Annotated in this window: 57 protein-coding genes and 1 tRNA gene (1 of these 58 running past the window's edge); 21 read left to right on the top strand and 37 right to left on the bottom strand. The window is 57.8% G+C overall.

Going from position 1 to position 56930, the window contains the following annotated elements; translation table 11 throughout:
• From MK208_RS16315 to MK208_RS16290, 6 genes are all read right to left on the bottom strand, one after another.
• Positions 1–294, bottom strand: the start of a protein-coding gene (locus tag MK208_RS16315; protein WP_294118409.1) for an aldehyde dehydrogenase family protein. 1089 nt of this gene lie to the left of the window's left edge; the window shows 294 of its 1383 coding nt (coding positions 1–294); it begins with the start codon at positions 292–294; its stop codon lies off the left edge, out of view.
• Positions 295–385: 91 nt separating this feature from the next.
• Positions 386–1750 carry a glutamine synthetase family protein gene (locus MK208_RS16310; protein WP_294118408.1) on the bottom strand — a complete coding sequence of 455 codons (1365 nt, stop codon included), beginning with the start codon at positions 1748–1750 and terminating at the stop codon, positions 386–388.
• Between the two features lie 101 nt (positions 1751–1851).
• Positions 1852–2886, bottom strand: coding sequence for a TRAP transporter substrate-binding protein (locus MK208_RS16305; RefSeq protein ID WP_294118407.1), 1035 nt, complete (start codon positions 2884–2886; stop codon positions 1852–1854).
• Positions 2887–2939: 53 nt separating this feature from the next.
• A complete protein-coding gene (locus MK208_RS16300; RefSeq protein WP_294118406.1) occupies positions 2940–4262 on the bottom strand; it encodes a TRAP transporter large permease subunit in 1323 nt (440 codons plus the stop codon).
• On the bottom strand, positions 4262–4858 hold the full coding sequence (locus MK208_RS16295; RefSeq protein WP_294118405.1) for a TRAP transporter small permease subunit: 597 nt from the start codon (positions 4856–4858) through the stop codon (positions 4262–4264). The genes MK208_RS16300 and MK208_RS16295 overlap by 1 nt, the downstream gene beginning before the upstream one ends.
• A complete protein-coding gene (locus MK208_RS16290; protein ID WP_294118404.1) occupies positions 4858–5613 on the bottom strand; it encodes an N-formylglutamate amidohydrolase in 756 nt (251 codons plus the stop codon). The genes MK208_RS16295 and MK208_RS16290 overlap by 1 nt, the downstream gene beginning before the upstream one ends.
• Positions 5614–5759: 146 nt before the next feature.
• On the opposite strand from MK208_RS16290, the gene MK208_RS16285 reads away from it, so the two are divergent.
• Positions 5760–6623 carry a MurR/RpiR family transcriptional regulator gene (locus MK208_RS16285; RefSeq protein WP_294118403.1) on the top strand — a complete coding sequence of 288 codons (864 nt, stop codon included), beginning with the start codon at positions 5760–5762 and terminating at the stop codon, positions 6621–6623.
• A gap of 284 nt (positions 6624–6907) precedes the next feature.
• The gene (locus MK208_RS16280) at positions 6908–7981 is read left to right on the top strand and encodes a response regulator (protein ID WP_294118402.1); all 1074 of its coding nucleotides are present in this window, start codon (positions 6908–6910) and stop codon (positions 7979–7981) included.
• A gap of 15 nt (positions 7982–7996) precedes the next feature.
• Here the strand turns inward: MK208_RS16280 and MK208_RS16275 are convergent, their stop codons facing one another.
• Complete coding sequence (locus MK208_RS16275) at positions 7997–8584, bottom strand: acyl-homoserine-lactone synthase (RefSeq protein WP_294118401.1); 588 nt, start codon at positions 8582–8584, stop codon at positions 7997–7999.
• A 553-nt stretch (positions 8585–9137) separates the two neighbouring features.
• On the opposite strand from MK208_RS16275, the gene MK208_RS16270 reads away from it, so the two are divergent.
• The 3 genes from MK208_RS16270 to MK208_RS16260 all read left to right on the top strand — a co-directional run bounded on the left by MK208_RS16270 (position 9138) and on the right by MK208_RS16260 (position 11454).
• Complete coding sequence (locus tag MK208_RS16270; protein ID WP_294118400.1) at positions 9138–9518, top strand: hypothetical protein; 381 nt, start codon at positions 9138–9140, stop codon at positions 9516–9518.
• Positions 9519–9637: 119 nt separating this feature from the next.
• Positions 9638–11095: a HAMP domain-containing sensor histidine kinase gene (locus tag MK208_RS16265; RefSeq protein ID WP_294118399.1), complete on the top strand. Its 1458-nt coding sequence runs from the start codon at positions 9638–9640 to the stop codon at positions 11093–11095.
• Between the two features lie 20 nt (positions 11096–11115).
• Positions 11116–11454: an Hpt domain-containing protein gene (locus MK208_RS16260; RefSeq protein ID WP_294118398.1), complete on the top strand. Its 339-nt coding sequence runs from the start codon at positions 11116–11118 to the stop codon at positions 11452–11454.
• 6 nt (positions 11455–11460) lie between these two features.
• Here MK208_RS16260 and MK208_RS16255 read toward each other — a convergent pair whose 3' ends face one another.
• The gene (locus tag MK208_RS16255) at positions 11461–11844 is read right to left on the bottom strand and encodes a response regulator (protein ID WP_294118397.1); all 384 of its coding nucleotides are present in this window, start codon (positions 11842–11844) and stop codon (positions 11461–11463) included.
• Between the two features lie 185 nt (positions 11845–12029).
• On the opposite strand from MK208_RS16255, the gene MK208_RS16250 reads away from it, so the two are divergent.
• Positions 12030–12794 (top strand): enoyl-CoA hydratase-related protein, encoded by a 765-nt coding sequence (locus MK208_RS16250; RefSeq protein WP_294118396.1) that lies wholly within the window; start codon positions 12030–12032, stop codon positions 12792–12794.
• 35 nt (positions 12795–12829) lie between these two features.
• Here MK208_RS16250 and MK208_RS16245 read toward each other — a convergent pair whose 3' ends face one another.
• On the bottom strand, positions 12830–15070 hold the full coding sequence (locus MK208_RS16245) for a molybdopterin cofactor-binding domain-containing protein (protein WP_294118395.1): 2241 nt from the start codon (positions 15068–15070) through the stop codon (positions 12830–12832).
• Positions 15071–15073: 3 nt separating this feature from the next.
• The gene (locus MK208_RS16240) at positions 15074–15532 is read right to left on the bottom strand and encodes a (2Fe-2S)-binding protein (RefSeq protein ID WP_294118394.1); all 459 of its coding nucleotides are present in this window, start codon (positions 15530–15532) and stop codon (positions 15074–15076) included.
• Between the two features lie 409 nt (positions 15533–15941).
• Here MK208_RS16240 and gap point away from each other — a divergent pair, with 409 nt between their 5' ends.
• Entirely contained in the window at positions 15942–16940 is a 999-nt protein-coding gene (gap, locus tag MK208_RS16235) for a type I glyceraldehyde-3-phosphate dehydrogenase (RefSeq protein WP_294118393.1), read from the top strand.
• Positions 16941–17028: 88 nt separating this feature from the next.
• The gene (locus MK208_RS16230) at positions 17029–17172 is read left to right on the top strand and encodes a hypothetical protein (RefSeq protein ID WP_294118392.1); all 144 of its coding nucleotides are present in this window, start codon (positions 17029–17031) and stop codon (positions 17170–17172) included.
• An 89-nt stretch (positions 17173–17261) separates the two neighbouring features.
• Here the strand turns inward: MK208_RS16230 and MK208_RS16225 are convergent, their stop codons facing one another.
• Positions 17262–18071, bottom strand: a complete 810-nt coding sequence (locus MK208_RS16225) for an ABC transporter permease (RefSeq protein ID WP_294118391.1) — start codon at positions 18069–18071, stop codon at positions 17262–17264.
• A 173-nt stretch (positions 18072–18244) separates the two neighbouring features.
• Between MK208_RS16225 and MK208_RS16220 the strand changes: the two genes are divergently transcribed.
• Both MK208_RS16220 and MK208_RS16215 read left to right on the top strand, forming a co-directional pair.
• Positions 18245–18835 carry a GcrA family cell cycle regulator gene (locus MK208_RS16220; RefSeq protein ID WP_294118390.1) on the top strand — a complete coding sequence of 197 codons (591 nt, stop codon included), beginning with the start codon at positions 18245–18247 and terminating at the stop codon, positions 18833–18835.
• Between the two features lie 112 nt (positions 18836–18947).
• Positions 18948–19679 (top strand): hypothetical protein, encoded by a 732-nt coding sequence (locus tag MK208_RS16215; protein WP_294118389.1) that lies wholly within the window; start codon positions 18948–18950, stop codon positions 19677–19679.
• Positions 19680–19718: 39 nt separating this feature from the next.
• Here MK208_RS16215 and MK208_RS16210 read toward each other — a convergent pair whose 3' ends face one another.
• The 3 genes from MK208_RS16210 to MK208_RS16200 all read right to left on the bottom strand — a co-directional run bounded on the left by MK208_RS16210 (position 19719) and on the right by MK208_RS16200 (position 23863).
• On the bottom strand, positions 19719–20516 hold the full coding sequence (locus MK208_RS16210; RefSeq protein ID WP_294118388.1) for a prephenate dehydrogenase/arogenate dehydrogenase family protein: 798 nt from the start codon (positions 20514–20516) through the stop codon (positions 19719–19721).
• A 192-nt stretch (positions 20517–20708) separates the two neighbouring features.
• On the bottom strand, positions 20709–21920 hold the full coding sequence (locus MK208_RS16205; protein WP_294118387.1) for a multidrug effflux MFS transporter: 1212 nt from the start codon (positions 21918–21920) through the stop codon (positions 20709–20711).
• Complete coding sequence (locus MK208_RS16200; protein ID WP_294118386.1) at positions 21917–23863, bottom strand: AsmA family protein; 1947 nt, start codon at positions 23861–23863, stop codon at positions 21917–21919. The genes MK208_RS16205 and MK208_RS16200 overlap by 4 nt, the downstream gene beginning before the upstream one ends.
• Before the next feature lie 113 nt (positions 23864–23976).
• Here MK208_RS16200 and rimO point away from each other — a divergent pair, with 113 nt between their 5' ends.
• Positions 23977–25362: a 30S ribosomal protein S12 methylthiotransferase RimO gene (gene rimO, locus MK208_RS16195; protein WP_294118385.1), complete on the top strand. Its 1386-nt coding sequence runs from the start codon at positions 23977–23979 to the stop codon at positions 25360–25362.
• Positions 25363–25632: 270 nt separating this feature from the next.
• Positions 25633–26010 carry a DUF393 domain-containing protein gene (locus MK208_RS16190; protein WP_294118384.1) on the top strand — a complete coding sequence of 126 codons (378 nt, stop codon included), beginning with the start codon at positions 25633–25635 and terminating at the stop codon, positions 26008–26010.
• 3 nt (positions 26011–26013) lie between these two features.
• Here MK208_RS16190 and MK208_RS16185 read toward each other — a convergent pair whose 3' ends face one another.
• From MK208_RS16185 to MK208_RS16160, 6 genes are all read right to left on the bottom strand, one after another.
• Positions 26014–26262: a DUF6455 family protein gene (locus tag MK208_RS16185; RefSeq protein WP_294118383.1), complete on the bottom strand. Its 249-nt coding sequence runs from the start codon at positions 26260–26262 to the stop codon at positions 26014–26016.
• Positions 26263–26298: 36 nt separating this feature from the next.
• Positions 26299–26565, bottom strand: coding sequence for a DUF6455 family protein (locus MK208_RS16180; protein ID WP_294118382.1), 267 nt, complete (start codon positions 26563–26565; stop codon positions 26299–26301).
• The gene (locus MK208_RS16175; RefSeq protein ID WP_294118381.1) at positions 26565–26846 is read right to left on the bottom strand and encodes a DUF6455 family protein; all 282 of its coding nucleotides are present in this window, start codon (positions 26844–26846) and stop codon (positions 26565–26567) included. Before MK208_RS16175 ends, MK208_RS16180 begins: the two co-directional genes overlap by 1 nt.
• Positions 26847–26875: 29 nt before the next feature.
• The gene (locus MK208_RS16170; RefSeq protein ID WP_294118380.1) at positions 26876–27145 is read right to left on the bottom strand and encodes a DUF6455 family protein; all 270 of its coding nucleotides are present in this window, start codon (positions 27143–27145) and stop codon (positions 26876–26878) included.
• Positions 27146–27244: 99 nt separating this feature from the next.
• The gene (locus MK208_RS16165) at positions 27245–27598 is read right to left on the bottom strand and encodes a YigZ family protein (RefSeq protein ID WP_294118379.1); all 354 of its coding nucleotides are present in this window, start codon (positions 27596–27598) and stop codon (positions 27245–27247) included.
• A 4-nt stretch (positions 27599–27602) separates the two neighbouring features.
• Positions 27603–28331: a M48 family metallopeptidase gene (locus tag MK208_RS16160; protein ID WP_294118378.1), complete on the bottom strand. Its 729-nt coding sequence runs from the start codon at positions 28329–28331 to the stop codon at positions 27603–27605.
• Positions 28332–28446: 115 nt separating this feature from the next.
• Between MK208_RS16160 and MK208_RS16155 the strand changes: the two genes are divergently transcribed.
• The gene (locus MK208_RS16155) at positions 28447–28686 is read left to right on the top strand and encodes a hypothetical protein (RefSeq protein WP_294118377.1); all 240 of its coding nucleotides are present in this window, start codon (positions 28447–28449) and stop codon (positions 28684–28686) included.
• Here MK208_RS16155 and MK208_RS16150 read toward each other — a convergent pair.
• Positions 28683–28895, bottom strand: coding sequence for a DUF167 domain-containing protein (locus MK208_RS16150; RefSeq protein WP_294118376.1), 213 nt, complete (start codon positions 28893–28895; stop codon positions 28683–28685). The genes MK208_RS16155 and MK208_RS16150 overlap by 4 nt on opposite strands.
• A gap of 93 nt (positions 28896–28988) precedes the next feature.
• On the opposite strand from MK208_RS16150, the gene MK208_RS16145 reads away from it, so the two are divergent.
• The 3 genes from MK208_RS16145 to MK208_RS16135 are packed head-to-tail and all read left to right on the top strand — an operon-like array spanning position 28989 to position 31442.
• Positions 28989–30104, top strand: a complete 1116-nt coding sequence (locus tag MK208_RS16145; RefSeq protein WP_294118375.1) for a class II histone deacetylase — start codon at positions 28989–28991, stop codon at positions 30102–30104.
• Positions 30105–30156: 52 nt separating this feature from the next.
• Entirely contained in the window at positions 30157–30735 is a 579-nt protein-coding gene (locus MK208_RS16140; protein WP_294118374.1) for a nitroreductase, read from the top strand.
• Positions 30720–31442 (top strand): EI24 domain-containing protein, encoded by a 723-nt coding sequence (locus MK208_RS16135; protein ID WP_294118373.1) that lies wholly within the window; start codon positions 30720–30722, stop codon positions 31440–31442. The genes MK208_RS16140 and MK208_RS16135 overlap by 16 nt, the downstream gene beginning before the upstream one ends.
• Here MK208_RS16135 and MK208_RS16130 read toward each other — a convergent pair.
• Both MK208_RS16130 and mce read right to left on the bottom strand, forming a co-directional pair.
• Positions 31387–31692, bottom strand: a complete 306-nt coding sequence (locus MK208_RS16130; protein ID WP_294118372.1) for a DUF1467 family protein — start codon at positions 31690–31692, stop codon at positions 31387–31389. The two genes, MK208_RS16135 and MK208_RS16130, sit on opposite strands and share 56 nt — an antisense overlap.
• A gap of 69 nt (positions 31693–31761) precedes the next feature.
• Positions 31762–32166: a methylmalonyl-CoA epimerase gene (mce, locus tag MK208_RS16125; protein ID WP_294118371.1), complete on the bottom strand. Its 405-nt coding sequence runs from the start codon at positions 32164–32166 to the stop codon at positions 31762–31764.
• Between the two features lie 173 nt (positions 32167–32339).
• Here mce and MK208_RS16120 point away from each other — a divergent pair, with 173 nt between their 5' ends.
• Positions 32340–33053 (top strand): response regulator, encoded by a 714-nt coding sequence (locus MK208_RS16120; protein ID WP_294118370.1) that lies wholly within the window; start codon positions 32340–32342, stop codon positions 33051–33053.
• Positions 33054–33130: 77 nt separating this feature from the next.
• Here MK208_RS16120 and MK208_RS16115 read toward each other — a convergent pair whose 3' ends face one another.
• The 6 genes from MK208_RS16115 to MK208_RS16090 form a co-directional block, all read right to left on the bottom strand.
• Positions 33131–33847 carry a GNAT family protein gene (locus tag MK208_RS16115; protein ID WP_294118369.1) on the bottom strand — a complete coding sequence of 239 codons (717 nt, stop codon included), beginning with the start codon at positions 33845–33847 and terminating at the stop codon, positions 33131–33133.
• Between the two features lie 65 nt (positions 33848–33912).
• Positions 33913–35163 (bottom strand): DUF1501 domain-containing protein, encoded by a 1251-nt coding sequence (locus MK208_RS16110; protein ID WP_294118368.1) that lies wholly within the window; start codon positions 35161–35163, stop codon positions 33913–33915.
• Between the two features lie 10 nt (positions 35164–35173).
• Positions 35174–36574: a DUF1800 domain-containing protein gene (locus tag MK208_RS16105; RefSeq protein WP_294118367.1), complete on the bottom strand. Its 1401-nt coding sequence runs from the start codon at positions 36572–36574 to the stop codon at positions 35174–35176.
• Between the two features lie 197 nt (positions 36575–36771).
• Positions 36772–38628 (bottom strand): aspartate--tRNA ligase, encoded by a 1857-nt coding sequence (aspS, locus tag MK208_RS16100; protein WP_294118366.1) that lies wholly within the window; start codon positions 38626–38628, stop codon positions 36772–36774.
• Positions 38629–38886: 258 nt separating this feature from the next.
• Positions 38887–39531: an aminotransferase class IV family protein gene (locus tag MK208_RS16095; RefSeq protein ID WP_294118365.1), complete on the bottom strand. Its 645-nt coding sequence runs from the start codon at positions 39529–39531 to the stop codon at positions 38887–38889.
• Complete coding sequence (locus tag MK208_RS16090; protein WP_294118364.1) at positions 39489–40613, bottom strand: aminodeoxychorismate synthase component I; 1125 nt, start codon at positions 40611–40613, stop codon at positions 39489–39491. Before MK208_RS16090 ends, MK208_RS16095 begins: the two co-directional genes overlap by 43 nt.
• Before the next feature lie 201 nt (positions 40614–40814).
• Between MK208_RS16090 and carB the strand changes: the two genes are divergently transcribed.
• On the top strand, positions 40815–44156 hold the full coding sequence (gene carB, locus MK208_RS16085) for a carbamoyl-phosphate synthase large subunit (protein WP_294118363.1): 3342 nt from the start codon (positions 40815–40817) through the stop codon (positions 44154–44156).
• A gap of 158 nt (positions 44157–44314) precedes the next feature.
• On the opposite strand, the gene MK208_RS16080 is transcribed toward carB, so the two are convergent.
• Positions 44315–45943: a glycoside hydrolase family 43 protein gene (locus MK208_RS16080; RefSeq protein ID WP_294118362.1), complete on the bottom strand. Its 1629-nt coding sequence runs from the start codon at positions 45941–45943 to the stop codon at positions 44315–44317.
• A 180-nt stretch (positions 45944–46123) separates the two neighbouring features.
• On the opposite strand from MK208_RS16080, the gene MK208_RS16075 reads away from it, so the two are divergent.
• Both MK208_RS16075 and MK208_RS16070 read left to right on the top strand, forming a co-directional pair.
• On the top strand, positions 46124–47368 hold the full coding sequence (locus MK208_RS16075) for an Hsp70 family protein (protein ID WP_294118361.1): 1245 nt from the start codon (positions 46124–46126) through the stop codon (positions 47366–47368).
• Positions 47369–47617: 249 nt separating this feature from the next.
• Positions 47618–48592, top strand: coding sequence for a hypothetical protein (locus tag MK208_RS16070; RefSeq protein WP_294118360.1), 975 nt, complete (start codon positions 47618–47620; stop codon positions 48590–48592).
• A gap of 56 nt (positions 48593–48648) precedes the next feature.
• Here MK208_RS16070 and MK208_RS16065 read toward each other — a convergent pair whose 3' ends face one another.
• Entirely contained in the window at positions 48649–49320 is a 672-nt protein-coding gene (locus MK208_RS16065) for a hypothetical protein (RefSeq protein ID WP_294118359.1), read from the bottom strand.
• A 284-nt stretch (positions 49321–49604) separates the two neighbouring features.
• The gene (locus tag MK208_RS16060) at positions 49605–50834 is read right to left on the bottom strand and encodes an acyl-CoA dehydrogenase family protein (RefSeq protein WP_294118358.1); all 1230 of its coding nucleotides are present in this window, start codon (positions 50832–50834) and stop codon (positions 49605–49607) included.
• A gap of 221 nt (positions 50835–51055) precedes the next feature.
• On the opposite strand from MK208_RS16060, the gene MK208_RS16055 reads away from it, so the two are divergent.
• Positions 51056–51130: transfer RNA gene (locus MK208_RS16055), tRNA-Gln, on the top strand.
• A gap of 339 nt (positions 51131–51469) precedes the next feature.
• Here the strand turns inward: MK208_RS16055 and MK208_RS16050 are convergent.
• Genes MK208_RS16050 through MK208_RS16030 form a run of 5 tightly spaced genes read right to left on the bottom strand, consistent with a single transcriptional unit; the run spans position 51470 to position 56675 of the window.
• Complete coding sequence (locus MK208_RS16050; protein ID WP_294118355.1) at positions 51470–52213, bottom strand: hypothetical protein; 744 nt, start codon at positions 52211–52213, stop codon at positions 51470–51472.
• A gap of 60 nt (positions 52214–52273) precedes the next feature.
• Positions 52274–53296, bottom strand: a complete 1023-nt coding sequence (locus tag MK208_RS16045) for a hypothetical protein (protein WP_294118353.1) — start codon at positions 53294–53296, stop codon at positions 52274–52276.
• A gap of 2 nt (positions 53297–53298) precedes the next feature.
• Positions 53299–53517, bottom strand: a complete 219-nt coding sequence (locus MK208_RS16040; RefSeq protein ID WP_294118351.1) for a KTSC domain-containing protein — start codon at positions 53515–53517, stop codon at positions 53299–53301.
• Position 53518: 1 nt separating this feature from the next.
• Positions 53519–55414 carry an ATP-binding protein gene (locus MK208_RS16035; protein ID WP_294118350.1) on the bottom strand — a complete coding sequence of 632 codons (1896 nt, stop codon included), beginning with the start codon at positions 55412–55414 and terminating at the stop codon, positions 53519–53521.
• Complete coding sequence (locus MK208_RS16030; RefSeq protein WP_294118348.1) at positions 55398–56675, bottom strand: SIR2 family protein; 1278 nt, start codon at positions 56673–56675, stop codon at positions 55398–55400. Before MK208_RS16030 ends, MK208_RS16035 begins: the two co-directional genes overlap by 17 nt.
• Positions 56676–56930: the final 255 nt, after the last annotated feature.

The raw sequence follows: 56930 nt of genomic DNA, 5'->3' as shown, positions 1-56930 counted from the left end.
GATGGATGCCATATGGCTCGCGCGCTCGTTAAAGCCGCCAAACTCGCCGCCATAACGCACCGGACGGCCCATCATCTTGGCAATCTCAGGAACGATTTCATCGTTTATTGCGCCAACAGCCGCGACACCGGCCCTCACCAGATCCACGCGCTCCTGCAACGGACGCGCCGCCCAAGCTTTCTGTGCCTCCTTTGCGCGTTTCGCGGCAGCAAAGGCCTCATCCGCGCTCAACACAGGGCGTTCTGCAAAGACCGATCCGTCGATCGGAGAAATACACGTCAACATGCCGCTCATGGCAACACTCCATCCAGAGGGGGCACCTGCCCCGCTTTTCTTAGTTCACTAGTCCGCCGGAAAAGCGAAGGGTCGCCCCCTCGCGCCGGTCTTAGGCCCGCTCAAACCCGCGGGCAATTTCCCAATCGGTCACAACCGCCTCAAAGGCTTCCTGCTCCCATTCCGCCATGCGCACATAGTGGTCGACCACCGCATCGCCCATAGCCTCACGCAGCATCTTGGACCCACGTAGGGCCTCGGTTGCGTCTTTCAACGTAGTCGGGATCTGCGCATTGCTGTTCTCATAGGCATCCCCGCTCAACGGCGCGCCCGGATCACATTTTTCCTCAATGCCCTTGATGCCTGCGGCCAACAGCGCGGCAATCGCAAGATAAGGGTTCATATCCGCGCCTGGCACACGACATTCAACGCGCACGGCTTTGGTGCTGTCCCCGCAGAGACGGAAAGCCGCCGTGCGGTTGTCCACCGACCAGACCTTCGCTGTGGGTGCAAAGCTGCCCTTCTGGAAGCGTTTGTAGCTGTTCACATAGGGCGCGAGGAACACGGTGATGTCATCGGCATACTTCAGCAAGCCGCCCAGATAGTGGCGCGCCAGCTCGGACATGCCGAGATCCGCATCAGCGTCGTAGAATGCAGGCACCCCGTCTTTGGTCCAGAGCGACTGATGCACGTGGCTGGCGCTGCCAACTTTGTCGTGACGCCACTTTGGCAAGAACGACACCGCGTGGCCCTGCTGCCAGCCGATTTCCTTGGCGGCGTGCTTTGCAACGGTGTGGTTTTCCGCCGCGTCCATCGCGCTGCCGTAGCGGATGTTGAGCTCTTCCTGCCCGGTCTCGGCCTCGCCTTTGGAGCCTTCAATTGGAATACCAGACGCATAAAGACCGTTGCGCAGGGTGCGCATCACGCCTTCTTCCTTGGTCGTCTGCAGGATGTGGTAGTCTTCGTTGTAGGCGCTGATCGGGGTCAGATCGCGGTAGCCGGATTTGCTCAGCTCTTCAAAGCTCTGCTCAAAGATAAAGAACTCCAGCTCGGTTGCGGACACGGCTTCAAAGCCCATTTCCGCCAGCCGCGCCACCTGCTTCTTCAGCATACCACGCGGGGAGTGTTCGATGTCGTGATGGCCGTGATGGTCCATCACGTCGCAAATCACCAGCGCAGTGCCTTCCAGCCAGGCCGCTTTGCGAAGTGTGCTGAGGTCCGGCTTCATGATGTAGTCGCCATAGCCCGCCGACCAACTGGTGGAGGCGTAGCCTTCCACTGTGTGCATCTCCAGATCGGTCGCCAGCAGGTAGTTGCAGCAATGGGTCTCTTCCCAGGCGCTGTCGACAAAATGCTGCGCCACAAAACGCTTGCCCATCAGGCGGCCCTGCATGTCCACAATACAGGCCAGAACAGTGTCGATCTCGCCGCTGGCGCTCAGCGCGCCCAGTTCTTCTAGAGTCAGGTTGCCAGACATCTGATGCGCATTCCTTTGTATCGGGCCTTCGCGTGGCGTGTTTTGTCACCGAAGCCCCGGCACAACAACCGGGGCTTCGCAGTTTTCATCGCTAAGGGACCTTAGCCGTAACGGTATGGGCGGCCAGCCGCCTGCATGTCCGCGTTGTACTTCTTGAAGATTTCCACAACTTTCGCCTTGGTTGGGCTTTCGGCTGCGATCTCGTCCCAGAACTTCACGGCTGCGGTTTCCACCTGTGCCCATTCGTCATCCGGAATGGTGGTCAGCTGCATCTTGGTGCCATTGACGCGCAGGTTGGCTTCGCCCCCCCAATACCACCACTGACGGTAGTAGTGCGACTGATCACAGCACACACGGAACAGGGTCTGCAGATCTTCTGGCAGCTCATTCCAACGGCCCTGGTTGGCAAAGAAGCTGCCCGCCCAAGCACCGGAGATGTTGTTGGTCAGGAAGTAGTTGGTCACGTCGGCCCAACCCACCGTGTAGTCCTCGGTGATGCCGGACCATGCGATACCGTCCAACTCGCCGGTCTGAACCGCAACTTCGATGTCTTCCCATGGCAGGGTCACTGGCACCACGCCAAACTGGCTCAGGAAGCGGCCTGCAGTTGGGAAGGTGAAGACGCGCTTACCTTTGAGGTCGTCGAGCGAGTTGATTGGGTCTTTGGTGGCAAAGTGGCATGGGTCCCATGCGCCGGCGCTGATGTGCTTCACGCCCACTTTGGAATACTCTTCGTCCCAAATCTCGTTCAGGCCGTACTGGTTGAACAGCACAGGTACGTCGAGGCTGTAGCGCGAGCCAAACGGGAAGTAGCCGCCAAACACGGTCACTTCGGTTGGGGACGCCATGGAGTCATCGTCCGACTGAACCGCATCGATAGTGCCGCGCTGCATCGCACGGAACAGCTCACCGGTCGGGACCAGCTGATCGGCGTAGAACAGTTCGATCTGCATGCGGTCGCCTGCGATCTTGTTGAACATGTTGATCGCTGGATCAATCACATGCGCGGCCAGCGACGGACCTGCATAGGTCTGCATACGCCATTTGATGGTGCTCTGTGCGAGCGCCGGGGTCGCCAGTGGTGCGGCCATCGCCCCAACACCAGCGGTCTGAAGAAACTTACGTCTTGTCGTCATCTCTTACTCTCCTTGTTGCGTTTCGGCCCCGTTTGCGGCGCTCTTTTCTGTTGTTATTTTCCGTAAACATAGTTCGGCAGCCACAGCGCGATCTGTGGGAAGATCATGACCAAGGCCAAGGCCAGGACCATCACCGCCACAAAGGGCACGATGCTGCGATAAATGTCGCGTAGGGTGACTTCTTTGGGCGCCATGGCCCGCATGAGAAACAGGTTGTAGCCGAAAGGCGGCGTCATATAGGCGATCTGCGTGGTGATGGTGTACAGCACGCCATACCAGATCAGATCAAAGCCCAGCACCTTCACCAGCGGCACATAGAGCGGCGCCACAATCACCAGCATCGCGGTGTCATCCAGAAAGGTGCCCATGATGATGAAGCTCAACTGCATCAGGATCAGGATCATCCATGGCTCCAGCCCCAGCTGCTCGGTGAACAGGTTGTCGATGGCTTTCACCGCACCCAACCCGTCAAACACCGCGCCAAACCCGAGCGCTGCCAGAATGATCCACATGAACATGCAGGAAATACCCAGCGTGCTGCGCACGGAGTTCTCAAACACCTCGCGGGTCATGCGGCCCTTCAAGACTGCCGCGACAAAGGCAGTGATCGCGCCAATTGCCGAGCTTTCCACCAATGAGGTCCAGCCGTTCACAAAGGGGATCATCATGGTGGCGAAGATCACAATTGGCAGCAGGCCGGCGCGCAGGAGTTTCATCTTTTCCGCGCGGCTGATGTTACGCTCGGCTTCCGGCAGCGCGGGTCCAAGCTCCGGCTGAATGCGGCAGCGGATCACCACATAGAGAATGAACATCGCGGCCATCATCAGGCCCGGAAACACCCCTGCAAGCCACAGCTGCCCAACCGGCTGGCGCGCGATCATCGCATAGAGCACCAGCACCACAGAGGGCGGCACCAAAATACCCAAGCTTGATCCAGCCTGAATAACCCCAGTGACCATGCGTTTGTCATAGCCCCGCTTCAGCAGTTCCGGCAGCGCAATGGTGGCACCAATCGCCATACCTGCCACACTCAGACCGTTCATTGCGGAAACTAGAACCATCAACAGAATAGTACCAATAGCGAGCCCGCCTCTCACTGGTCCCATCCAGACATGGAACATCTTGTAGAGGTCGTCGGCAATCTTTGACTCGCTGAGCACGTAGCCCATGAAAATGAACATCGGCAGCGTCAGCAGCGGATACCATTTCATCAGTTTCATCGCGGCGGAGAAGCCGATGTCAGAACCACCAGTGCCCCACAGCAACACCGCTGCCAGCACGCCAACAAAGCCAATTGCGCCAAAGACACGTTGCCCGGTCATGAGCATCAGCATCATAGTCGAGAACATCAGAATGGCGATCATTTCGTAAGACATTAGTAGTCCACCCCACGAATGCGCGCGATGTCTTTCATGAGCTCAGAAATCGCCTGCAAGAGCATAAGAATAAAGCCAAAAAGCATGATCAGCTTGATTGGCCAGAGAACCGGGCGCCAGGCCGTCGGGCTGCGCTCGATGTATCCGATGATTTCACTGGCAGCCTCTTTGCCACCGGTGATGTAGGCCACAACCAGGTCCTTGTAGAAGGTGTATGGCTCAACCCCAAAGTGCCCCAGTGAATAGGCGCTGGAGCCAACCGCCCCGTGGATCAGGATCACCAGATAGAACCCTAGGAAGAACACGGTCATCGCGTCGACGATGGCTCGCTGGCGAAACGTCCATTCGCCATAGAACAGGTCCATCCGCACGTTGGAGCCCATTTGCACCGCGTAAGGCCCGCCAAGGATGTAGTAGGCCACCATCGCAAATTGCGCCATTTCCAGCGTCCACATCGACGGTGTCATGAAGGTCTTGGAGAACGACGACCACAGAAGGATCGCCATCATGACAAAGATGCCATACATGACAAACCGGCCAACCTTGCGGTTAAACCAGTCCACGCCGTGGATGTAATAGCGAATAAGCTTGGGCATCAGGTGATCTCCCCCGCATCGCGCAACTCTGCCATGCCTTGGGCAATGGCGGCCTCCAGCGCGTCTGTGATCTCCGCCGCCTTGGCGTCCTCAGCCAACAGGTCATTGCGCACCTCAAGCATCACATTGGGCAGCTTGTTGGGCAGCGCGTAGGCCTTGAGCGAATGTGTGACGCCATGCTCTGGCCCATAGGGGTCATTGCGCAGCGTGACAAACGGGCCGTCCGCCATGGAGTTCATCATGCTGTCGGCCAACCGCGTGTCTCGATCGTGCAGTATGCCAATCTCCACCGCACGCTGCTTGCCGTGATACACCGGCGTGAAGCTATGGACCGTGACGATTGCTTTCGGATGCACCACCTCGATCACCTGCTCCACCGCCTCTTTGAAGGGTTGGTAGATCTGGGTCACCCGCGCCCGACGCTCTGCATCGGACAGATCCGAATTGCCGGGAATCTCAAAAATCTCGCTTTTGGTTGGCACCGCATCCTTGGCTTCGGGCGGGCGATTGCAGTCATACAGCAACCGCGACACGCCCCCCGCAACCAGCGTACAGTAAAACCGCTTGGCCAACTCGCGGGTCAGCGTCAGCGCACCGGGATCCCAGGCCACATGGCTGCGGCGCACCGCCTCATCAAGGCCAAGGTCCCCAAAAGCGTCGGGGAAATGGCAGGAGGCATGTTCGCACACAAACAGAATATCGCAGGGCGCCACCGCGCCCTCGATCATCACTGCCTCTGAATCGTCTAGAGTCATGTTGGTCCTGTCGTGCCAATTCGCATTTGTGAACAAACTTCTTCAGAGTCACCCATCCTGTCAATAATTATTCTGAAAATTTTTCTTCTCAGACCGATGCTTTGAAACTATGCTTACATTTGTAGCAGTTAGTAAGTGGACATCCCGTGGCCGACACCGCTCAGGAAACGATAAACAAGATTTATGACAGTTTGACCCGCGCCGAGCGCCAGCTCGCCGGTGTGATCTTGGAGAACTACCCGATGTCGGGCATGGGCTCGATCACGCGCCTCGCAGAGAAGGCGTCGGTCTCCACGCCCACTGTGGCCCGTATGGTGCAAAAGCTCGGCTACTCCGGCTTCCCAGAGTTTCAGGACGCGCTGCGCCAGGAAGTGGAAGCCCGCTTCTCTAATCCCATCGCGAAACATGAAAGCTGGGCCCAAAGCGCCCCGGAAGCGCATATCCTCAACCGCTTTACCGATGCGGTCATGAGCAACATTCGCCAGACACTGGCCAACATTGACCCTGCGCAATTTGACGCGCTCACCGCGCTGCTCGCGGACGAAAAGCGGGCGCTCTATATCACTGGCGGCCGCATCACCCATGCGTTGAGCGAGTATCTGCATCTGCACATGCAGGTCATCCGCGCCCGCGTACGCCATATTCGCTCCACCTCCAACGCTTGGCCACATGACTTACTCGACATAGCCGAAGGCGACGTGGTGCTGATCTACGACATCCGACGCTACGAGAACTCCACCTTGCGGTTGGCCGAAATCGCCAAAGAGCGCGGCGCAAAAATCGCCCTGATCACCGATCAATGGCAAAGCCCGATCAGCCAATACGCCGATGTGTCCCTGAAATGTCGCATCGAAGCCCCGTCAGCCTGGGACTCAACCGTGTCGATGATGCTGCTGTCAGAAACCTTGATCGCCGCCGTACAAGAAGCCCGCTGGGATCAGACGGAAACCCGGATGCACGCGCTGGAAGATATGTTTGACCAGACAAAAATCTTCCGGAAGTTTGTTTAGCCGAAGCCTGCGCGAGGCACAAAAAAACTCCTCCCCCCTAAGTTGACTACGACGCACCTGCGCCGAAATCCTGCCGCATTTCCAATACCCTGATCCATTTCCCCCATAAAAAACTGGGTTAACAAATTCTTAATTTTTCCCCCTAGGGCGCCATTCCCGCCCCTTTCTGACCGCATTCCCCCAACATACTCACTCCCACAGAACCGATGAGAACGTCGGCGGTAGTGAGTGATACAGTTAGGAAGGTACAAAGCACAGGCACAGCGCCAGAAAGGGCTGGGACTATGAAAATTTTGGCCGTTGATGACGACGAACACATCTGCGAACTGCTGTCAGAGGCTGTCGCTGCCAAAACCAATCATAGCATTGTCACCGTGACCTCCGGACCAGAGGCCATTCGTGCCATTGCGAAAGCCAAAGTGCCGTTTGACTGCTTTCTGCTGGACGTTCAAATGCCAATCATGGACGGCATCACGCTGGCCAAAAAGATCCGCAAAATCAAAGCCTACACGCGCACACCTATTCTGATGCTGACGGCAATGTCGCAAAAGAAATACATCGATGCCGCTTTTGAAGCGGGCGCCACGGACTACGTCACGAAACCGTTCGACTTCCTGGAACTCTTCACACGGATCACCATCGCCGAGCGCCAAGTTTCTGAGCAGCAGGAACTCACGGCCAGTGTCTCGGAGATGGCCGCCCTGAAGAAAGACTTGATATTCAACACCGCCCACAGCCTGAGTGAACCGATTGAAATCACCGGCGTGACGCAGCTTGTCGGCTGCATGGCGTTTGAGCGACACGTGCTGGACATGCCGCGCCGCCAACGCATGCGCACACAGGCTTTTGCTGTGAAAATCAACACCGTGGAAAGCGCCTATACCTCCTTGTCCGCAATGGCGTTTCGCCAACTCCTGACAGACATCGGCAGCGAGCTGTTGTCTGTCCTGGCCAACAATGACGCCCAAGTGACCTACAAGGGGGACGGTGTGTTCGTCGGCACCCTGCCCCGCAGCGCCAGATACTCCAGCGCGCGTCTGGAAGCAGAACTCAACAGCCGCCTGGAATACGTGCCATCGACGCAAATCGACGGGCTACAAAACGATGTGTGTTTTGGCGAGGCCATCAAACTGCGCACCCTGACCCGCGGCGGCGCGTTGGACGCACTGCAAAAGGCCGCAGAAAGCGTAAGGGAACGCCTTCCGGGCACGCCTGCAGCGGACCTGCGCAAAACCGTGCGCCTGCATCCGGCAAGTGGCTTTCAAACGGAAATGGAGCGCCGCGCTTACGAATCCTTGCTGCACGACGCCTTAAATGATGACGGCCAGTCTCCAAAAATCGCGACGGCGTTTGGCTAACCGCGACCAGGTTTGTCAGTGGTGCGTATGGGATAGGTTCATACGGGCCACCTGAACCGGCGCACCGTCCACCAACATCACCGGCCCAGCAGGCTCTGCAATCAAACCCAAACGGCGTATCCAGCGCGGCCAAATCGCGGGCACCAGACCAAGCACTTGTTTGGCCCCCATCTCTCTTGCCGTCTCGATCAGCTTTTCCATCAACTGCGTCTGCACTTCGGTGCGATCCTCCGCGGGCACATCGCGGGCCACAAACACACGGCTTGCATCCAGAATGTACGGATCGATCGGCGCCTCGTCATAAAGCAGGTTGGTTGGAATGGACTCCAGCATGCCTTTCTGGGCATCTCGAATCATATATGAATACATGCCGCAGCGTGCGGTTGTCGGCGTCAGCCGAACCCCGGCCAGCACACGGTCGCCTTCATGTACCGCAATCCAGCTTGACGCTGGCGTGTCGTATTGGTCGTACTCCATGCCTGCCACCTCGGGCAGGTCCCAGTTGTTCTGCACAATAAAGGACTGCTTTCGCGCCCTCAGCAGATTGACCATCAATTCGCCATGCTTGTGCATGTTCTCGAATGACAGGGTAGTCGTCAGCATTTCCCCAATTTCTCCGGATACTCATTGCCCCAGGTACCAAATGAACTCACTCACACAGTGACACGGCCATTCTGGCGCGCGCCGGATACACAACAAAACACTCGTCACCACACACAAAACACACAGGAGATCACGGCCACCTGCCCCTTCAGCAGGCTCCCACAAACCGTTCACACATCAACCGGAAAACCCTTACTCGGACCCCCAGCGCCTCTCCCCGACACAACCTAGCCGCGCAACAGCTCTTGGGTCCAAATTCACCTTCAAATCGATTGAGACACAATTTTTAGCCAAACACTACACAAAATGTTCAACTTTAAAATTTTGTCGATTGTTTCTGCTCCTAGAACACAGTTTTCATATTTTTATATGAATGTTATGCAAAAAATTTACTCTCTATCAACCAATTAAGGCGAAACCTTTATTAACGGCGGGAGTCGTTAACGAATGGCTTCGTGAAAATTCCCAGCCTCAAACACCAAAATGCCACCTTGTGCCGCCAAAGCTGCAGAGAACAGTCACGCGCCACGTTAAGAGGATCACAGGGAAAGAGATGCAGCCATACTTCCTCAACTTTCACGTTAAAGGTGAAATCGCCCATACCTTGCTTTTGTCCGATCCGGAACCAAAGCTGTTGGTTGACATTTCCGCCACCGCTGCAACAGAGGCCGAAGCACCGGGTTTTCGCTACCCCAAACGCGTCTGCTTCACAGTAACCGACCAAGACCTGATTGCACGCTTTCGCGACACCGTCGCGCCGGGTGATGTGATCGAGGCAACCGGCACCTTTGATCAGTCCGGCTACGTGCCGCACAATCGTGGCCACATCGACACGACGTTCGAGCTGCTCGACTTTGTCCGTACCGAAGCGGTTGGCAAGCTAGAGCATGATGGCCGCGTGTTTCAGCCTGACACAAACGCCCGTCCTAGCTAAGAAAATCCCTTTTCTGGCCGAACGCGGACCATCTTTGAGCCACATTCTGCTGCTTTTTTGATGGCAACCGCGCCAAGCTGCCACTTGGCGACCAACCGATCACTACCGGATGTCGCAGAATGCACATTGAACACTCGAACCGCTCCCGGTTAGACACGCCGATACTGCGTCGTATCGCCCGTCGTCTTCGGGGGATGTTCCCTCGCCGCAAACCGCCGGTCGAGCACTCCCGCCGTCTCAAGAAACAAATGCACGACTTTGCCAGTGGCGGCGTCGCGCTGTTCTGGCAGCGTCAGGGCATCTATGCCGGGGCAGGCTTTCTCTGCGGCTTCTACTTTTCCTGGCCACTGGCCGCGATGTGCTACCTGCTGATTCAGATTGGCGACATTTTTGACAGCATTGTTTGCCACAAGGTGATCCATCGCACCGACCACTCGTTGCGCCACAGCCACAAGCTATTGAAGCTGCTCTTTGCCTCAAACGCCATATCCGCCGTTTCAATTGCAACTTTCACGCTATTACTGGCCCGATTGGAAGGACCAGGCGAGCATTTCACCTCGCTGTTTTTCCTATTTGCTGCCGGCCTCTTTGCGGCAGTGAACAATCATCAACTTAAACAAGTTCTCGCCCTACGCCTGATCATCTATGGCGCATTGTTCATCTTTATTCCGGCCTCCGACATCCTCACGCAAGGCGCGCACTTCACGTCCAAGCTCTGGCTGCACTTCGCCACCTCGCTGTTTGTGCTCTATTTCGTGTTGGAATGCTCCACCATCTTCCTGCGCATGTATCAGCGCACTCTGGACCAGATGGACGAATTGCGCTCGGAGCGTGACAAGGCCCGCGAAAGCTATGAGATCAAATCTCAGTTTGTCTCAGTTGTTAGCCATGAACTGCGCACCCCGCTGACCTCCATCACCGGCTCGCTCACTCTGATGCGGGAAACCAACCTGTCCAAGGATCCGGAAAAAGCAGACCGGATGCTCGACATTGCCCATAAAAACAGCAAACGCCTGAGCAAACTGATAAACGACCTGCTCGACATTCAGAAAATGGAAGCGCGCAAGATGGTCTACCACTTTGCGCCAGTGGATCTTGGCGAATTGCTCAACGACGCTGCTCAATCCATCACGCCTTATGCGGATCAATATGAAATTGTGGTGCGTACCGCGCCCCCGCCCTTCCCTTTGACCATCCGCGCTGATCACGAACGCATGATGCAGGTGCTCGACAACCTGCTGTCCAACGCGGTGAAATTCTCCCATGAAGGCGGCTACGTCGAACTCAGCGCCCGCCTCGTGGATGGCTGTGCCATGCTCGAAGTTCGCGATTACGGCGTTGGTATCCCCGAAGGTGAGCGCAACCAGATCTTTGGCAAATTCACCCAGGTCGACAACTCCGACTGCCGCAATTTTGACGGTTCTGGCCTTGGCCTCTCTATCGCACGCCAGATCATCGAGGACCACGGTGCCTCCATCGACTTTGACAGCACTTTGGGCGAAGGCACCCGCTTCTTCGCGGTGTTCCCGCTCTGTGACACCGAAGACAACATCAGCATCGAACTGCCGCAAATGTAAGCCCCAGAAGGAGCTCCCCCATGTTTCCAGACGATCATCAGGACAAGTTTGACCGCCTCCGCCGCCACTTCATGTCCGGCTTGCCGCAACGTGAGGCGGAGATCGAAGAGTATACCGCAACACTTCTGGAGCTCGGCGCCGATCGCCCTGCACTGGAAGGGTTACATCTGGCCGCGCACAAACTGGCCGGCATCTGTGCCACCTACGGCCTGCACCGCTTGGGCCAACTGGCGGAAAAAGCCGAAGCCCTACTGGAACGCAGCCAGGCTCAAGAGCCCTGTGATGCAGAGATGGAGGACATCCTTGTCGCCACAGACCTGCTCACCGAGGAGCTCGGCTGTGTGATCGAAACCGCCTAAGCGCGCTTACTCCGCATTGGCCACAATGGCCCGCAGTTGATCCGGTAACGCCACCGGATCAAACGGTTTCTGGATCGCCCCCACAGCGTTTTCCCGAATGTCAGAATGGTGTTTGGAGGTGACGTCTTTGGACGTCATAAAAATCACTGGCACATCGGCCAAGTCATCCTGACGGCGCAGCTTGGTCAACGTCTCCAATCCGCTTAACCCCGGCATCATCACATCAAGCAACAACAGGTCCGGCGCAAATTTAGCCGCCTTCTTGATCGCATCCATGCCATTGGCGCATTGCATCACCTCAAAGCCGCCAAATTCAGCCAGCGCCAAATAGGTGATCTCGCGAATATCTGCATCATCCTCAACATGCAGGATTTTTCGGATCTCTGTCATTTTCTTTATTCCCCAAACCCTTACGACCCAACCGTAGCGTCCCAACACCCTGAAGGGAAGCCCTCGGTGTATCTGCCCCAATCAACGTGATTGGCCTGTGACGTCACGTGTCGCATGCTGCCGCCCACTTGAGCACAGCGCGTGAGCTTCTAAGGTTGAGCGCAAAGCCACGCCAAGGAGCCCCCATGCCCGACCAACCCCTTTTGTCAGAACGCATCGACAATGCCTTGGTGCTGACACTCAACGATCCTGTCCGCCTGAACCCCATTGGCGTCGCAACCCGCGAAGCGATTTCCGAAGCGCTTGAACAAGCCGAAGCTGACACCTCCATCCGGGCGGTCATTCTCACTGGCGCAGGGGGTAACTTCTCCTCGGGTGGCGACATTTCCGCAATGGACGCCCCTGCCCGCCTCAAACGCATCAACTTCGAACATGTCAAACATATGGTGAACCAAATCACCGGCGGCTCGGTCCCGGTGATCGCGGCTGTCGAAGGTTGGGCTGCGGGGGCCGGTCTGGCTGTCGCAATGTTGTGCGACACAGTCATTGCTGGCCGCTCAGCGCGTTTCATGGCGGCGTTCCCCAAAATCGGCCTGATGCCAGACTACGGCCTGCTCGCCTCCCTGCCCGCCCGCGTCGGCCAGTCCCGCGCACGGCAAATCATGCTTTATGCCAAACCTGTCACCGCGGAACGAGCCGAAAGCATCGGTATGGTGGACGAATTGGTTGAAGATGGAAAAGCGCTCGAAACCGCGCTTGAGCTTGCCAAACACGTCGAAACTCTGGGGCCAGAGGCTCTGCGCGCCATCAAGGCGTTTGACAGTGGCCGCATGGATCGTGCGATCGACTATGAGCGCGACCTACAACCGCTGCTGTTGGGCAGTGACAACGCCAAAGAAGGACGCGCCGCGTTCTTTGAGAAACGCCCACCAAATTTCAAACCCAGCTAAACAAAAGGCCCGCCAACTCGGCGGGCCTTTCTCATTCAGGCAAAATCAATGTGATGATAGAGCGGCAATTCGCGAATGCGTTGCCCTGTGGCCGCAAAAATCGCATTGGCCAAGGCTGGTGCCGCCGGTGGAACCGGCGGCTCGCCAATACCGCGCACCTTATCGCCATTCTCCAAGCCACGCACCATGATCTCCGGACATTGCTTCAGGCGCATCCCTTCTGCATCCCAATAGTTGGCTTGCTCCGCCATCCCGTCGGAATAGGTAATCTCGCTGTTCATCGCGTGGCCCAGCGCAAAGATCACGCCGCCTTGCACAAGGTTTTCAAAGTTCACCGGGTCAATCACCGTGCCAACGTCCGCGGCAACCCAAACCTTGTCGATGGTGATGCCATCTTCGGTATTGGTGACCTCAATCACCTCCGCCGTTGGCACGCCAAAGCTCTCCACAAAAGCGACACCACGCCCTTTGTTGGGTCCCAACGAACTGCCCCAGTTGGACATTTCGCCAACAGCTTCAAGCACTTTGCGGCTCACATCATGCTGCATCAGGCGAATGCGCTCTTGCAGCGGATCAGCGCCCGCCTCGTGGATCAACTCATCGAGCAGGCTGTCAAAGAAGAACCCACCGGCAGAGGCCCCCACAGAGCGCCAGCTCGAGACCGGCGCCAATTCGGGCACGCGATAGGCTCGCATGCGGAAATTCTCCAACCCGTACGGGTTGTTCCACGCCCCCGCCGCGATCTGCATATCAGGGCCCGGTACATTCAGGCCCGCACGGCCCATCTGCGACACAACCACAGACGGCATCGCCACCTGCAAATCCATCGCTGTCACTTTGCCATCCTGCACCGCGCCACTGCCGCGCGCCATGCCGATGTGACGCGGGAAGTCATGCGCGAAGTCCTCTTCGCGACTGTAGGTCAGCTTCACCGGCGTGCCACGCATCTGATTGGCAATCTCCGCTGCCAGTTCCACATGCTTGAACTCCAAACGATGCCCAAAGCTGCCACCCATGAAGTGGTTCACCAGCTCGATCTGCTCTGACTTGTGGCCGGTGACCTTCGCCACCTGATCCTGCAACATGCGCGGGATCTGATGCCCGGTCCACACCGTGACCTTGTCGTCCTCCACCAACACCGTGGCGTTCAGCGGCTCCAGCGGCGCATGCGCCACATAGGGCACGCGGTATGCGGCTTCGACAGCCTTGCCTCCCGACATGGCAGCCGTCACATCCCCTTCATTGCGCCACTCTTTGTCGAGTTGCTCTTCAGTAAAAGACGCCTCGATGGCCGCCCAATGGCCATCCTGCTCCGCCGGATACGGCGCGGCGCCCCAGTCAAAGTCAATCGCCTGCACCGCTTGAATAGCCCGCCAAGTGTTGTCTGCCACCACAGCAACACCGCCGCTGACTTCAACAACCTTTTGCACACCACGCATGCTTTCCGCGGTACTGGCATCATAGCCTTCAAGTTTCCCGCCCTGACGCGGGTTACACATCACCGCCGCATGCACCATGCCGTCGATGTCTACGTCGATGCCATAGTTCAAGGTGCCGGTGGATTTCGCCACCATATCCAACCGCTGCATCGGCTTGCCAATCAAACGCCATTCCGACGGCTTGCGCAGCGTGATCTCGGTGACAGGTTCAACCTTCGCCGCTGCACCAGCCAGCGCCGTATAGGCCAGTTCTGAGCCATCTGGCAGCTGCACAGCCCCATTTGCGGTTTTCAGCTGCGCCACTGGCACGCCGCTCACATTGGACGCCGCCAGCTTCAAAGTTTCCCGCGCCACAGCGCCAGCCTCACGCAGCTTGTCATAGCTGTCCGGCATCGCTGTTGAGCCGCCAGTGATCTGCATGCCCAACAGTTTAATCATGCCGCCCATAAAGCTGCGGGTTGCTTCGGCTGTGAAACTCTCGTCTGTCGCCATAAACGGCGCACCGTCCCCGGCCAACGCCCGGTTCCAATAGGCTTTGTCCGGCTTGCCAAAATCGATCTCGAACTGACCAAACTCCACGTCCAGTTCTTCTGCAATCAGCGCGGCCTGGGCATGTGCCACGCCCTGCCCTTTGTCGCCATGCGGCGTGATCAGGGTGATTTTCTCGCCATCAATCACCACCCAAGGGTTAAACGTGGACGCCCCATCAGCCAGCCCATCTTTGAGTGGATTCTCATACGGCGTGCGCACTTTGTAGACGCCAAAGGCCACGCCGCCGGCCACAGCCACAGCGCCAAACAAGAACGTACGGCGCGCGATTTTTCCAACCTTGCCCATACCTTACGCCTCCTGCATCTTGGCAGCGGCCGTTTTCACGGCGGCGCGAATACGCGGGTACGTCCCGCAACGGCACAGGTTGCCGCTCATCGCTTCGTCAATCTCTGCATCCGACGGCATCTTGATCTCCGACAACAGCGACGCTGCCTGCATGATCTGACCAGACTGGCAATAGCCACATTGTGCCACCTGATGCTCCACCCAGGCCTCCTGCACCGCGTGCATCGCCTCGGGCTGCCCCAAGCCCTCAATGGTGGTCACAGGCCCATCCACATCCGCCACCGGTGTCTGGCACGACCGCACCGCCACACCATCAATGTGCACGGTGCAAGCGCCACAAGCCGCAACACCGCAGCCGTATTTTACACCTTTGATCCCCAGTTCATCCCGAAGCACCCACAACAGCGGCATGTCCTCTTCGACATCCACCTCATGGGATTTCCCGTCCACGATCAGTTGCATAAGCTGCCTCCCGTTCTTTGGCGCTAGTTGCGTTGTTGCAAATAGAATAGGCCTTCCAAAACAGCCGCCACTCGCAGATTGCGCCATTTCACCTGCATGTCGTGACAAAATTCCAATACCGACCCGCGCAGTTTTAGGTGCCTCACCACCTTAATCGTAACTGCCCACTTCATGATTCGAGATCACACATTTTTGAAGGTCAACTTTCTGCACTTGCACACAACTTAGCTCGACATGGCCAACCAATCTCCAACCGTTAGCGTTACCGGCAGCGGAACCGATAGCGACACCGCCCAGTTTTAACGCTAACATCCCGTTTTTTATTGGGATTTTACCTTCCTAAAATGTCTCTACGCCACTATAGCGAAGACCATATTTTCCACCGTTCAGAGCAGGACAGGAGCTCTTCATGACTGTTACCGTCGGCATCAACGGATTTGGCCGCATTGGCCGTTCGACCCTCATGCACATCGCCGAAGAAGCACGCGAAGACGTCCGCGTTGTGAAAATCAACGCCACCGGCCCGCTGGACACCGCCGCGCACCTGATCCGCTATGACTCTGTGCATGGCCGCTTCCGCAACGAAGTGATCGCCGGCAACGGCACCATGGATGTGGGCATGGGCCCGATGCGCATGTACTCCACCTACGACATGGATGAGCTCGACTGGAGCGGCGTCGATGTGGTTCTGGAATGTACCGGCAATTTCAACGACGGCGAGAAAGCCAAGAAACACCTGGAACGCGGCGCTAAGAAAGTACTGATCTCCGCGCCGGCAAAGAACGTGCAGAAGACCATCGTGTTTGGCGTGAACGACACCCAGCTCGAAGCCAACGACAACATGATCTCCAACGGCTCCTGCACCACCAACTGTCTCGCACCGGTGGCCAAGGTTCTAAACAACGCGTTTGGCATCGAAGAAGGCATCATGACCACGATCCACGCCTACACTGGCGATCAGCCAACACTGGACCGCCGTCACAAAGACCTGTACCGCGCCCGTGCGGCCGCCATGTCGATGATCCCGACTTCCACAGGCGCCGCCAAAGCGCTGGGTGAGGTTCTGCCGGAACTCAAAGGCAAGCTCGACGGCTCCGCAATCCGCGTGCCAACCCCGAATGTTTCGGCTGTGGACCTGACCTTCACTGCCTCCAAGGATGTCACCGTCGAAGACGTGAACGCCGTCATGGCCGAAGCGGCCGCAGGCGAGATGAAAGGCGTGCTGGGGTACAACGACCTGCCGCTGGTCTCTGTGGACTTCAACCACACCACGGAGAGCGCCACCTTTGCTGGTGACCAGACTAAAGTGCTGGGCAAACGTCTGGTGCGCGTGCTGGCATGGTATGACAACGAGTGGGGCTTCTCCGCGCGTATGGCCGATGTGGCCGCCCTGATGGGACGCGTCTAAGCGCCTCTCAAATCACAACAACTTGCGCCCTCGGATGGGGTCGGGCATATCTGGTCCGACCACGACACATCCGGGGGCGCAGTGCGTCATGACCAACCAAATTGCCATCTTTCTGTTTCTGTTCCTGCTGGCACTGTTGGGGATCGATGTGGTGTTCAATGACAGCGCCGTGTTCCTGCTGCTTGCCAAGAAGCTGTTTGAGCTGATCGAATGGTTGGCGTTCTGGCGCTAAGCTCGGAAGTGGGGGCTTAGCCCCCGCCCTGACGGGCTCCCCCAGGATATTTTTGGTAAGAAGAAGCCCGCATCACCTATTGAGCCAAGTCAGCTTTTGAGGCGATAGCCTGTTTTGAGCATGGCATAGGCTGCCGCCATCAAAGCAGCGGTGACGGCAGTGACAACCGTCAGGCCCACCACTGGCGCACTATCAGACACCCCAATCATGCCGTAGCGTGTGCCGTCGATCAGGTAGAAGATCGGGTTCACACGGGTGAAGCCCTGCAAGCTCTCCGGCAATGCTTCTACCGAGTAGAACGTGCCGGACAGAAAGGCCAAAGGTGTCACGATGAAGTTGGTGATCGCCGCCATCTGGTCAAATTTATTGGCAAAAATCCCGGCCACGATCCCGACTGCACCCATCATGGCCCCGCCAAGCAGCACAAAGGTCAGCGCCCAGAGCGGATGCGCCACACCTTGCCCCAGCACCAGCGCCAAGGCGATGGTGATCGCCATTGCCACACAAAAACCACGTGCCACAGACCCGGCCATATAGCCGAGCACCGTTTCCATCGGAGACAAAGGCGGCATAAGCGTATCCACAATATTACCCTGCACTTTTGCGATCACAATTGAGGACGACGTGTTGGCAAAAGCGTTCTGGATCACCGTCATCATCATAATGCCTGGGATCAGGAAGGTCAGGAACGGCACGCCCATCACTGCCCCTCGGCTGGGCCCGATGGCTATCGAGAAGATCAGCAGGAACAACCCAGCAGTGACCAAAGGCGCCAAAAGCGTCTGTGTCCACACCGCCAGAAACCGCAAAACCTCACGTTTCGCCAAAGTGCCAAGCCCCAGCCAGTTCACCCGGCCAAAGCGGCGCACGCCCATTTCTGTCGTCTGATCCTGTGCCATTGCTGCCGATTTCCTAACGTCGCTGTGGTTTTACCTCCCCACTCGCCGCTTTGCCGCGCCCATGGGTGATTCTTCGCCTTGTAACTCGGGCTGGGGTGATTAGAATAGGTGCCTGACCAAGAAATGCAGAGGCGGCCTTTTTGGAGGCCGCTTTTTAGCTGAGGAAGTGACGGATGTCCTGGACCGACGAGCGCGTAGAGCTGTTGAAAAAAATGTGGGGCGAAGGCCAATCGGCCAGCCAGATTGCCAAAGAGCTGGGCGGGGTGACCCGTAACGCGGTGATTGGCAAGGTGCACCGTCTGGGCCTGTCCAACCGCGCCACGGGTGGCGCCAAGGCGGATGCCAAGCCTAAGGCCGATGCAAAGCCGAAGGCAGCCCCCAAGGCCAAGGCGGCGCCTAAGCCCAAGGCCGCGCCCAAAGCCGAACCCAAGCCGGAACCCAAAACCGAGCCAGCGGTCGCCGCGCGTCCAGCGCAGCCGCTGCGCAAGCAGATCATCCCGGCCGGTCAACCGCTGCCACCGCAGCCGTCCGCCAATGAGATCAGCCCGGAAGCTCTGGCCAAGGTCAACGAAGTTGAAAAGACCGCCAAGAAGCTCTCGCTGATGGAACTGACCGAACGCACCTGCAAATGGCCGGTGGGTGACCCGGCCACCGAAGATTTCTGGTTCTGCGGCCTGCCGGTGCAAACCGGTAAACCTTACTGCGAAGCCCACGTCGGCGTGGCCTTCCAACCTATGAGCGCGCGCCGCGACCGCAAACGCTAAGCAGCGGCCCCTTAAGACACTTTGAAAAGCCTCGCCCTGTGCGGGGCTTTTTGCTTGTGTCCCGTCAATGGCTTTGTGTCTACTGCAAGTCAGAACAAGGGAGACCGGCGCAATGTCCGCAACACTTTACGGCGACATCACCTGGCGCGAGGTGCTGGCGGTTGCTCTGATCTCGCTGACCCACGTTGGCACCGCGCCGTTCATCAAACGGTTTCCCATTGTGTCACGCTGGCTACTGGATTTCAGCTCCGGCATTGGGCTTGGCTATGCCTTTCTTTATTTGCTGCCCAAAATTGCGGTCATGACGCAACTGGTCGGCGCACAATATCCTGACCACGGCCTGCTGTTCAAACATCAGCTCTATGTCTATCTGATGATCGGCTTCCTGATCTACTACCTGGTGGATTTCAAACAGGACAACAACCGCCCGGCCCGAACGGCGCTGACACTCAACGCTTTGTCCTTTGCCACCTACAACCTGCTGATCGGCATCACGATCACGCATTTTCAAAGCAATCTCACGGCGGCCTACGGGGTCGCGGTCTTTGTCTTTTCCGTGCATCTCTTTGGCGTGAACAGCTTCTTGCACCGAGAATACCCCGCTGCCTTTTCCCGCTGGATGGCGCCACTTTTTATGGCCGCAATGTATGTCGGTTGTGTGCTGGGCAACCACATCGAAAAGGGCCACCACTACCAATCTATCGCGACCGCCGTGGTGGGCGGCATCATCATCATCCTGTCGATCCGCCTGAAACTGCCCCCACGAGAGCGCGTGAACGTCCGCGCCTTTCTTATTGGCGTAGCCTGCGCCATGGCGGCAACAGCAGGCTACACCGTTATCTGAGCGGAAAGACTGTGTCTTGGCTGTCGCCGCTGTCACGATCTATGCGGCGGGTAGAACTCTCTGCCCCTGCACAATCAGCGAGGATCGCTCAAACTGATCCCGCAACGCCTCTGCTTTTTCAAAGAACGCATCGCGCACCTCAGTCGCGTAGGGATTGGAAACCTCAATCGCATGCAACACCGTTGGGGGATCATCCTGCACCATCTCAATTGCTTCACGCAGCAAGTCAAAGCTCGCCGTTGTCATCCGCTCAGGCAGTGGTCCCAAATCGGTCAGCACTTTACCAATCAGGTGGGTCAGTCCCTGAACCATCGCCAACTCGCGGTCATGCTCCTCTGCCGTGGTGACAATCACCTCCAGCCCCCTGGCTTTCAGGAAGGCTGCCACCTTGTGCCAGCGTTCTCCGCGCTCGGGACACAATGCAATCTTGCGCCCTTTCACGCCGTTCTTGGCACTCTGTGGGCCAAACAGCGGGTGGGTGCCCAGGATCTCCACATGCGGCGGCAGCAGCTCCCGCATGTCACGCATGGGGGCAACCTTCACCGAGCCCACATCGAGCACCAAAGTGCCCGGACGCAAGTGCGGAGCCAGAACCCGACAGACATGCGCCATACGCGCCACCGGCACCGCCAGGATCACGATGTCACTCTGCGCCACCTCGGCCAGTCCTTCCATCGGCACCCGCCGCCCGTCCGGCAGACTGGCGCGGGTGTAACTTGGGTCACAGATGCGGATAGGACACCCGGCCCAAAGCTCCTGTGCAATCAACCGGCCAAAGCCGCCAAAACCCACCAACCCAATGGTGGTCTGTTCGTTATTTGGTTTTTCCTGTCCCATAGCGGACCCCGTGTGTGAGGCCACGTTTGCCGGGACTAACTGTCTTGGAAGGTTTTTGTGTCTTCATCCCCGTCAAACGCAGCGGATGAAGATGCCAAAGACCCCGCCACTATGTGGTCAGGGTATAATATGTGCCAAAAAAGATGTTGTTCTTGGTCATGGGCATGTGATGACACGCATCACGCGCCGCCGTCAACCCGCTTCCTCTGGCAAAGGCTCCACGATGTCGAGCCAACGGACATAAAGCGCGCACAAGAGCGAGGCCACGACCACAGCCACCATCATCGTCATCATCAGCACAGCACCGTTCTCGGGTGTCAGCACAGCTCCGGTGAGGCTCGTCAAGGCTGCCCCCATGGCCACACTCATGGCGCCGGACAGGCCAGACGCACTGCCAGCAAGCTTGGGTCTCACGGACATCGCGCCGCTGTTGGTCGAGGGCAAGGTCAAGCCATTGCCCATGCCCACAAAAATCACCGCGCCGACATAGGTCACCGGCTGCACAAACCCTGCCAGCACGATCGCAAAGCCGACGCATAGTCCTGTGAGACCAACAACACGTCCGCCAATAATCAATTGCCAAAGCGGGACAGATTTCGCCAAACGGCCTGACATAAACGACCCCAATGAAAACCCCACTGCAATCGCGCCAACGGTCATACCCACCGTTGTGGGCCGCAGGTCAAATACAGCAACGCCGATCAACACAATCCCGGTGATATAGATGTAAAACGCGCCCACAGACAGGCTGCTACACAAACTATACCCCCAGAACCGGCGTGATTTGAGCAGCTCCGGATAGGTGGCAAACTGCTCCCCCATGGTGGCGGCCCGGTTGGTATTGGTCTCGCCCAGATCTCGCCAGGTCAGCCAAACCAACCCGGCGCCGATCAAGGCGTACACCGCAAAGTTTGACCGCCAACCAAATGCCTCGTGCAGAAATCCGCCAATCGTTGGGCCTGTCATCGGGGCGATGGCCATCACCATCGAGATGTAGCCCAACATGCTTGCCGCCTCTTTGGGCCCGTGCATGTCGCGCACCACCGCGCGGCTCAGTGCGATGCCAACCACGCCTGCCGCCTGTAACATCCGGCTGACCAGAAACCCGACAATATCCGTCGCCAGAAAACAGCCGATTGAGCCAACAGTAAAAACCAACAAGCCAACCAGCATCACCGGACGCCGTCCGTAGCGATCTGACAGCGGCCCAATGATGACTTGCAACATCACCGTCACCGCCAAAAACGCGCCCATCGACAGGTTCGCAACGGCGTAGTCGACGCTGAACTCATCGGCGATGGCCGCCAGGGACGGCAAGAACATATTCAACGACAAGACTGACATCGCGGTCAGCAGAATCAGCGTATTGAGATGCGGCGCACTCCGCCGCTCAGGTCCGCTCAATTGCCGCCCAGCAGGTTCTGCAAGCCACGCAGCGCCTCTTTCTCCAGTTTGTCTTTGATCGCATCTTCTGTGGATTGGCCTTCTTTTTTCTCCAGCCCCAGTTCTTTCTCAAGTTTCTGTTTCGCCTCGTCTTCCACGGCTTTGATTTCCTTATCAAAGCTGCGCTTCACCGCTGCTTCCAGATCCGGCACCACGCTGGGATTGCTCCAGCTGCCTTTGATCTTCACCGGTACAATCAGGCTCGGCCCATCCGGCCCGTTGAGCTGCGGCGAGAACACATAGTCAATTGTTCGCAAGCCGAGCCCCACGGTACCTTTGCCTGTTGCTGACAAGCGCGACAGTTTCATCAAAAGATCCCGATTGCTCAGCACACCATCGGCAATGGTCCAGCTCGCCACCATGCTATTGAACACGGTGGTGCCTCCGGTGACGTCGCCGCGTAGCAGTTTATCCAGATCGATGCCTTCAATAGTTCCGCGTCCAACCTCAACACGGCCATCGCCACTCATGTTGTTCATAATGGCGTCCAACGTTTCGCCAGAGCTCAGAAACCGGCTCTCAAAATCCGCTGTGCCGGTGAACTTGTCCAAATCCGCCGTTGCGGCCAAGAATGGCTGCAAAGCGATCTGCGACACCTTCAGGTCCCCCCGCACAGACAGGCCATTGCGGTTGTTGGCCACAAACAGCCCCGTAACAGCGCCCTCATAGGCCTCCATTTCCTGAATCCGGGCCACGGCACGGGCGCGGTCAATCTTCACTGTGGCACGAGTCTTGCCAAACGCGATCCCATTCAGATCCATCGCCTCAGCGGCAAAACTGATGGTGCCATCCACCAAACCCAACGCGCTCGCATCAATTGGTTCTTTGGACCATCCAACCGGAGCGGCTTCCCCAGACTGACTGCTTTCGTCTCCCTCCTTCTCTACAAGCCGCAAGGCCTGTGTCGCTACTTGCGCCGTCACTTTCGGGCGCACCCCATTCAGATCCACATCCGCCAGCACCGTCAGATCATTGCCCAAAGCGGTCACCCGCCCGCCGCGCACAGACACCACGCCCGCTCGGGTCAACGTAACATCACCTTGCACCGCCAAAGGCCCTTCAAGCCCGCCTGTGCCCAAGGCGGCAAGAAACGCCGCTGCATCCGATGCCGAGACAGCCAACTTTCCACTGGCTTCTGGCGCGATCCCAGCACGCCCCTCAAAACGGGCGGACCCACCGCCCGCCTGCACAGCCAATTCCACCGCAGACACATCGCCATCAATCAAAGCCAATGGCGCTGCAACCACAGCGTCCAGCTGGATCGGTGCGCCAAACGGGCTGGCCTCGATCACCACATCCGCAGCCCCACCAACATCCGGCCAAGTCATCGCCAGTGACACGCCAGACAACTCCTGTCGCGCGCCGCCATGATCGATATAACGCACCTGCGCATCGCTGATCACCAGCCGCTCAAGCGCAAAGCTCTCAAACTGAGAAGCCGTCGATGTTACCGACGTTGGAGCGCTCTCACCGCCGGTCTGCGCTTCAGCGCTCTGGCCGCTAACCACAGGCGACGTGCCATCACTTAAATCCCAATTTACCCGTCCGTCGGTGGTTTTCTCCAGCAGCACCTCCGGTGCCACCAGCTCGACATTCTTGACGCGAATTTCCCCACCAATCGCCGCCATCACGTCGACACCAATCACCGCCTTATCGGCCGTGAACATGGGCCCACGCTCTGACCACGCTGCATTGCCAAAACTGACCTTCTCGGTGGTTACGCCCAGCACCGGATACCAGCTGATCCCGACCTTGCCCTCAAACACCAGCTCTCGTCCGGTCATTGCCTTGACCTGATCCGCCGCCAGTTTTGCAATCTTCTCCCCCGGCAACGCCACAACCAGCACCACCGCGCCAATTGCCAAAATCAAAACCGCCGCCACCAATCCCCGGATTACTTTCATCGGAGACCTCCTTTACTGCCCATGCGGAGCCTAAGCGCCTAAGAACACACACGCAATGCATCAAACCGCCCTTCCCCTTTGCCAAACGACGCGCGCTGCCCTATACGCGCCCCATGTCCAGCAATCCGCCAGAACTCCGCCCCGACCTCGCCCGCACCACCCTCACAGGAGACGCGCGCCCCGGCCAACCGACCATCGGCATGGTTTCCCTTGGCTGCCCAAAAGCTTTGGTCGACAGCGAACGCATCCTGACCCGCCTGCGCGCCGAAGGATATGGCATCTCGCCGGACTATTCCGGTGCCGACGCGGTGGTCGTAAACACCTGCGGATTTTTGGATTCCGCCAAAGCCGAAAGCCTTCAGGCCATTGGTGAGGCCATTCAGGAAAACGGCAAAGTGATTGTCACTGGCTGTCTTGGTGCAGAGCCCGAATACATCACCGGCGCCCACCCCAAAGTGCTCGCCGTGACGGGACCGCACCAATACGAGCAAGTGCTGGACGCCGTACATGGCGCCGTGCCGCCCAGCCCCGATCCCTTTGTCGATCTGCTGCCCGCCAAAAACGTGACCCTCACGCCGCGCCACTACAGCTATCTAAAGATTTCAGAGGGTTGCAACCACAAGTGCAAGTTCTGCATCATCCCGGACATGCGCGGCAAACTCGCCTCGCGGCCAGTGCATGCTGTCCTGCGTGAGGCGGAAAAACTGGTCGACAACGGCGTGCGTGAACTGCTTGTGATCTCGCAAGACACCTCCGCTTATGGATTGGACCGCAAGTACAGCACCCACCCGTGGAAAGACCGCGAAGTGCGCAGCCACATTACCGATCTGGCGCGCGAATTGGGCCAATTCGACGCCTGGGTGCGCCTGCACTACGTTTACCCCTACCCCCATGTGCGCGAGTTGATCCCGCTGATGGCGGACGGGCTGATCCTGCCCTATCTGGACATCCCCTTCCAACACAGCCACCCGGACACACTCAAACGCATGGCCCGGCCCGCGCACACCTCCAAAACCCTGACCGAAATCGCCGCCTGGCGCGAGATCTGCCCCGACATCACCCTGCGCTCCACCTTCATCGTCGGCTACCCCGGCGAAACCGAAGCCGAATTCCAGCACCTCCTGGATTGGATGGACGAAGCTCAACTCGACCGTGTTGGCTGCTTCCAGTACGAAAACGTCGACGGCGCCCGCTCCAACGACCTACCAGACCACATCCCCGCCGAGGTCAAACAAGAGCGTTGGGAACGCTTCATGGAGAAAGCCCAGGCGATTTCCGAAGCCAAACTCGCCGCCAAAGTCGGTCAGACCATGGACGTGATCGTAGACGACATCGATGAAGACGGCATCGCCACCTGCCGCACCAAAGCCGACGCGCCGGAGATTGACGGCAACCTGTTCATTGACGAAGGCACCGATGGGTTGAAGGTGGGCGACATCGTATCTGTGGAAGTGGATGAGGCTGGCGAGTATGATTTGTGGGGACAGTTAAAGGCATAAAAGAACCCAGTGCCTGATCCTGAGTGGGGGCTTAAGCGCCCTCCCGTGGCGAGCGCGCGGCGTCTTTGGAAAGGATCCGGGGGATCCGTTCAGCCGCAATCGGGCGGAGCCCCCAGCGCTGGCCGAACCAGAGGTCCGGCTGTGTGGCGTTGAGCAATTAGCTTTGCCAAACACAGCGACATCCTGTCCCTTGAGGCCTTTTTGCCCGAAGCGTAGGCTCTCCTCACAGCCCCAAACGGCCCGAGACACATCCCTCATCAGGAGAGTAACATGTCCAACGAAACGCGTGTGCTTTACAATGCAGACTGCCCGATCTGTGACGCAGAAATCTGCCACTATCGGTCCTACACCGAACAGCGTGACATCCCCGTCGCCTATGACGATCTGAACTCTGACGCCCTCTCAGAATGGGGCATTGATCCGGAAACCGCCGCCAAACGCCTGCATGTCACGGCAAACGGGGAGCTCTATTCTGGCATCCCCGCTTTCCTGATCCTCTGGCAGGAAATGCCCCGCTTCCGCTGGCTTGCGCGTCTCATTGGCCTGCCCGGCATCAAGCAACTGGCTTGTCTCGCCTACGACCACGTGCTGGCCCCATGGCTCTACCGCAAACACCTGCGGCGACAGGCCAAGACAAAAGCGGCCTAAGCCTCAGCCCTGCTGCATCTCTTTAAACAAGTCTGCGTTCATGCAGTAGTCCGGCGCATTGGCCGCAGAGCCATTAAGCTCCTGAAACTTTTGATAGGCGCCCAGCTCCTGGCAGCGGGTGCATTGCATCACCGCATTACGAAACTCTTTGGCATTTTCCGGGTTCTTCATGATCCTCTCCCCCCAATCGATGCCAACGCGTTCGGACATGCCCGTGACCAAATTGATGTGCTGGCTCATTTTCTCAAACATCGCTGGCTCCTTTCCCTCGTTTTGCAGTCGCGCCGGTCAGCCCGCCGCCAGTCTTTCAAACAACTCCGCATGGCAGCAGAACGCCGGCGCTTCTTTGGCCGTCCCCGCCCGCTGCCCCAGAAAGCTCTGACAGGCCTCGGTGTGCGGACACATGCGACAGCGCGTGACCATATTGGCGTAGTCCTCGGCACTTAACATCTGATCGAGCATCGCCTCGCTGAGCGACACCCCCAGCACCCGCGCCATGCTGCGAGTCAGCCAGAAATGTGTCACCGGATCGCCAAGAGGCTGAATATTTCCCATTAGTTCTGCGCCTCCAACGCTGTCTTAAGCCACTTAAAACGGTCTTTGTTCACACAGGGCTCCGGCGCCACCTCTTCGGTCTGCGCCGCCCGCTCATGCGCCGCCACATAGCGGCTGCATCCGGCATCCCACCCACAACCGCGACAGCTTTCCACCATCTCAGCCCAGTCTTCCTGTGAGAGCTCCGCCTGCGCCATCGCCGCCACCAGATCGGTCTGTGTCAGCTGCGCCATGCGCTGTGCCAACCAATAGTGCTCCGTGCGATCGCCAAGCGGTTTCATCTCTCACTCCCTGCCACGTCCTGCGTGGTCTACTGTGCCCCTTGCAGCCGCTTCAGCAGCTTGGTGTTGCGACAGTAATGCGGCGCAGCCACCACCACGCCCTCCTCCTTCAGCCAATGGGCACAGGCCTCCGGTTCGCTGCAGGTGGTACAGCGCAAAACCGCCTCGGAAATCTCGTCAAATTTGAGCGCGCCGCGAATGGCCGCCTCCTGCAGGTCCATGCCCAACCGGCTGGCCGTGTCATCCAACAGCGCCGCATGATGGCGCAGCTTCGCAGTCCGATCTGTCACAATGGTCATAGGCGCCTCTCTGATAGCTGACCCACGCAGTCTATCAGGCCGCCCAAAGGACGCCCTTGACCTGCATCAACCAGCAATCTGAGAGGAATTTGATCGCGCTTACGCCAGCGCCTCAAGATAGGCCCGCACACAATCTTGTACCCGACGAAACCGATCCCCGCCGAGCTTTATGCCGCCATACCAACGCGTAACCACCACAATGTGATCCGTAAGCTCTTCCCGCTCCAGAATCCGCAGGATCACCAACCCCGCGCCGCTCTCCCCGTCATCCCCTTTCAACGGGGTGCCGTCCGCCATCAAAGCGGCCCAGGTGTTGTGCGTCGCCTTGGCAAACTTCTTGTTGCGTTTGAGCTCTTTGAGAAAGGCGTCGGCCTCTTTACGGCTGGTCACCTTGCCACCGGACACCGCATATTTGCTGCCCCGGTCGGTGACCACATTGGTCAGTTGCAGCACGCCGTCAAAGCCCCGCTGCCGTCTGCTTCACAATCGCCACGCGTGAAGCGTTGGGCGGGTGCGTGCCGAGGAACTGGTTACCCGGATCTGGCGTGCGCTCAAAGAAGTTCACTCCGATCAATGGATCATAGCCCGACCTCTTGGTCAGGATCGTACCCAGTTGGTCGGCTTCCAATTCGTGGTTCTTGGAGAAGCTGCGCGCACCAACGCCCGCGCCCAAATCCATCGCCGCCTCTATCGCCTGAGAGTTGCCACCAGCTGCCGCTACCAGAATGGCGCCCAGCGCTGCCCCTGCGGCCGCATTGCCCTGACTGCGGGCAATATGCCCCTTGATGTGGTGCGCCGCCTCATGCCCCATGACAAAAGCCAACTCATGATTGTTGCGCGTCTCCGCCACCAAAGGCGCCGTGAAGATGATCAGCGGACGACCATTTTTGTCCAGCGTCTGATAGGCGTTGGCGATCTTGGTCTCTTTCGGGTCCACATAGATCTTGTAGTCACAGTTGGTGCCCGCAGGCGTGCGCGCCTTACATTCCCGCTCCACCAAAGGTTCCATCCGCGCTTTCACCGGCGCCAAACGCGAGGTGGCCTGCGACACGGAAATCTTGGGCGCTGGCTGTTGCTGTACGGCAGGCTGCGGCGTCGAGCTGGTGGTGGTAGACACACAGCCGCTCAAAACGACGGCGGCCATCACGCTGACCACGCTGGCTTTCACTGGCAAACTCTGACGCATGACATCCCTCCCACAAGCGGTCCATACTAGGGCACAGGAGTAAATTTATCATCTAAGCCGCGCGAGGCCAGAGGGAAATGCTTGCACCCCCTCCCCTTTGCGCTACGCTGGGGACATGTTCAGCATCGAGCACGAATTTGACGCCACCGTTGTGACGCTGGTTGACGAAGGCACCGCCCCTTTGGGGGAAGATGTGATCATTCACATGTTTGAGGACTGCGTCACCATCGAGCAATATGACCCCCGNACCGATACGGTTCAGAAAATCACCCTGTCCAACACACAGGTGCAGGATTTGACCGCCGCTTTAGACCTCCCCGAAGGGGTCTACATGCTCAAACGCACTGCGGACTAGACATACGTCAATCGAGACTTGGCAATGCCCAGTTCCTTGGCCAGAAACTTTTGCACGGCGGCGTTGGCTTTGCCGCCTTGCGGAACCACGGTCACATACACCCGCAAGACATCATCCTCGCGTACCACCGTGTTGCGTGACGCCTTGGGGGTCACTCGCACCGCGATCTCCGCTCCCGCTTTAGCCAAATCTGAAAAATCTTCGCCCAATGGTTCTGCCCCCGTTGCCCCAACAGCGATTTACATTTCACAATCGCCCCGCATAGGGTAGCCCGCGCAGGACGACAGGGGGAGACTTGCCACATGGCCACTGGCTTCTTTTTTGATGAAAAATGCTTCTGGCACGCAGGCGGAAACTACGCCCTGACCTTGCCGGTTGGCGATCTGGTTCAGCCACTGGCCGCGGGTGGACTGCCGGAAAGCCCGGAAACCAAACGTCGCCTTAAAAACCTCATGGATGTGACCGGCCTGACAAACGACCTCGATGTGCGCAGCGCACCGCCTGCGACCGAGACCATGCTTCAGCGCGTCCACCCAGCAGACTTTTTGACCAAGTTCAAAGAAGTCTCTGATGCAGGCGGTGGCGAAATTGGCCTGCGCACACCTTTTGGCAAAGGGGGCTACGAAATCGCGGCCTTATCCGCAGGTATCGCCACCGAAGCCCTGCGCGCCGTTACTTCGGGCGATTTGCAAAACGCCTATGCGCTCTCTCGCCCTCCAGGGCACCATTGCCTGCCGGATTGGCCCAATGGCTTCTGTCTGCTGGCCAACATCGCTGTCGCGATTGAGGAAATCCAAGCACGGGGCTTAGCAAAGCGTGTCGCTGTTCTGGACTGGGACGTGCACCACGGCAACGGCACCGAAGCGATCTACTATGACCGTGACGACGTGCTCACCATCTCCCTGCATCAGGAGCACAATTATCCTTTGGACACAGGCGATGTGACCGACCGTGGCAAAGACGCTGGCCTCGGAACAAACATCAACGTCCCGCTTCCACCTGGCGCAGGTCACAACACCTACCTCTATTCAATGGAGAAAATTGTCCTACCCGCGCTACATGCCTTCAAACCGGATGTGATTATTGTCGCCTGTGGCTTTGACGCCGGCGCCTTTGATCCACTCTCCCGTATGCTCGCCACCGCCGACACATTCCGCCAAATGACCAAGCAGGTCATGCAGGCCGCAGATACTCTCTGTGAAGGCAAGCTCTTGCTTGTGCACGAGGGCGGCTATTCTGAAGCCTATGTGCCCTTCTGCGGCCATGCCGTGATCGAAGAGCTGTCTGGTTCCTCAATAACTGCTGAGGACCCAATGGCCGCCTCTCTCACCAAACGCCAGCCCAACGCCCGCGTCGAGGCCTTCTTTGCCACGTTGGTCGATGAGATGGCCGACACTTTCGCAAGCCCGCCCGGTTGAAACCCAACCGCGCCACGCCAACATACCCAATCAACTCCTGAGGGAAGACCTAATGCCTCAACCAAACCAAGCCGCGCTGGATTTTTTGCTGAGCCGCCGCTCACGTCCCGCCAAAACCCTGATTGGCCCCGCGCCCACGCGCGCGGAACTCGAACCTCTGCTGGAAGCCGCCCTGCGCAGTCCCGACCACGGTAAACTCGAACCTTGGCGCCTGATCGTGCTGGAAGGCGCCGCCTTGAGCAAACTTGCCAAGCTCGCCCAAGAACGCGGTGAAGCTTTGGACATGGAGCCGGAAAAGATCACCAAAGCGCACGATCAATTTGACCGCGCCGATCTGGTAGTCGCCGTAATAGAGGCGCCTGTGATCAGCGAAAAAATCCCGGAAATCGAACAGACCTACTCAGCCGCCTGTGTGTGCCTGCAACTGCTAAACGCCGCATTGGCCGCTGGCTGGGGCGCCAACTGGCTCTCTGGCTGGGCCAGTCACGATCGTGGGTTTGTGGAGAAAGGCCTCGACCTCACTCCACGTGAGCGCGTCGCAGGCTTCATCCACATCGGCACCGAAAAAGCCACGCCACCCGAGCGCCCCCGCCCCAACATGGAGACCAAAGTCACATGGCTGTCAGCCTAGCAATCTCGTCTTTTGGCAAGACACTTACTCAAATCGGGGACCCGCGCTTTCGCCGGGTCCTTTTCAAAGGCATTGGCCTGACCTTTGTGCTGCTGATCGCGGTCTACACAGCGTTCCTAATGTTACTGAACTGGATCGGCGCAGGTCAAACCGTACAGGAGCTCCTGGGCAATATCTCTTGGGTTGGCGACCTTTTCACCTTCGCCTCGCTCTTCCTGATGATCGCCTTGTCGATCTTACTGATGATCCCAGTCGCCTCTGCCATCACGTCCTTGTTTCTGGACGAAGTGGCCGACGCGGTGGAGGACAAGCACTATCCCGAACTGCCGGATGTCCCCCGCGTGACCTTTGCCGAAGGCCTCAAAGACAGCGTGAACTTTCTTGGTGTCTTGATTGCCGCCAACATCTTTGCGCTGGTGCTTTATGCGATCTTCCCGCCGTTTTCCCTGTTCATCTTCTGGGGCCTCAACGGCTTCCTGCTGGGGCGGGAATATTTTCAATTGGTCGCCATGCGCCGCGTAGGCCGGGCAGAAGCCAAGAAGCTGCGTAAGAAGCATCTCGGCACAATTTGGCTCGCTGGCACGCTTATGGCCATGCCGTTGGTCGTACCTATCCTGAACCTGGTGATCCCGATCCTAGGCGCGGCGACCTTTACCCATCTGTACCATCAACTGGAGCCGTCACCTCAGCGGGCCCCATCACGTTAAACCAGTCAAAATCACGCACCGTGATCAGACCGGATGTGATGATCCAGTACAAAATCACCCACATCACCGCGGCCGCGCCTGTGGTGATCCAGGCCTTGGCTTTGAGGTAGTGATGCTCTGGGCTGCTGGCATGTGTGCCGGGCACAACCTCGCCCACATCGCCCTGCGTTTTTAGACGAATCGGGATCACCATCAAAAAGGTCATGAACCAAAGCACGGCGTATAAAACGAGGGCTGAAGTGATGGTCATTGCGCGCTCCTGATAAAAAATTGGCGGACATCTGTGGCCCGCCAATTCTCTTACGTTTGGGTTGGCCTCTTAGACCTGTTCCAGTTCCACAAGGCAACCGTTGAAATCTTTCGGATGCAGGAACAGCACAGGTTTACCATGCGCCCCGATCTTGGGCTCGCCGCTGCCCAGAACACGCGCGCCGGTGGATTTCAGATGATCCCGCGCCGCCAGAATATCGTCGACCTCATAGCACACGTGGTGAATGCCGCCCGCCGGGTTCTTTTCAAGGAAGCCATTGATTGGGCTGTCTTCTCCCAGCGGATAGAGCAGCTCGATTTTTGTGTTTGGCAGCTCGATGAACACCACGGTCACGCCGTGGTCCGGCTCATCCTGAGGCGCACCCACTTTCGCCCCCAGCGCGTCACGGTATTGCGCACTGGCCGCTTCCAGATCCGGCACAGCAATGGCCACGTGGTTCAATCTTCCGATCATGTTTGTCTCCTCCAAAGGGCATGGATCCCGCTCCCCGTCCTTATGTGCGCTGATATGCGCAGGCGCAAGCGACAGGGCGTCGCGGCTGTCTTTAACGTTTCGTTAGGCATGTGTTCCTAGCCTGTTTGCACGTTTCGGTACTTGTAGTTTTCGCTTCGTTGAGGATTTCAAACATGGACGACAAATCGCCTTTCTCCCCGCTGACCACCCCATCAGCCGCGCGCCCGCTTCTGGGCATGACCGTTCTGGTGGTGGAAGACAGCCGTTTCTCCTCTGACGCGCTGCGTCTGATGTGTGTGCGCTCTGGTGCCCGCATTCGCCGCGCCGACTGTTTGACCTCTGCCCGACGACACCTGCAAGTCTACATGCCAACCGTCGCGATTGTGGACATGGGCCTGCCAGATGGCTCTGGCGCCGAGCTGATCGAAGAGCTCCACAAGGCCTCTCCGCGCATCGAATTGATCCTAGGCACCTCTGGCGACGATTTTGCTCAAGAGGCCGCCCTGGCCGCTGGTGCCGACGGCTTCATCGCCAAGCCTTACGGCACGCTCACCGATTTCCAACAGGCCATTCTGCGCCGCCTGCCCGATGCCTATCGCCCCACCGTGGCCCGCGTCGCCGACAACGAGGCAATCAAGCCGGACCCTGTGGCCTTCCGCGATGACCTGCTGCACGCGGCGGACACCCTGAAAGAAGGCGACGAAGAGCTGATCGACTATGTGGCGCAATTCTTAGGCGGCTTGGCCCGCAGCGCTGGTGACAAGGGTCTGCTGAACGCGGTGAAAGCCGTGGAGACCGCTCGCAAGGAGGGCACCGGCGTGCGGGCCAATGTGGCCGAACTCAACGGCGTGGTCGAAAGCCGCCTCACCGAAGCGGCCGTGATTTAAGACCTACACAACCGGAACGACGACGTAAGACACGGGACAGTCAGGCGGGGCCATTGGCCTCGCCTTTCCTTTTGGGTTTACCCCTGCTCGGGATCACTCGCGGCGCGTACCAGTTGCGTTAGATCGCTCAACCGTTCGCGCTGCTGGCCAGCCTCATCAAAATTGTTTGGCGACAGCCAGACCTCAAACGCAGCCTTCAATGCCGGCCACTCCCGGTCAATCGCTGCAAACCACGCGGTGTCACGATTGCGCCCTTTGTACACCAGTGCTTGACGGAAGACGCCCTCATAACTCAGCCCCAACCGCTGCGCCGCCCGACGGGATGGGGCGTTGAGCGCATCACATTTCCACTCATAGCGGCGATAGCCAGTGTCAAAAGCCCATTGCATCATCAGAAACATCGCCTCTGTGGACGCAGGCGTGCCTTGCATCATTGGCGCAAAGTTGATGTTGCCAACCTCAATGGAACCGCGCTCTGGATAGATGCGCAGATATGACGCCACCCCCGTGAAGGTGCGCTCTGCCTTGCTGTAGATCGCGTAAAAGAAGTGGTCTTGGTTCTGAACCGTTTCCCGCACCCAGCGATGATACTGCGCCGCCGAATGAAATGGCCCATAAGGCATGTAATCCCACACCCAGTCATCCGCCTGATAGGCACGGTACAACAACGCCGCGTGGGCCTCTGCGTTTAACGGCTCAAGCCGCACGTACTGGCCGTCCAAAACCTCGCCCATTGGCCGTGATGGCACGGTCCAATCGGGCACGGCAAAGCCCACAGGGCGGGATGTCTGCATGAGTGGTCTTCCTTCAGTTGGCCAAGTAGTGGCACAGCACGCCCCGCGCGCCAAGCTCTTCTGACTTAAGCCAACAATCCGGGCGCATTTCCCAACTGCATCCCAGGGAACACCACGCCTTCCAAAGCAGACCGGTCCAGACCAAAACTCTCGCGAATGGCCCAAGCCGCGTAGCGACGCACGTCATCGGTCGGCATCAGGTCGCGCCGCTGAAACAGATCCGCTTCTTCAAATCCGGCCAGTTGGCCATGCACCTTCTGCCCTCGAATGGCGCCGCCCGCCATGACCATCAAACCGCCAGTGCCGTGATCCGTGCCTTTGGTGCCATTCTCCGCCACTGTGCGGCCGAACTCCGTCATCGCCAGCACCGTTGTGCGCGCCCAGACGTCCGGACCCATCCCATTTTTGAGCGCCCGAAGACTGTCACTCAAATGCTTCAAGGGCGTTTTCAATGTGCGCGCCTGCGCCGCATGCGTATCCCAGCCACCAATGGAGAAACAGGCCACCCGCGCCGCGTCACGCAGCTGCTGCGCGGCAAAAGACGCCACACGCAAATGTGCATTTGCCCGCCCGCGCCCCTTTGGGTTCATCTGCGCATCCATCATGGTATCCAGCTCGTCGGCCATCATGCCGCCGTCAGACGCCTCAAACACACCGCCGCCATCTTCGCCCGCCAACAAAATGGCTTTCTGCATCGCCAGCGCCATCTCAGGATCACGCTCCATCGTCAGCTCCAAAAGCCGCGCGCCCTGACTGGACAGCACAAAGCCCACATCCGGCGACCAGGTCTCCACCTCGGCCGCGCCTTGGCTCAGCAACATCGGATCTGCGCCCACCGCATAGGCCGTCGTCATCGTGCTGTTGGGCATGGTTTGCAGCATCCGGTTAAGCCAACCGTCCCGCCCCGTACCAGAGGGCACCTCAATTGTTCCCGCTTCCAGCAAATCCTGCCCGTCAAAATGGCTGCGTTTGTTGCGATATGGCGTCGAAACCCCTTGCACAAACGCCAACTCACCCGCCTGCCACAGCGGCCACAGCGGTTTGGCCGCCGCATGCAGCATCATCCCCTCTGTGAGTTCCAAGCCAGAACGCGGTCCCGCCAAAAGCGTTGGCCGCAGCTGGCGCAGTGCCGCGTCATCGGGTTGCACCAAATCCAGCCCGTCCAGACCACCGCGTAAAATGATCACCACCAGCCGGTTCTCGCCCCCGGTGGCGGCAAAACTCACTGGAGTCATCAACGGGCTCGCTGCGAGCGAACACCCCACCGACAAACCACGTCCAAGGAAGCCCCGTCGATCCATCACTGCTTTGTCCATGACGCTCTCCTCACACCCGCTGGAACGCGGGCGACATCAACACCAGCGCAATACCTTCACGCCGGCTTTCCGCGGCCTCCGCAGCAAATTTCACCGCGCCTGGCATCTGCGGCCCAAGCGTTGTTTCGGCAAATTGGCGCGGATCCGGCAAGTCCTCCAGCACTTCCGCCGGCACGCCCAGCGCCCACTGCAACCGCGCCGCCATACCCTGCGGCGTCAACCAATAGCTGTCGGCCTCTTCAAATCCGTCCGGGCCAAATGGCCGCCTCCACGGCTGCCCCATCATGCGTAGGGGCGTGCCCAACAAACGCTCCAACTCTTGGCTTTTGACGTCGCGAAACCGCTCTTTGGGCACGGCCAAAGCCCGCAAGGAAGAACTGACGAATAACTCCGGTTGTTTGAAATTGCCAACACCGGGCCCAACAGCGGCCCAAGCGGCAGGATGACGCAACATCGCCTCCATAACTTCAGCCAAGTCGCCATCTGTTTCCAAATACCGAGCACCCATCGACACCAACAAATCCTCATCCGGCGTTTCGGAGACAAAATGCACGGCCAGTTTGCGCGTTATGTGGCGCGCTGTATCCGGATGCCGTGCGAGATCCCGCAATACCGCGTGCACATCCGCCATCCGCGCGCGACGCTTGCCGTATTCCTTGCCCAGCACCGTCTCCGCCCCAGGCTCGGCCCGCTTGGCCAGAAACGCGGTCCCTTTTTTCTGAATGGTCGTCACACCGGTCAGCAGCTCTGCAAGCTGCCGCACATCCTTTTGTGTATACCCGCCGCCCACGCCAAGAGTGTGCAGCTCCAAAATCTCACGCGCCAGATTTTCATTCAGGCCGAGGTTTTTCTCTGACCGCTTCTTCGCAATGGTGCTATTGGGCCCCACGGAGGTATTCTGATCGAGAAAATGCAGCATTTGTGGATGCAAAACAGCTGCGATGAGCATGTCCTCAAACCGTCCATTCACATGTGGACGAATGGCATTGGCCACATAGGCTGCCTCGGTATAGCGATAGATCACGTTTTTTCCGGGCGCGGAGAAATGGTCATTCCAAAATGCAACCAGCCGCTCCCGCAGACCATCGCGGCTCCAAACCCGCCGCGCCAATGTGGCACCAATCCACTTGGCACCCTCTTGCTTGGCGGCACGCCTGGCCGTTTTGAACGCCTCTTGCAGGGCTTGGTGCGCATCGCTGCCCTTTTCCGCTTTGGAGATCTTGCGACGCGCATCCAACAACGCCAGCATCTTTTCCCTCATCTCCGCGTCACTGGGCAGTGGAAACCACGGCATCTCCGGCTCTTTTGCACGCAAAAGTGCCACCATATCCGTGATGTCCGCCGGTCCCGTCACCTTGGGGGACAACCCATAGCCAAATCGTGTCTGAGCTATATCAGGATCAAAACCCACTGCTGCCGCGCTCCTTTGGTCGCACACGCATTCTTCGCGCTTTTCTCTACTGTATCACATAGCCGATCCGGTTCTACGCAGCTTGCTCAAGGCTGCCAAAAATCGACCAAAATCCGCCGATACGCGCTTGCCTCAAACCAAAAACCGCCCACGACAGGGTCGCAGGCGGCGTAAATCTCGGCAATGTCGCGACAGGATCACTCCTGCGGGATCACCCGCAGGCCCAGCTCCATCAGCTGATCGGACGACGGCTCGCTTGGCGCGTTCATCATCAGATCTTCCGCACGCTGGTTCATCGGGAACATCATCACTTCACGGATGTTCTGTTGGTCGGCCAGCAACATCACAATGCGGTCCACACCAGCGGCACAGCCACCGTGGGGCGGCGCACCATACTGGAACGCTTTGTAAAGCGCGCCAAAGCGCTCTTTCACTTCCGCCTCATCGTAGCCGGCAATCTCAAACGCCTTCAGCATCACCTCTGGCTTGTGGTTCCGGATCGCACCAGACACCAGCTCATAACCGTTACAAGCGAGGTCATACTGGTAACCTTTGACTGCCAGCGGATCCCCGTTCAGCGCGTCCAGACCGCCCTGCGGCATGGAGAATGGGTTGTGTTCAAAGTCGATCTTGCCGCTCTCTTCGTCTGCCTCGTAGATCGGGAAATCCACGATCCAGGCAAAGGCAAAGCGGTCTTTGTCGATCAGACCCAGCTCTTCGCCAATCACGTTGCGGGCACGACCAGCAACCGCTTCAAAGGCTTTCGGCTTGCCACCCAAGAAGAAGGCCGCATCGCCCACACCCAGACCCAGCTGCTGACGGATCGCTTCCGTGCGCTCAGGGCCGATGTTCTTGGCCAGCGGACCGGCCGCCTCTTCACCCAGAACAATCTCACCGGCTTTGATCTTCGCGTTCACCTCTTTCACAGAGATGCCCTGCTCCTGCGCAATGGTGTCCGCAGACTGTTTGCGCCAGAAGATATAGCCCATGCCCGGCAGGCCTTCGCCTTGGGCAAATTTGTTCATCCGGTCACAGAACTTACGCGAGCCACCAGTTGGCGCGGGAATTGCGCGCACTTCGGTGCCTTCTTGCTCCAACAGTTTGGCAAAGATCGCAAAGCCGGAGCCAGCAAAATGCTCGGACACAACCTGCATCTCGATCGGGTTGCGCAGATCTGGCTTGTCGGAACCGTATTTCAGCGCCGCTTCCGCATAGGGGATCTGCGGCCACTCGTTTGGCGCATCCACTTTGCGGCCACCGCCGAACTCTTCAAACACACCCGCGATCACGGGCGAGATGGTGTCAAAGACGTCCTGCTGCTCCACAAAGGACATCTCCATGTCGAGCTGATAGAAGTCGGTTGGCGAGCGGTCCGCGCGCGGGTCTTCGTCGCGGAAGCACGGCGCGATCTGGAAATACTTGTCAAAGCCCGCAACCATCATCAGTTGTTTGAACTGCTGTGGCGCCTGCGGCAGCGCGTAGAATTTGCCAGGGTGGATACGGGATGGCACGAGGAAGTCACGCGCCCCCTCTGGCGAAGACGCAGTGATGATTGGCGTTTGATACTCGCGGAAGCCTTTGTCCCACATGCGCTTGCGCATGGAGGCCACAACGTCAGAGCGCATGGTCATGTTCTGCTGCATCTGCTCACGACGCAGGTCGAGGAAGCGATACTTCAGACGGGTCTCTTCCGGATATTCCTGATCGCCAAACACCAACAGAGGCAGTTCGTCCGCCGCACCCAGAACCTCTAGGTCACGCACAAACACCTCAACCTCACCGGTTGGGATTTTGTCGTTCACCAGCTCAGGATCGCGCGCTTTGACGTTGCCGTCGATGCGGATACACCACTCAGAGCGCACCTTCTCCATTTCGGAGAACACAGGGCTGTCCGGATCACACAGCACCTGCGTGATGCCAAAGTGGTCGCGCAGGTCAACAAACAGAATGCCGCCATGGTCGCGGATGCGGTGCACCCAGCCAGACAGGCGGACGGTTTCGCCCACGTTGGATTTGTTCAGGTCGGCGCAGGAATGGCTGCGATAGGCGTGCATGTGCGGGCCCTCTTTCAGGGTGAATAACTACAGTCGGCCCGATACACCTTTTTGGGCCGACAAAGTCAAGAGAACGGCGCGGGTTTGCGGCACAAAAAGGCACCCTTTTGCCCGACCGAGGGGAGGGCTGCGCCTGCCTGCCCCCCGGCAGGCGCATTTGCAGCGTTTCAATGTTTCGCAAGTTGGCGGCACAATCCCTGTCAAATGCAAACTCAAGGTTGCGAAAGCGCCTACCCAGGCAGGCGCAGCCCTCCAAAATCAAACGTGGGACAGAACGGCAGATATTTCCCCACGCAGTGCATTCGAGAGCGTTATAGCCTTTGCTGACCTTAGATCATCCAACGTCAACACCGCCTCCCGCACCACGCCTGCATCCAACAAACTCTGACGATATACGCCCGGCAGACACCCCGACGACAGCGGTGGCGTTAGGCGCTCACCATCCGGCATGGTCAGCACCACATTTGTGATTGTGCCCTCACACAACTCATCCCGCTCATTGAGAAACAGCCATTCCTGCACACCGTCGGGCAAGTCCGCGCGCCAGCGGTCATATACCGCCCGGCGCGTGGTCTTGTGCCGCAACAAAGCGTCTTCCGAGTGCATCCGCTCCGGCGCGATCCGCACCGTCCACTGGGCTGCCGACTCTGGCAATTCTGCCGTGGTGATCTCCACATCCCCCACCGCGCCAAGCGTCAAGCGACAGCGCAGCGGCGTTTCCCCGCCCAACGCCTCAATCGCACCTGCAATTCGCACCGGATCAAACACAAACCCCAGCTCATGCGCTGATCGCGCCAACCGCGCCAGATGCAACTCCAACCGCGCAATCCCCTGCCCCGGTCGATAACCAAACGTCTCGATCAGGCGGGTTCCGGCTGGAACTGGGCAAACCGTGCTTTCCAAAGCGCTTCCTCGTACTCATCCGGCGCTTTGCTGTCCCAGACAACGCCGCCACCCACATTCAATGTCATCTGTCCAGCTTGTGCCATCAATGTGCGGATCGCCACACTAAACTCAGACCGCCCATCCGGCGCAGCCCAACCAATCGAGCCACAATAGATCTCCCGCGGCCATGGCTCCAAATCGCGTAGTATTTCCATCGCGCGCAGCTTTGGCGCGCCCGTGATGGACCCACAAGGGAACAGCGCCTTCAGAATATCGGCCAAGCGCACGTCATCCTGCAACTCGGCCGCCACCGTCGAGGTCATCTGATGCACGGTGGCGTAGCTCTCGATCTCAAACAGCTTTGGCACATGCACCGAGCCCGGCTTGCTCACCCGGCTGATATCATTGCGCAGAAGATCCACAATCATCAGGTTCTCGGCCCGGTTCTTCTCATCCGTCGCCAACCACTGCCGCCGCTGGGAGTCCTCTTGCGCGTCATCGCTGCGCGGCTGCGTGCCTTTCATCGGCCGCGTCTCGATACGGCCTTTTTCATCGGTGCGGAAAAACAGCTCAGGTGACCGGGACAGAATGTCCGGCAGCCCCTCTTGGCGCACAATGGTGCCGTGTCCTACCGCCTGCCGGGCTGCCAGCGCGCCATAAAGCGCCACCGGGTCCCCTTCAAACTTCGCTTCCATGGGAAACGTCAGGTTGGCCTGATAGATGTCGCCAGCGCCAATATAGCCATGCACCCGGTCAAACGCCGCCCGATAGGTGGCCGCGCTCCAGCGTGGCTCAAACGGCTGTAACTCAAACCCGCCATCACGCGGCAAGCGCCCCGCCACTTCGGGTGCGCGAAACACACCAAAGTTGATCAGCGGCACCCGCCGTGTCTTGGGCAACAACCGCCGCAGCTTTGACTCCAACACATAGCCCAGCTCATAGCTGACAAAGCCCGCCAACCAGAACCCCGCGTCTTGGGCCTGTGTCAGCACGTCAAACGCCATGCCCACTTCGTTGGGATCGGTGATAGAGATCACATGTTCGGGCTTGTGAAACAGCGTCGCGCCGCCGTCTGGCCCATGGTCAAAGCGAATCTGCACGTCCGCCCCCCGGTCGCTGGTAAATCCTTGCCAGCCATATACGTTGCATTTTATTAAAAAACAGTGGTCAATTGCGGCGCTTTACGACAAATTTCCGATCCCCCTTGCGCCCGGCCTTCTGATCCGTATAACGCACGACAATTTGCGTATTTGGCGACTCCTGCCCGCCAAGACATCGCTGCCACCAGCCCGAGGTCCACCATGCCCAAAAGAACCGACATCTCCTCGATCATGATCATCGGGGCCGGCCCCATTGTGATTGGCCAAGCCTGTGAATTTGATTACTCCGGCGCGCAAGCCTGTAAAGCGCTGCGAGAAGAGGGATATCGCGTCATCCTGGTGAACTCCAACCCGGCGACGATTATGACCGACCCCAACATGGCGGACGCAACCTATATCGAGCCGATCACTCCGGAGATCGTGGCCAAGATCATCAAAAAGGAGCGCCCCGACGCGCTGCTGCCCACAATGGGGGGGCAGACCGGCCTCAACACCGCACTCGCGGTGGAAGAAATGGGCGTTTTGGAAAAATTCGGCGTGGAAATGATCGGCGCGGACCGCAACGCCATTGAGATGGCCGAAGACCGCAAACTCTTCCGCGAAGCCATGGACCGCCTCGGCATCGAAAACCCGCGCGCGTCCATTGTGACCGCGCCAAAGAAAGACGACGGCTCCGCTGACCTGGACGAAGGCATCCGCCTCGCGTTGGAAGAACTCGAAGACATCGGCCTGCCAGCCATCATCCGTCCTGCGTTTACCATGGGCGGCACCGGCGGTGGCGTGGCCTACAATCGTGACGACTATATCCACTTCTGCCGCACCGGCATGGACGCCTCCCCGGTGAACCAGATCCTCGTAGATGAAAGCCTGCTGGGCTGGAAAGAATACGAGATGGAAGTGGTGCGCGACCGCGCCGACAACGCTATCATCGTCTGCTCCATCGAAAACGTCGATCCCATGGGCGTGCACACCGGTGACTCCATCACCGTGGCCCCGGCGCTGACCCTGACCGACAAAGAATATCAGATCATGCGCAACCACTCGATCAACGTGCTGCGTGAGATCGGCGTGGAAACCGGCGGCTCCAACGTGCAGTGGGCGGTAAACCCGGTCGACGGCCGTATGGTTGTAATCGAAATGAACCCACGCGTGTCCCGCTCATCTGCCTTGGCCTCCAAAGCCACCGGCTTCCCGATTGCCAAGATCGCTGCGAAACTGGCTGTGGGCTACACGCTCGACGAACTCGACAACGACATCACCAAAGTGACGCCCGCGTCCTTTGAGCCAACCATCGACTATGTTGTCACCAAGATCCCGAAGTTCGCCTTTGAGAAATTCCCAGGCTCCGAGCCAAACCTGACCACCGCGATGAAATCCGTGGGCGAAGCCATGTCCATTGGCCGCACCATCCACGAGTCCATGCAAAAGGCCCTCGCCTCCATGGAAAGCGGCCTGACCGGCTTTGACGAGATCGCCATCGAAGGCGCCGACGACCCCTCCTCCGGAAAAGCCGCCGTGATCAAAGCGATCAGCGCCGCCACCCCGGACCGCCTGCGCACCATCGCGCAGGCCATGCGTCACGGCCTGACCAACGACGAAATCCAGAACGTCACCATGTTTGACCCATGGTTCCTGGATCGCATCCGCGAGATCGTGGATGCTGAGGCCGAAGTGGCAGCCAACGGCCTGCCAACCGATGAGAAGGCGATGCGCCAACTCAAGATGCTCGGCTTCACCGACGCGCGCCTGTCCAAACTGACCGGCCTATCCGAAACCGAGGTGCGCAAAGCCCGCACCACCCTCGGTGTCACCGCCGCGTTCAAACGCATTGACACCTGTGCCGCGGAATTTGAGGCGCAGACGCCGTACATGTACTCCACCTACGAAACCCCGATGATGGGCGAAGTGGAATGTGAGGCCCGCCCAAGCGACCGCAAGAAAGTTGTGATCCTGGGTGGCGGTCCAAACCGGATTGGTCAGGGCATCGAGTTTGACTACTGCTGCTGTCATGCCTGCTACGCGCTGACGGATCAGGGCTATGAAACCATCATGATCAACTGCAACCCGGAGACCGTGTCCACCGACTACGACACCTCCGACCGTCTGTATTTTGAGCCGCTCACCTTTGAGCACGTGATGGAAATCCTGCGCGTCGAGCAAGACAACGGCACTCTTCATGGGGTGATCGTGCAGTTTGGCGGTCAGACCCCGTTGAAACTGGCCAACGCGCTGGAAGCCGAAGGCATTCCAATCCTCGGCACTACCCCAGACGCCATCGACCTCGCCGAAGACCGCGAACGCTTCCAGGCGCTGGTCAACAAACTGGAGCTGAAACAGCCTAAGAACGGCATCGCCTCTACCGACGCCGAAGCGCTCTCCATTGCCGAAGACATCGGCTTCCCGCTGGTGATCCGCCCGTCCTACGTTCTTGGTGGCCGCGCCATGGAAATCGTGCGCGACATGGCCCAGCTGGAACGCTACATCGCCGAAGCCGTGGTGGTCTCTGGCGACAGCCCTGTGCTGCTCGACAGCTACCTCGCGGGCGCAGTCGAACTGGACGTGGATGCGCTCAGCGACGGCACCGACGTGCACATCACCGGCATCATGCAGCACATCGAAGAAGCCGGCGTACACTCCGGTGACTCCGCCTGCTCCCTGCCGCCCTACTCGCTCAGCAAAGACACCATCGCAGAAATCGAGCGTCAGACCCACGCACTGGCCATCGCGCTCAATGTTGTCGGCCTGATGAACGTGCAGTTCGCGGTCAAAGACGGCGAGATTTACCTCATCGAGGTGAACCCACGTGCGTCGCGCACCGTGCCGTTTGTGGCCAAATCCACCGACAGCGCGATTGCTTCCATCGCTGCGCGCATCATGGCAGGCGAGAAACTGGCAGGCTTCCCAAAACGCGCCCCCTATGTGGAACTCGACGCCACCAAGGATCAGCCGATTGCGGATCAGATGACCTTGGCAGACCCCAACATGCCTTGGTTCTCGGTTAAGGAAGCCGTGCTGCCCTTCGCCCGATTCCCGGGTGTCGACACCATCCTCGGCCCAGAAATGCGCTCCACTGGCGAAGTCATGGGCTGGGACCGCTCCTTCGCCCGCGCCTTCCTGAAGGCACAGATGGGCGCAGGCATGGTGCTGCCAACCGAAGGCAAAGCCTTCATCTCGGTCAAGGACGACGACAAGACCGCCACGATGGTGGACGCGGCCAACATCCTGATCGATCTGGGCTTCTCGGTTGTTGCCACATCCGGCACAGCCGCATGGCTGAACGAGCAAGGCGTGGCCTGTGAAAAGGTCAACAAGGTCTATGAGGGCCGTCCAAACATCGTGGACGTGCTGAAAAACGGCGACGTGTCTTTGGTGATGAACACCACCGAAGGCGCCCAAGCCGTGAACGACAGCCGCGAAATCCGCTCCGTCGCGCTCTACGACAAGATCCCCTACTTCACCACAGCTGCCGCGTCCCACGCCGCTGCCCGCGCCATGAAAGCGCGCGAAGAAGGCGATCTGGAAGTGCGCAGCCTGCAGGGCTAAACCTCTGTGTAAGAACGGAAAAAGGCGCCTCAATGGGGCGCCTTTTTTTTTGTGCTTCTCTACATTAGAGCCTTAGCCAAATCACAGATTTGGCAGCGCCCGAACCGCCCCCACGGGGCGGGCGCTTCGCTTCCCACCCCTCGGTTCGGCCGCTACACTTACTCTTCTCGGTTATTCACCTCAAAATACGCAAAATCCGCCGCCTGCGCCCGCCCGGTCATATCCTGCGCGCACATCCCGACAAAACAGCCGGTGAAATTGGAATGCTCCCCGCGCACGCCTTCGTCGGACAACCGCGAGGCATCCAGCACCGGCCCAATCGCCTGCCAATCGCCATCCTCCAGCGCATAGAAAAACTGCAAGTCCGCGCGATTGATCTCCAACTTCATCCGCACCACGCCGTCCTGCGGCATCGCGACCATCTCACCCAGCGGATAGGTCAACCGGCCCTCCGGCCAATCCAGACAGGACAGGACCGTCAACGCCCGCTCGCCGGTCGCCGGGTCCATGGTCAGTGCCAGATAATGAAACTGCGTGCGATTGTAATAGGCTGTCAGCCCGGCCATCTGCTGATAGCTGTCCGGCGCAAACTGCACCTCTGTCTCCGCCGTGCACTGCCACTCCGTTTGACGCGCCGCCACCAGGGCCTGCTCAAACCACGACCCAATCGACTCCCGTCCAAACAGCCGCAACGCGCCCCCGCTCAGATCAAACAACCGCGCAGGTTCCGGACTGCGCAGCCACTGCAACTGTGGCGGCAGCACCGACATATCTGCAAACTCAAACCGCTCCCGTGGCGCGGGCCACGGATGCTCCGGCAAATCCGGCGCAGGCTGTTCCACCGACGGCACCATGCCGCCCTCCTCCAGATAGAGCCAGTCATCCGCCCCCCAGGCACATTTCGCAATCCCGGTCTCCCGCCCCATCTGCGAGCGCCGCATCCCCGGCAAAGGCCGCGTGGTCAGGAACGTGTGATAGACCGAGCCATCCTCCAACTCGACATATTGCCCATGTCCCGTGCGCTGCAATGGGCTGGCGTCATTGTCGTGCACATGCACCAGATGCTTCTGCGGATGCAGCTCATACGGCCCGCGCAACTCCTTGGACCGCGCATAGGTCACCGCATGCTCGTATCCCGTGCCCCCTTCCGCCGTGATCAAGTAGTAATACCCGTTGCGCTGCATCAGATGCGGCGCTTCGGTCAGCCCAAGGTCACTGCCCGCAAAGATATTGGTGATCTCCCCCACCAATCGTTCTTCTTCAACACTGTACTCCTGCAACAAGATCCCACCAAAAAACGACGCCCCGCGCGTGTTCGCATTGCCCATTGTCGCCAAATGGTTCCACACCACGTTGACCAGATATTTGCGCCCATCCGCGTCATGAAACAGCGATGGGTCAAACCCACTCGAGTTCAGGTAAACCGGATCAGACCACGGTCCCTCGATGTTCTCCGCCGTCACCAGATAGTTGTGCGCATCTTTGAAGTTGCCATCCAGCCGCTTCACATCCGTGTAGATCAGCCAGAACTTCCCATCCGCATAACTCAGCGCCGGTGCCCAAATCCCACAACTGTCCGGATTGCCTCGCATGTCCAACTGGCTTGGGCGATTGAGCGGCTGCGGCAGGGTGAGCCAATTCACCAAGTCTTTCGAATGGCTGATCTGCACCCCCGGATACCACTCAAACGTCGAGGTCGCGATGTAGAAATCCTCCCCCACACGACAGATCGACGGATCCGGATTAAACCCGCGCAGAATCGAATTCCGAATGGTTTTTACGGTCATCATCATGCCTCCCCAACATTTCTGACCCGCCCACCTAAACAGGCTTTTTCCCCCACGCCAATAATTATTTCGACACTCAAACTAATTAAATCCACAACGCACGTCGGCGATCCCCCACTTGACCACCCTGCCGTACCCCCCTAAACCCGCGCCTTCGTTTTCAGTGGCGGAGACCGGACCATGCACACCCACACCCTTGGCATCGACTTTGGCACCTCCAACTCCGCCGCAGGTGTGGCCGTGAACGGCGCGCCCCATCTGATGACTTTCGCCCACGGCGAAACCACCCTGCCGACCACTTTCTTCTTTGACTTTGACAGCCGCAAAACCCTGCTCGGCACCCCGGCGAACCAAGCCCTTCTGGACGGGCTTGAAGGCCGCTTCATGCGCGCTCTCAAACGCGTGCTTGGCACCACGCTGATGCATGAAAAGCGCCAGATCCTGAACGAGCGCGTGACCTTTGTCGACATCATCGCCCGCTTCCTGCGCCACATCAAAACCACGGCTGAGGCGCAAACCAGCCTGACGTTTGACCACGCCCTCTCCGGCCGCCCGGTGGTCTTCCACGGCGCAAACGACCCACGCGAGGCGCAAGCCGAAGCCGATCTGCGCGCCTGCTATCTCGCGGCCGGTTTCACCGGCGTCACCTTCATGGCCGAACCCGAGGCTGCCGCCATCGCCAACGGCGCGCTGGAGCAGCCCGGCCAACTCGGTCTGATCGTCGATATCGGCGGCGGCACCTCCGACTTCACTCTGTTTCGCACCACCGAGACGGGCATCGACACGCTGGCCAACCACGGCGTGCGCATCGGCGGCACCGACTTTGACCGCGCCATCAGCATCGACCGTGTCATGCCGCTCTTGGGACGCGGCACCGAGCTGCGCAACCAGTTTGGCAGCGGCACCCACTCCGCCCCGGCGGCGATCTTCAACGACCTCGCCACCTGGGAGAAAATCCCCTTCCTGTATACAGCGCAAACCCGCCGCGCCGTGGACGACATGCTGCGCCAAGCCCAAGCGCCCGAGCAAATCGCCCGCCTCGCCGAGGTCCTGCGCGATGAGTTGGGCCACGACATCGCCTTTGCGGTGGAGGCGGGCAAAGTCTCCGCCAGCAAGGCCAACGCCAACCCCAAAATCGACCTCTCAGTGCTCGACAGCACCCTAACCGTCCCCCTGCCCCCCGCGCTGCTGCCCGACATCCTTGCCGGCAACGCCGCCAAGCTCGATCAGGCCATGGTGGACATCCTGACCGACACAGGCACCGCCGCGCAGGACGTGACCCAAGTGATCTACGTCGGCGGCTCCAGCCTGTTGTCGGTGGTGCAAGACACCGCCAAAGCGCGCTTCCCGCAGGCCGAGCACAAAGTGTCCGAGGTCTTCACCGCCGTTGCCGATGGCTTGGCGATTGCAGCGGAACGGCGGTAGCGGGTTTTATTCACCACCATGCCAAATCACAGATTTGGCAGCGCCCCACTGGTCAACAGAGGCTTGCAAAGCAAGCTCCCGAGAGGTGAACCGCCCCGTCGCACCAAAGGTGCGCCAAATCAAAAAACGGCACGCCTACGGCGTGACGGGGCGGGCGCTTCGCTTCCACCCCTCGGTTCGCGCGCGCCCCCTCCTAGAACCTCAACACACATTCAATTGACGCGCGCCACAAAGGTGCAATGATGCACTATGACAAGCGCCTCTCCCCCTCCTGAAAACGCCCAACCAGCGCATTTCTCTAAGCTGCACGTGGGCGTTCTGTTATGGATGCGCGACCCTCGCCGCACCCCTGTGCGCGTCCTCTCCGTGTCCGAGGACACCGCCAGCTTCACAGTCGAAGTGCGCGCCTTCGAAGACATAGGAGCGCAATGGACTTTTCCACTCCGGCAAGCAGACAAATTCCTCTGCGCCCCGGACACGCCTGCCCACTCAGCCGCAATCATCGTCGCGCGCCAGTCCGCCTGTGACCAGTTCGATCAGCCTCTACGGGTGCCCGTTGATACTGAAAACCGCACCACGTCGCTCTCCAAACTGAACACCCTCACCCAGCAAGCCCGTGACTGGCTGCACAACACAGGCCACCACCCAACGCCCGACCAACCGCTTGACAGCTTCAGTGCCTTTCAAGACCCAACGGCCCTGACCAACTGGCTCAGCTTGCACGAGGTCGCCAATCTCGAGACTGATTTTGCCACGCACTACATCAGCAACCCGCACGCAGGCGAAACCATCAAGGCCCACCGCCTTGCCCTCGCCGATCTCGGCCTGTGCCCCTTTGAGGGCCGCATCCTGCGCGACACCGCCGAACTGACAGGCCCCAACTCGCTCGCCCATCGCCAACGCCACATCCTCGCCCGCCTCGCCTTTCTCCGCGCCGCCTTTGACCTACTTGGACAAACCCACCTGCAGCTCTACCGCGTGATCTATTCCGATGAGCCACTCACACCACCGCGCACCACCGGCTTTGTCTCCACAACCTTCAGCCGCGAAGTCGCCCTGCGGTTCCTGAAAGATGGCCACAGCAAACGCCACGCCGCGCTCTATTGGCAGCACGTCCCCGTCACACGCCTGTTTATGACCCACCTCGAAACCCCACAAATGCGCAGGCGCTACGAAGAGAGCGAAGCCCTCTTGTTGTGGGACCAACACGCAAGGCTGTTTTGAAGCCAGGAAAAGCCAGCGCACTAGATCCCCAAAGCACCCAAAAAGGGTTCATCGTATCAACTGCAGGTGTGAACAATTTCCGTATCTTTGCCCAATGGCTTGTACGACTTGCACCGAGAGACGTATTCCAGCTTTACCGCCGCACCTTTGGTGTTCGGGAAAACGTCACCAATGTCGAAGCCATACTTTTTTTGAGGGTCATACGGCCCGCTGGGCCAAGTCTTGTAAGCCGCAATGTACAAATTGATATGGTTTGGCCATTCATAGAAGTGGCGCCGCCACGCACCTGATACGTGGTCAGAAAGGCCATCACCATAAGTCCCATTTGGCTCCGCGTCATAAGCATCAACCCAGAAAGTCGCCAGTTCCTTTGACTGCGCCGGCGTCATGTCCACCACGCCGACATAGCAGGTGCGCGCTTGATAGAAGACAATCACGCGGTCATTTGGCGACTGGACGTCATACCGGCCAACTGTGCGCCCGCCTCGAATGGGCGCTTGAACCGTTGTCACCTGGAATCCTGCATTTGTAAGTGCGCGCGTTACTTTGTCATTATTTGGGACACCGGCACAGGCACGCACAGCTTTTTCCGCAAGTGCCATGTCCTGCGGTCGTGCTGGCGACTGACTAATTGTTTTGGTGTCTACTGGCGGGATGCCACAGCCAGACAAAAACGCCAACACAGCGCCTAAGGTAAAGGCGGGACGGGGCCAGTTATCAATAGTCATTGCCAATTCACTCCATGCATGTGCAACGCAGCAATACACGCATAACAGGAGCTTCAAAACCACTAGACGTGCCTATCGCAAAATAGCCAGGCCCAGTCTTGAGTGGCTGGGTAATGAGGGCATCTCCCAAGTTTGTTTTCCCATTGAACAGTCTATTACCCCACCGCCCGCTGTTGCGCGCTTCCGCAATGCAACAAAAATAGGCCCCGGCTCACCGAGTCGGGGCCTCAAAACACGCACCTCCGCAAAACAGTCGCGATACCGACGCCATACCGACGTGAAAATCAGACCTTTTCCTGCGTGTATTGACGCAGCTCTTTGCGGGCCACTTGGCGGCGGTGCACTGCGTCCGGACCGTCCGCCAGACGCAACGTTCGCACGTGTGTCCAGGCCTGCGCCAGCGGCGTGTCCTGCGAAATGCCGGTGCCGCCAAACATCTGCACCGCCTCGTCGATCACTTTCAGGGCCACATTGGGCGCCACCACTTTGATCTGGCTGATCCACGGCGCCGCCGCCCGCGCGTCGCCCTGATCCATGATCCAGGCGGTCTTAAGACACAGCAGCCGCGCCTGCTCAATCTCCATACGGCACTCGGCAATGATGTCGTAGTTCGCGCCCAGATGCGCCAGCTTCTTGCCAAAGGCCTCCCGGCTCAGCGCGCGTTTGCACATCCGCTCCAGCGCCGCCTCGGCCTGTCCAATCGCGCGCATACAATGGTGGATGCGCCCGGGCCCAAGCCGCCCCTGTGCAATCTCAAAACCACGCCCTTCGCCCAGCAGCATGTTCTCCGCTGGCACGCGCACATTGCTAAACTTGATGTGCATATGCCCATGCGGCGCGTCATCCTGCCCGTAGACCATCATGGGCCGCAAAATCTCGATGCCCTCGGTGCCCGCAGGCACCACAATCATTGACTGGCGTTTGTGCACCGGCAGATCATCCCCACCGGTTTTCACCATCACGATATAGACTTTGCAGCGCGGGTCTCCGGCGCCAGAAGCCCAATATTTCTCGCCATTTAGCACATAGTCGTCGCCATCGCGCACACAGGACATCTCGATGTTCGTGGCATCCGAGCTGGCCACATCCGGCTCCGTCATCAGATAGGCGGAACGGATTTCGCCATTCAAAAGCGGCTTCAGCCATTCCTCTTTCATGGCGTCGCTGCCATAGCGTTCAAACACCTCCATATTGCCGGTATCCGGCGCGGAGCAGTTGAACACTTCAGCGCCCAAAGGCGTCTTGCCCATCTCCTCAGCAAAGAAGGCATATTCCACGGTGGAGAGCCCAAACCCTTTGTCGGAATCGGTCAGCCAGAAGTTCCACAAGCCCCGCTCCTTGGCCTTGGCTTTGAGCCCCTCAAGAATTTCCGCCTGACGGTCCGTGTAGGCCCAACGGTCACCTTTGCCGATCTCCGCATGGTATTCCTCCTCCAGAGGCATCACCTCCTCGCGGATCATCTCTTTGACCTGCGCCAACAGCTTTTCGTTTTCGGGTCGCATTCCCAGAAACATCGCCCAACTCCTCTCCAACTCGTTGCCCCACCATGTCGCGCGGGCGGTCCTCTTGTCCACGAGGGGGATTGAAAATGACGCAGGGTCTTAAAAATCAGGGGTTAGCGAAGTCCTAAAAAACTCCGAAAATTTTTCTGTATTTTGAGAGAAATTTTTTCTGCCAAAAATGCATTTCTGCTCTTGCGCCTCCCCGCGCTGCTAAGTAAACCCTGCCTCACAGTTGGGGTGTAGCCAAGTGGTAAGGCACCTGTTTTTGGTACAGCGCATCGTAGGTTCGAATCCTACCACCCCAGCCACTATTCCTTGATCGATACAAGCAAGCAGCTAGGTCCGCCACGGGTCTAAGAAATGCCCCTGTTTATGCCCCGGTTGGTTTGGGTGGTCTGAGACAGGGAGACTGGGACCCAGTGTGGTGGACAGAGATGGTCTGATTGGAGTCCACTTAAGCCCCCTAGACTGGGACCCTTAAGCTTTCCCTTCCTTACGGGGCCTATTAATGAGGATGGGGGATAAATCCCTCCCCTAGAGGGTATGTGATACTGGTAGGTAGTTGTTATAAATAAATAATCCATAACTAACCTAACCCTCACCACTCCCACTAGAGATAGACATCCCCCTCTCTGTCACTAGGAGCCCTAGGGGTGCTCGGTAGTGATCTCAGGTAGCAAACCAACTTTCCGCCGGAACTCTTCCTTCATGACCTCCTGTGCTTTTGCTTCGTAGTTCGCATTCACCAAGATAGCGTCATGGATGGGTAAAGCAGTGATCCCTTTGGCCTTCAGGGACAGCAGAACATCAACAAGGATGTCTGACTCTAGGCGCATGATCTTCATGCCTATGCCAGCATTGAAGTAGGGGTACACCTCAGGGTGGCGCTGGCTAACGGCCTTCAGGACACTCCCAACAGTTATCCCCTTAGGGAAGGACTTCCTGGCTCCCTGTGGCATCCTCTTGAGGGGCTTCTTGCTGTTGATTGCTGCTTGGATGACCTTCTTGATCCCTGACCGGCTGGACGTAGGGATGCCGTACGCAGAGAGGTCATATAGGTCCTCCTCCGGTGGGGTGGCCTTAGCCAAGCCATACAACAGCATCAACCCCATCTGCCCATAGTCCAGCTCAACAACACTATCGTCATCAATGATGATGCTGCTCAGTCGATCAACCGCCCCCAACTTCTGCCAGAAGCCACCATACAACCGGCCTCCCTGCTGGAAGTCGCCGTTGTTAAAGATCCGCTTCAATCGCCGATCTTCAGTGGTTGCCAATGTGCACTCGATATCGGATTGCTCAAGCCAGTTATTGATGGATCGCAACGAGGCTCTTTGCGGATATTGTTCAACTAGAGGAATGCTGCAATGCGGCTTCCCCGAAGCAGTCATTGCAAGTCAGACTACAGATCATACCAAAGCTCAAGCCAGTGGCCAGAAAGCCCGAGGGAACTAACCCAATACGTCGACTTCCTTGAATTTTGCACGCACTTGGTCACCTGAATAGAAGTTAAGCAAGTCTTCTTTGCTCAACGTACCATCTGACAAGAACTTCATAAGGTATTCCTGCGTAAACTCCAATGTGAGAAGGCTTTTCTCTAGTTGTTCCAAAATCTTCTTGTTGTTTTGGATGTTGCTCCGTACGAGCTTTTCTATTTGTCTAACTTCACCGACATCTTTGATCATTCGGTTGACGAAAAGTGCAAGGAAATCTTTGTCCAATTCTATCTGGGTAGCGTTCTTGATTAAATCTCGAGCAAGCATGTAGGCAATAACGAGATTGGTATAATCTCCCTTGCCACTATCTACGATTACGCAAAATCCGAATTCAGGAACGAACCTGACATTCTGTACAGCTTTGGACACAGAGTTGCTAACTGAAGCGACATCAAAAACGATAATTGCCGTCTTGCCTTCTCGGTTTGCTTGAGCTTCGATCAGTTGGCTCCAAGCCGTATCTGCACCACTCGCAAAGACGTCTCTTGAGCCAATTTCGCCGAGGGAAAGGCTCTTGTCGAACTTGGACTCAATCACAATCCTTTTGTCGTCTTTGCCGTCGACTTCACAGACTATGTCGCCTGTTTTGTTGTTCCCCAGTTTCCCCTTTGTAGCCCCTGTAAGCGAGACTGTGTCTGCCAGCCTTTGTTCCTTGAAGAAGTTTCCTAGAAACTCGGCGATTTCTTCTTCAGCTACGAGGCCCTTGACGGCCGAGCGTAAAAAAATCTCCTGCTTCATATCAAAGATCATCTTAAGGCTTTCAAGCTCGGTCCCAAGGTGATTGGACGTCTTTGCCAAAAATGACGAGAGTCGGTCTTCCATTAGAGCAAGTACGCCGATGTTTAACGCTTTGAGGAGCGCTTTGTCCCTCTCGGCGGCAGGCAACTTGTCGAAAAACCCAAAAACAACAGGGTTTTCAACTTCGAACTTGTCAATCCCAACCCGATTAGACTGCTGATTTAGCTTAACAATTGGCATCTTTAGACCTTGGAGTACCGATAGTGCCCTTTGATCTCGGCATTTAGGAAGACACCCTTCGAGTCGGCGTTCTTGATGCCCTCCCACAATTGTTCGGGAACGTCAAAATAGTGGTACGTGCTGCCACCGTGAAAGGTCACCTCAAGTGTCCACGTCTCGGCATCGTACTTCAGTTGAGCTATATTCGATGACTGAAAATTGTCGAAAGTCTCCCAAGCCATTTTAGTCTTCCTTCTTTTTGGGTGCCGGTAGAACAGGATTTTGCCGCCGCCAAACTTGGCTTACGTCTTCAAATGCTTTCCCTAGGTCGGAGTTACCTTTTACGCCCCACCCTCCTGGGTTCCTAGAGAGTTCTGGTGGCAAAACGTCGCAAACCAATGGATCCTGGCTGTCCGGTCTGGCCCCCTCCGGAGGAGCCGAGATCATGGTTCTCATTGGAAGGCTAACAGCCTCACCCAGCACGATCGCCTCACCAGTGCGAAGAACCGGCAACATATTGGTAAGGCCTTCCAAGTTGTCCGACAAAGCGCCAGTGATGTGCGAGCGATCACTTGAGTTGCTCAGTCTCAACGCAAAGAAAGTTCCGCATTGCGACAGGATCGTAGAGTTAATCTCAGATGGTCTTTGGCTTACGATCATCGCTCCTATCCCGTACTTTCGCCCCTCTTTAACGATACGTTTTACGATGGAGGAGGCCAGGCCTTGAAGTTCGTCATTTAGATAGAGGTGAGCCTCTTCCATCACCACGAGCAGTGGGCGCTCCCTAGCTCCCTGAGAAAGGTTCCGTGCCCAAAACATTGCGTCGTAGAGCACTCGCAGGAAAATCCCGACAACTTCATTGAGGATGGAAGTGGGCACTCCTGAAAGATCCAAAACTGAGATCGGTTTGCCGCTGCCGATCCAGCTCTGTAGCAGGGCCGGAAGATCAGCTTCTACTTTGCCGTGTGGGTCTGGCTTCCAGTCACCAGGATTTAGGAGGAAATCATAGCGTGCGACTCTTAGCCTCGCACCGAGATTTTCCAACGGCCCTTGAATATTCAGTGGATTTGGCAGCTTAGTGATCTTCTCGTTGTCACCTGCTACGTTCTTGTTTTTTTTGAATTTTGGCGGAATTCCCTTTGAGTGATCTCCGCGTTTCTCTTTACCCTTTGCATCTAGCTCGAACGCCCAATTCGCCTGCTCTGGCAGCTTGCCGCCATCAGAGTAATAGGTGCCAAACTCGTGGCAATACAGGTCGTACCATAGTCGATGCAGACTAAATGGGACTGGACTATCTGCTCCAACGGTCTCTCTCGTGATGCCGAGTACAGGGTATGACTCTAGGGTTGAGGCTTTGAGTTCGATCACCTTTTCGAGGATCACATTCCTAGCATTAGGGGGTAGGCTTCCGAAAGTTACGGCCAAAAACTCATCAAAACTCATCGCCCAATACGGTAGAAATAGGCTTTTTTCCCAAGAGTTGCGTTCATCCGGGCTAATTTTGAAGACATTTGCTCTTTCTTTGAGAGCTTTACCGTACTCGCCGTGGATATCAACAACAACGATACGTGAGGAGGGGAAGCTTTCCGGCTCTGATAGCGCGTCCAGCAAACCAGCGACGGTCGTTGATTTGCCTGAGCCTGTCGTGCCTACAATAGCTGAGTGTCTTGTAACCAATCTGTTGACGTCAACCAATGCTTCAATAGATTCGGAACCGGCGATATGGCCGATCTTAACAAGATGATTTTGCTCACCTTTGTTGCCATAGATTTTGGCTAAATCTGCTTCTGTGACCAGATGAACTTCGTCATCAATTGTTGGGTATTGCGATATACCACGCTGGAAATTCCCCTGCCGCGAACCTTCTCCGATCAGTTGTACAGTCAACCATCTGTGAGACGTAGTGTTTTCATCTTTGAGTGCATCTGGGATCGCGCTGGCTCCAACCTGGGAAACGATGCCAAACAAGTCGATATAGCCGATTGGAATCTTTACAAAACTGCCTAGTTGTCCGATGCGATGAGCGTGTCCGTGCACAAACGTTAACCCGGACAGCCGCTTTGAATTCATCGTGACGCTGATTGACACGCCACTAACGTCTTGGACGGTTCCAAGTGACGTTTCAGCGTTGTTCGACATCGGTATCCCTCGGTCCAGATATGTTCTTGAGCATGTCTGTAAACATCAGGAAATCACCGATCTTACACTCGCAAAACTGTTCACCATCATCCTCGGCATTCGGAACATGAACAATTCCCACTGGCAGGCTTCCCCTGTTGTCATCATGAGCTACCCAACGCTTCTCGCGGCGACTGATTATGCCGACATCCGAAGAGAAGAGCGCAAGGTTGGGTGTCTTAAGGGCAAGGGTGCGAGCGTTCTGATACTTGGGGTCGGGATTACCGTCCTTGTCCAGCATATTTCCAAAGAGCAATCCGTAAACCATCGCGGATGGGTTACTCCGCAAACCCTCAAGGAGCAGATTGTTGATGTGCTCGTCGCCGAAAGAGTACCCAGACATGAACAGCACCGAAGACTGCTGTAAGATGAAGTTTTTAAAGCGGTCCATCATCGCCAAGAACGGCATTTTCCTGCTTTCATCGTACTTCAGATGAGAGGGATAGATCAGATAATTCTTGTTCGATTCAGCCTGCAACCCGCGAGTGACGGTCCCATGATCACCCAACCGCCAATTTATTGACCCGTGCATTTTCCATAATCGTGTCCACCTTGCAGGGATCAATTGTTCGTCCTCTACGGCAGCCAAATCGAAAAATGCTTTTCTCGAACCGATGAAGCCGTCAAAATAGGGAGCTCCTTCCTCTTCGAGCGCTTGCTCAGTGAGAAGATCGTAGTTTGTGGTAAAGAGATGGACTGGGGTTTCTCGGGTGATTGACCTGACCCAAATGGCCAAGTTGTGGTATGGGGTGCTTGTGTCAGGGAGTTCTCGGTTCACTTCCTTTGAGATGATTTTGCAAATTTCGAGCTCGACGGCCTCCAGCTCTGTTTTGGACAGCCCTCTTACTTTGCCCTTGCCTGCCACACTACGCAGACCTCGGACCGTCGACAGAATGACTTCGATGTTTGGTTCTTCTATTCCGTCTTCCTTGAAAGCAGAGAGTACTCTATCCCAAACTGAGGGGTTCGCAGTATCGCCTGATTGCAAATCTTCGCCGATCTTTTTGGTGAGACCGGCTATATCCTGAATAAGTGGATCAGTAGCGGTCCATGTCTCCCCGTTGTCTCCTGTCTCAACCCTTGCATTCACTCGGATCGATAGAGGGCAACCGGCACTTATCATAAAACCAAGAGGTTTCCCGTTTTGCGAAAGGGCCTGTTGCAAATATCCGATCTCGCGAAAAACGTCGTGACCATCAAGCATAGTGGTAACCAATTTCATAAATAGACAAGTCATTGAGTGACCTTCCACCCAAAGCTGATTCCAATTCTAGCTCTGATTGTTCCTGCGGTCTATCAAGATCTCGAACAATCAATAACTCCTAAACAGCAAAGGTCTAGACCGGCTATTCAAACGCTATCTCCATCGTTTGTCGCTTGTCATGGGCGAGTTTCTTTTGGAGGTATGTACGCAAATGTCTGCCTGTCCGTCGTCAAAGTTTTTGGAACCAAAAGCGGCGTGAACTAAGAGAGTGTT

Origin of the sequence: Shimia sp. (genome assembly GCF_022448905.1) — a bacterium.
Classification (GTDB): Bacteria; Pseudomonadota; Alphaproteobacteria; order Rhodobacterales; family Rhodobacteraceae; genus Shimia.
Note: the sequence above shows the minus strand (reverse complement) of the source record. Positions and strands in the feature narration are given on the sequence as shown.

Bases quoted from the DNA above. Each gene is read 5' to 3' on its own strand.
- MK208_RS16310 (WP_294118408.1), bottom strand. From the start codon at position 1,750: ATGTCTGGCAACCTGACTCTAGAAGAACTGGGCGCGCTGAGCGCCAGC.
- MK208_RS16305 (WP_294118407.1), bottom strand. From the start codon at position 2,886: ATGACGACAAGACGTAAGTTTCTTCAGACCGCTGGTGTTGGGGCGATG.
- MK208_RS16300 (WP_294118406.1), bottom strand. From the start codon at position 4,262: ATGTCTTACGAAATGATCGCCATTCTGATGTTCTCGACTATGATGCTG.
- MK208_RS16295 (WP_294118405.1), bottom strand. From the start codon at position 4,858: ATGCCCAAGCTTATTCGCTATTACATCCACGGCGTGGACTGGTTTAAC.
- MK208_RS16290 (WP_294118404.1), bottom strand. From the start codon at position 5,613: ATGACTCTAGACGATTCAGAGGCAGTGATGATCGAGGGCGCGGTGGCG.
- MK208_RS16280 (WP_294118402.1), top strand. From the start codon at position 6,908: ATGAAAATTTTGGCCGTTGATGACGACGAACACATCTGCGAACTGCTG.
- MK208_RS16275 (WP_294118401.1), bottom strand. From the start codon at position 8,584: ATGCTGACGACTACCCTGTCATTCGAGAACATGCACAAGCATGGCGAA.
- MK208_RS16270 (WP_294118400.1), top strand. From the start codon at position 9,138: ATGCAGCCATACTTCCTCAACTTTCACGTTAAAGGTGAAATCGCCCAT.
- MK208_RS16265 (WP_294118399.1), top strand. From the start codon at position 9,638: ATGCACATTGAACACTCGAACCGCTCCCGGTTAGACACGCCGATACTG.
- MK208_RS16260 (WP_294118398.1), top strand. From the start codon at position 11,116: ATGTTTCCAGACGATCATCAGGACAAGTTTGACCGCCTCCGCCGCCAC.
- MK208_RS16255 (WP_294118397.1), bottom strand. From the start codon at position 11,844: ATGACAGAGATCCGAAAAATCCTGCATGTTGAGGATGATGCAGATATT.
- MK208_RS16250 (WP_294118396.1), top strand. From the start codon at position 12,030: ATGCCCGACCAACCCCTTTTGTCAGAACGCATCGACAATGCCTTGGTG.
- MK208_RS16245 (WP_294118395.1), bottom strand. From the start codon at position 15,070: ATGGGCAAGGTTGGAAAAATCGCGCGCCGTACGTTCTTGTTTGGCGCT.
- MK208_RS16240 (WP_294118394.1), bottom strand. From the start codon at position 15,532: ATGCAACTGATCGTGGACGGGAAATCCCATGAGGTGGATGTCGAAGAG.
- gap (WP_294118393.1), top strand. From the start codon at position 15,942: ATGACTGTTACCGTCGGCATCAACGGATTTGGCCGCATTGGCCGTTCG.
- MK208_RS16230 (WP_294118392.1), top strand. From the start codon at position 17,029: ATGACCAACCAAATTGCCATCTTTCTGTTTCTGTTCCTGCTGGCACTG.
- MK208_RS16225 (WP_294118391.1), bottom strand. From the start codon at position 18,071: ATGGCACAGGATCAGACGACAGAAATGGGCGTGCGCCGCTTTGGCCGG.
- MK208_RS16220 (WP_294118390.1), top strand. From the start codon at position 18,245: ATGTCCTGGACCGACGAGCGCGTAGAGCTGTTGAAAAAAATGTGGGGC.
- MK208_RS16215 (WP_294118389.1), top strand. From the start codon at position 18,948: ATGTCCGCAACACTTTACGGCGACATCACCTGGCGCGAGGTGCTGGCG.
- MK208_RS16210 (WP_294118388.1), bottom strand. From the start codon at position 20,516: ATGGGACAGGAAAAACCAAATAACGAACAGACCACCATTGGGTTGGTG.
- MK208_RS16200 (WP_294118386.1), bottom strand. From the start codon at position 23,863: ATGAAAGTAATCCGGGGATTGGTGGCGGCGGTTTTGATTTTGGCAATT.
- rimO (WP_294118385.1), top strand. From the start codon at position 23,977: ATGTCCAGCAATCCGCCAGAACTCCGCCCCGACCTCGCCCGCACCACC.
- MK208_RS16190 (WP_294118384.1), top strand. From the start codon at position 25,633: ATGTCCAACGAAACGCGTGTGCTTTACAATGCAGACTGCCCGATCTGT.
- MK208_RS16185 (WP_294118383.1), bottom strand. From the start codon at position 26,262: ATGTTTGAGAAAATGAGCCAGCACATCAATTTGGTCACGGGCATGTCC.
- MK208_RS16180 (WP_294118382.1), bottom strand. From the start codon at position 26,565: ATGGGAAATATTCAGCCTCTTGGCGATCCGGTGACACATTTCTGGCTG.
- MK208_RS16175 (WP_294118381.1), bottom strand. From the start codon at position 26,846: ATGAAACCGCTTGGCGATCGCACGGAGCACTATTGGTTGGCACAGCGC.
- MK208_RS16170 (WP_294118380.1), bottom strand. From the start codon at position 27,145: ATGACCATTGTGACAGATCGGACTGCGAAGCTGCGCCATCATGCGGCG.
- MK208_RS16160 (WP_294118378.1), bottom strand. From the start codon at position 28,331: ATGCGTCAGAGTTTGCCAGTGAAAGCCAGCGTGGTCAGCGTGATGGCC.
- MK208_RS16145 (WP_294118375.1), top strand. From the start codon at position 28,989: ATGGCCACTGGCTTCTTTTTTGATGAAAAATGCTTCTGGCACGCAGGC.
- MK208_RS16140 (WP_294118374.1), top strand. From the start codon at position 30,157: ATGCCTCAACCAAACCAAGCCGCGCTGGATTTTTTGCTGAGCCGCCGC.
- MK208_RS16135 (WP_294118373.1), top strand. From the start codon at position 30,720: ATGGCTGTCAGCCTAGCAATCTCGTCTTTTGGCAAGACACTTACTCAA.
- MK208_RS16130 (WP_294118372.1), bottom strand. From the start codon at position 31,692: ATGACCATCACTTCAGCCCTCGTTTTATACGCCGTGCTTTGGTTCATG.
- mce (WP_294118371.1), bottom strand. From the start codon at position 32,166: ATGATCGGAAGATTGAACCACGTGGCCATTGCTGTGCCGGATCTGGAA.
- MK208_RS16120 (WP_294118370.1), top strand. From the start codon at position 32,340: ATGGACGACAAATCGCCTTTCTCCCCGCTGACCACCCCATCAGCCGCG.
- MK208_RS16115 (WP_294118369.1), bottom strand. From the start codon at position 33,847: ATGCAGACATCCCGCCCTGTGGGCTTTGCCGTGCCCGATTGGACCGTG.
- MK208_RS16110 (WP_294118368.1), bottom strand. From the start codon at position 35,163: ATGGACAAAGCAGTGATGGATCGACGGGGCTTCCTTGGACGTGGTTTG.
- aspS (WP_294118366.1), bottom strand. From the start codon at position 38,628: ATGCACGCCTATCGCAGCCATTCCTGCGCCGACCTGAACAAATCCAAC.
- carB (WP_294118363.1), top strand. From the start codon at position 40,815: ATGCCCAAAAGAACCGACATCTCCTCGATCATGATCATCGGGGCCGGC.
- MK208_RS16080 (WP_294118362.1), bottom strand. From the start codon at position 45,943: ATGACCGTAAAAACCATTCGGAATTCGATTCTGCGCGGGTTTAATCCG.
- MK208_RS16075 (WP_294118361.1), top strand. From the start codon at position 46,124: ATGCACACCCACACCCTTGGCATCGACTTTGGCACCTCCAACTCCGCC.
- MK208_RS16070 (WP_294118360.1), top strand. From the start codon at position 47,618: ATGACAAGCGCCTCTCCCCCTCCTGAAAACGCCCAACCAGCGCATTTC.
- MK208_RS16065 (WP_294118359.1), bottom strand. From the start codon at position 49,320: ATGACTATTGATAACTGGCCCCGTCCCGCCTTTACCTTAGGCGCTGTG.
- MK208_RS16060 (WP_294118358.1), bottom strand. From the start codon at position 50,834: ATGTTTCTGGGAATGCGACCCGAAAACGAAAAGCTGTTGGCGCAGGTC.
- MK208_RS16050 (WP_294118355.1), bottom strand. From the start codon at position 52,213: ATGACTGCTTCGGGGAAGCCGCATTGCAGCATTCCTCTAGTTGAACAA.
- MK208_RS16045 (WP_294118353.1), bottom strand. From the start codon at position 53,296: ATGCCAATTGTTAAGCTAAATCAGCAGTCTAATCGGGTTGGGATTGAC.
- MK208_RS16040 (WP_294118351.1), bottom strand. From the start codon at position 53,517: ATGGCTTGGGAGACTTTCGACAATTTTCAGTCATCGAATATAGCTCAA.
- MK208_RS16035 (WP_294118350.1), bottom strand. From the start codon at position 55,414: ATGTCGAACAACGCTGAAACGTCACTTGGAACCGTCCAAGACGTTAGT.
- MK208_RS16030 (WP_294118348.1), bottom strand. From the start codon at position 56,675: ATGAAATTGGTTACCACTATGCTTGATGGTCACGACGTTTTTCGCGAG.